General features: G+C 52.1%; 48 protein-coding genes, 2 tRNA genes and 2 rRNA genes (2 of these 52 running past the window's edge). 39 read left to right on the top strand and 13 right to left on the bottom strand.

Annotated elements, in window-relative coordinates; genetic code table 11:
- The 3 genes from K1X45_RS08545 to K1X45_RS08535 form a co-directional block, all read left to right on the top strand.
- Positions 1 to 1,084: ribosomal RNA gene (locus K1X45_RS08545) — 23S ribosomal RNA — on the top strand (it extends 1,724 nt beyond the left edge of the window).
- A 201-nt stretch (positions 1,085 to 1,285) separates the two neighbouring features.
- Positions 1,286 to 1,400 (top strand): 5S ribosomal RNA (gene rrf / locus K1X45_RS08540).
- Positions 1,401 to 1,628: 228 nt separating this feature from the next.
- A tRNA-Met gene (locus tag K1X45_RS08535) sits at positions 1,629 to 1,705 on the top strand.
- 295 nt (positions 1,706 to 2,000) lie between these two features.
- Here K1X45_RS08535 and K1X45_RS08530 read toward each other — a convergent pair.
- Complete coding sequence (locus tag K1X45_RS08530) at positions 2,001 to 2,513, bottom strand: methylated-DNA--[protein]-cysteine S-methyltransferase (protein WP_220158566.1); 513 nt, start codon at positions 2,511 to 2,513, stop codon at positions 2,001 to 2,003.
- 311 nt (positions 2,514 to 2,824) lie between these two features.
- On the opposite strand from K1X45_RS08530, the gene K1X45_RS08525 reads away from it, so the two are divergent.
- Positions 2,825 to 3,823 (top strand): diguanylate cyclase domain-containing protein, encoded by a 999-nt coding sequence (locus K1X45_RS08525; protein WP_213599222.1) that lies wholly within the window; start codon positions 2,825 to 2,827, stop codon positions 3,821 to 3,823.
- Positions 3,824 to 3,936: 113 nt separating this feature from the next.
- Here the strand turns inward: K1X45_RS08525 and K1X45_RS08520 are convergent.
- A tRNA-Ser gene (locus tag K1X45_RS08520) sits at positions 3,937 to 4,026 on the bottom strand.
- A 368-nt stretch (positions 4,027 to 4,394) separates the two neighbouring features.
- Here K1X45_RS08520 and rplU point away from each other — a divergent pair.
- From rplU to K1X45_RS08460, 12 genes are all read left to right on the top strand, one after another.
- Positions 4,395 to 4,778 (top strand): 50S ribosomal protein L21, encoded by a 384-nt coding sequence (gene rplU, locus K1X45_RS08515; protein WP_022712234.1) that lies wholly within the window; start codon positions 4,395 to 4,397, stop codon positions 4,776 to 4,778.
- A gap of 24 nt (positions 4,779 to 4,802) precedes the next feature.
- Complete coding sequence (rpmA, locus tag K1X45_RS08510) at positions 4,803 to 5,072, top strand: 50S ribosomal protein L27 (protein WP_022712235.1); 270 nt, start codon at positions 4,803 to 4,805, stop codon at positions 5,070 to 5,072.
- 141 nt (positions 5,073 to 5,213) lie between these two features.
- Positions 5,214 to 5,885 (top strand): GNAT family N-acetyltransferase, encoded by a 672-nt coding sequence (locus K1X45_RS08505; protein ID WP_220158565.1) that lies wholly within the window; start codon positions 5,214 to 5,216, stop codon positions 5,883 to 5,885.
- A 226-nt stretch (positions 5,886 to 6,111) separates the two neighbouring features.
- On the top strand, positions 6,112 to 7,170 hold the full coding sequence (gene obgE / locus K1X45_RS08500) for a GTPase ObgE (protein ID WP_220158564.1): 1,059 nt from the start codon (positions 6,112 to 6,114) through the stop codon (positions 7,168 to 7,170).
- 7 nt (positions 7,171 to 7,177) lie between these two features.
- Positions 7,178 to 8,347, top strand: a complete 1,170-nt coding sequence (gene proB / locus K1X45_RS08495; protein ID WP_220158563.1) for a glutamate 5-kinase — start codon at positions 7,178 to 7,180, stop codon at positions 8,345 to 8,347.
- Positions 8,337 to 9,617 carry a glutamate-5-semialdehyde dehydrogenase gene (locus K1X45_RS08490; RefSeq protein ID WP_220158562.1) on the top strand — a complete coding sequence of 427 codons (1,281 nt, stop codon included), beginning with the start codon at positions 8,337 to 8,339 and terminating at the stop codon, positions 9,615 to 9,617. Before proB ends, K1X45_RS08490 begins: the two co-directional genes overlap by 11 nt.
- A gap of 20 nt (positions 9,618 to 9,637) precedes the next feature.
- A complete protein-coding gene (locus K1X45_RS08485) occupies positions 9,638 to 10,297 on the top strand; it encodes a nicotinate-nucleotide adenylyltransferase (RefSeq protein WP_370627111.1) in 660 nt (219 codons plus the stop codon).
- A 138-nt stretch (positions 10,298 to 10,435) separates the two neighbouring features.
- A complete protein-coding gene (rsfS, locus tag K1X45_RS08480; protein ID WP_028233940.1) occupies positions 10,436 to 10,861 on the top strand; it encodes a ribosome silencing factor in 426 nt (141 codons plus the stop codon).
- A gap of 95 nt (positions 10,862 to 10,956) precedes the next feature.
- Positions 10,957 to 11,439 (top strand): 23S rRNA (pseudouridine(1915)-N(3))-methyltransferase RlmH, encoded by a 483-nt coding sequence (gene rlmH / locus K1X45_RS08475; RefSeq protein WP_075657351.1) that lies wholly within the window; start codon positions 10,957 to 10,959, stop codon positions 11,437 to 11,439.
- Positions 11,440 to 11,597: 158 nt separating this feature from the next.
- A complete protein-coding gene (locus K1X45_RS08470; protein ID WP_220158561.1) occupies positions 11,598 to 12,968 on the top strand; it encodes a murein hydrolase activator EnvC in 1,371 nt (456 codons plus the stop codon).
- Entirely contained in the window at positions 12,958 to 14,295 is a 1,338-nt protein-coding gene (locus tag K1X45_RS08465) for a S41 family peptidase (protein ID WP_022712243.1), read from the top strand. Before K1X45_RS08470 ends, K1X45_RS08465 begins: the two co-directional genes overlap by 11 nt.
- Before the next feature lie 76 nt (positions 14,296 to 14,371).
- Positions 14,372 to 14,884, top strand: a complete 513-nt coding sequence (locus K1X45_RS08460) for an RNA pyrophosphohydrolase (protein ID WP_075657236.1) — start codon at positions 14,372 to 14,374, stop codon at positions 14,882 to 14,884.
- A gap of 64 nt (positions 14,885 to 14,948) precedes the next feature.
- Here the strand turns inward: K1X45_RS08460 and K1X45_RS08455 are convergent, their stop codons facing one another.
- The gene (locus K1X45_RS08455; RefSeq protein ID WP_220158560.1) at positions 14,949 to 16,859 is read right to left on the bottom strand and encodes a PAS domain S-box protein; all 1,911 of its coding nucleotides are present in this window, start codon (positions 16,857 to 16,859) and stop codon (positions 14,949 to 14,951) included.
- Positions 16,860 to 17,208: 349 nt separating this feature from the next.
- Here K1X45_RS08455 and K1X45_RS08450 point away from each other — a divergent pair, with 349 nt between their 5' ends.
- Both K1X45_RS08450 and K1X45_RS08445 read left to right on the top strand, forming a co-directional pair.
- Positions 17,209 to 17,463, top strand: a complete 255-nt coding sequence (locus K1X45_RS08450; protein WP_022709794.1) for a GlsB/YeaQ/YmgE family stress response membrane protein — start codon at positions 17,209 to 17,211, stop codon at positions 17,461 to 17,463.
- A gap of 84 nt (positions 17,464 to 17,547) precedes the next feature.
- The gene (locus K1X45_RS08445; protein WP_220158559.1) at positions 17,548 to 18,207 is read left to right on the top strand and encodes a YoaK family protein; all 660 of its coding nucleotides are present in this window, start codon (positions 17,548 to 17,550) and stop codon (positions 18,205 to 18,207) included.
- A gap of 7 nt (positions 18,208 to 18,214) precedes the next feature.
- Here the strand turns inward: K1X45_RS08445 and K1X45_RS08440 are convergent, their stop codons facing one another.
- Positions 18,215 to 19,096 carry a LysR family transcriptional regulator gene (locus K1X45_RS08440; RefSeq protein ID WP_220158558.1) on the bottom strand — a complete coding sequence of 294 codons (882 nt, stop codon included), beginning with the start codon at positions 19,094 to 19,096 and terminating at the stop codon, positions 18,215 to 18,217.
- Between the two features lie 113 nt (positions 19,097 to 19,209).
- Here K1X45_RS08440 and K1X45_RS08435 point away from each other — a divergent pair, with 113 nt between their 5' ends.
- The 4 genes from K1X45_RS08435 to K1X45_RS08420 all read left to right on the top strand — a co-directional run bounded on the left by K1X45_RS08435 (position 19,210) and on the right by K1X45_RS08420 (position 23,759).
- Entirely contained in the window at positions 19,210 to 20,706 is a 1,497-nt protein-coding gene (locus K1X45_RS08435) for a CoA-acylating methylmalonate-semialdehyde dehydrogenase (protein ID WP_213600053.1), read from the top strand.
- A 322-nt stretch (positions 20,707 to 21,028) separates the two neighbouring features.
- Positions 21,029 to 21,811 (top strand): DUF6065 family protein, encoded by a 783-nt coding sequence (locus K1X45_RS08430; RefSeq protein ID WP_220158557.1) that lies wholly within the window; start codon positions 21,029 to 21,031, stop codon positions 21,809 to 21,811.
- Positions 21,812 to 21,919: 108 nt separating this feature from the next.
- Positions 21,920 to 22,807, top strand: coding sequence for a pyridoxal kinase PdxY (pdxY, locus tag K1X45_RS08425; RefSeq protein WP_220158556.1), 888 nt, complete (start codon positions 21,920 to 21,922; stop codon positions 22,805 to 22,807).
- Positions 22,808 to 23,072: 265 nt separating this feature from the next.
- A complete protein-coding gene (locus tag K1X45_RS08420) occupies positions 23,073 to 23,759 on the top strand; it encodes a carbonic anhydrase (RefSeq protein WP_075657241.1) in 687 nt (228 codons plus the stop codon).
- Positions 23,760 to 23,826: 67 nt separating this feature from the next.
- Here K1X45_RS08420 and K1X45_RS08415 read toward each other — a convergent pair whose 3' ends face one another.
- Positions 23,827 to 24,666, bottom strand: a complete 840-nt coding sequence (locus K1X45_RS08415) for a lytic transglycosylase domain-containing protein (RefSeq protein WP_022709787.1) — start codon at positions 24,664 to 24,666, stop codon at positions 23,827 to 23,829.
- 521 nt (positions 24,667 to 25,187) lie between these two features.
- On the opposite strand from K1X45_RS08415, the gene ffh reads away from it, so the two are divergent.
- The 8 genes from ffh to K1X45_RS08375 all read left to right on the top strand — a co-directional run bounded on the left by ffh (position 25,188) and on the right by K1X45_RS08375 (position 36,707).
- A complete protein-coding gene (gene ffh / locus K1X45_RS08410) occupies positions 25,188 to 26,768 on the top strand; it encodes a signal recognition particle protein (protein ID WP_075657353.1) in 1,581 nt (526 codons plus the stop codon).
- Positions 26,765 to 27,082, top strand: a complete 318-nt coding sequence (locus K1X45_RS08405) for a chorismate mutase (RefSeq protein WP_370627005.1) — start codon at positions 26,765 to 26,767, stop codon at positions 27,080 to 27,082. The genes ffh and K1X45_RS08405 overlap by 4 nt, the downstream gene beginning before the upstream one ends.
- A gap of 103 nt (positions 27,083 to 27,185) precedes the next feature.
- A complete protein-coding gene (gene rpsP / locus K1X45_RS08400; protein WP_022710765.1) occupies positions 27,186 to 27,605 on the top strand; it encodes a 30S ribosomal protein S16 in 420 nt (139 codons plus the stop codon).
- A gap of 275 nt (positions 27,606 to 27,880) precedes the next feature.
- Complete coding sequence (locus tag K1X45_RS08395) at positions 27,881 to 28,510, top strand: LemA family protein (protein WP_022710766.1); 630 nt, start codon at positions 27,881 to 27,883, stop codon at positions 28,508 to 28,510.
- A 144-nt stretch (positions 28,511 to 28,654) separates the two neighbouring features.
- Complete coding sequence (locus tag K1X45_RS08390) at positions 28,655 to 29,449, top strand: YgcG family protein (protein ID WP_370627110.1); 795 nt, start codon at positions 28,655 to 28,657, stop codon at positions 29,447 to 29,449.
- Positions 29,450 to 29,461: 12 nt separating this feature from the next.
- Positions 29,462 to 30,109, top strand: a complete 648-nt coding sequence (locus K1X45_RS08385; protein ID WP_116089101.1) for a TPM domain-containing protein — start codon at positions 29,462 to 29,464, stop codon at positions 30,107 to 30,109.
- Between the two features lie 183 nt (positions 30,110 to 30,292).
- Positions 30,293 to 35,116, top strand: a complete 4,824-nt coding sequence (locus K1X45_RS08380) for an NAD-glutamate dehydrogenase (RefSeq protein ID WP_220158554.1) — start codon at positions 30,293 to 30,295, stop codon at positions 35,114 to 35,116.
- Positions 35,117 to 35,384: 268 nt separating this feature from the next.
- A complete protein-coding gene (locus K1X45_RS08375; RefSeq protein ID WP_220160432.1) occupies positions 35,385 to 36,707 on the top strand; it encodes an MFS transporter in 1,323 nt (440 codons plus the stop codon).
- Between the two features lie 52 nt (positions 36,708 to 36,759).
- Here the strand turns inward: K1X45_RS08375 and purH are convergent, their stop codons facing one another.
- The 4 genes from purH to htpX all read right to left on the bottom strand — a co-directional run bounded on the left by purH (position 36,760) and on the right by htpX (position 42,889).
- Positions 36,760 to 38,373, bottom strand: coding sequence for a bifunctional phosphoribosylaminoimidazolecarboxamide formyltransferase/IMP cyclohydrolase (purH, locus tag K1X45_RS08370; RefSeq protein ID WP_220158553.1), 1,614 nt, complete (start codon positions 38,371 to 38,373; stop codon positions 36,760 to 36,762).
- Positions 38,374 to 38,508: 135 nt separating this feature from the next.
- Entirely contained in the window at positions 38,509 to 40,236 is a 1,728-nt protein-coding gene (locus K1X45_RS08365) for a heparinase II/III family protein (protein WP_220158552.1), read from the bottom strand.
- A 176-nt stretch (positions 40,237 to 40,412) separates the two neighbouring features.
- On the bottom strand, positions 40,413 to 41,852 hold the full coding sequence (locus K1X45_RS08360) for an RsmB/NOP family class I SAM-dependent RNA methyltransferase (protein WP_220158551.1): 1,440 nt from the start codon (positions 41,850 to 41,852) through the stop codon (positions 40,413 to 40,415).
- Positions 41,849 to 42,889 (bottom strand): zinc metalloprotease HtpX, encoded by a 1,041-nt coding sequence (htpX, locus tag K1X45_RS08355; RefSeq protein WP_220158550.1) that lies wholly within the window; start codon positions 42,887 to 42,889, stop codon positions 41,849 to 41,851. The genes K1X45_RS08360 and htpX overlap by 4 nt, the downstream gene beginning before the upstream one ends.
- 149 nt (positions 42,890 to 43,038) lie before the next feature.
- Here htpX and K1X45_RS08350 point away from each other — a divergent pair, with 149 nt between their 5' ends.
- Positions 43,039 to 43,290 (top strand): DUF1674 domain-containing protein, encoded by a 252-nt coding sequence (locus tag K1X45_RS08350; protein ID WP_220158549.1) that lies wholly within the window; start codon positions 43,039 to 43,041, stop codon positions 43,288 to 43,290.
- Between the two features lie 18 nt (positions 43,291 to 43,308).
- On the opposite strand, the gene K1X45_RS08345 is transcribed toward K1X45_RS08350, so the two are convergent.
- The gene (locus K1X45_RS08345) at positions 43,309 to 43,761 is read right to left on the bottom strand and encodes a GNAT family N-acetyltransferase (protein WP_220158548.1); all 453 of its coding nucleotides are present in this window, start codon (positions 43,759 to 43,761) and stop codon (positions 43,309 to 43,311) included.
- 88 nt (positions 43,762 to 43,849) lie between these two features.
- Between K1X45_RS08345 and K1X45_RS08340 the strand changes: the two genes are divergently transcribed.
- A complete protein-coding gene (locus K1X45_RS08340) occupies positions 43,850 to 44,728 on the top strand; it encodes an NAD-dependent epimerase/dehydratase family protein (RefSeq protein WP_220158547.1) in 879 nt (292 codons plus the stop codon).
- Between the two features lie 17 nt (positions 44,729 to 44,745).
- Here the strand turns inward: K1X45_RS08340 and acs are convergent, their stop codons facing one another.
- Both acs and K1X45_RS08330 read right to left on the bottom strand, forming a co-directional pair.
- Positions 44,746 to 46,701, bottom strand: a complete 1,956-nt coding sequence (acs, locus tag K1X45_RS08335) for an acetate--CoA ligase (RefSeq protein WP_022709886.1) — start codon at positions 46,699 to 46,701, stop codon at positions 44,746 to 44,748.
- 303 nt (positions 46,702 to 47,004) lie between these two features.
- Positions 47,005 to 47,697 carry a YggS family pyridoxal phosphate-dependent enzyme gene (locus K1X45_RS08330; protein WP_220158546.1) on the bottom strand — a complete coding sequence of 231 codons (693 nt, stop codon included), beginning with the start codon at positions 47,695 to 47,697 and terminating at the stop codon, positions 47,005 to 47,007.
- A gap of 114 nt (positions 47,698 to 47,811) precedes the next feature.
- Here K1X45_RS08330 and leuS point away from each other — a divergent pair, with 114 nt between their 5' ends.
- Both leuS and lptE read left to right on the top strand, forming a co-directional pair.
- Positions 47,812 to 50,427: a leucine--tRNA ligase gene (gene leuS, locus K1X45_RS08325; RefSeq protein WP_220158545.1), complete on the top strand. Its 2,616-nt coding sequence runs from the start codon at positions 47,812 to 47,814 to the stop codon at positions 50,425 to 50,427.
- Complete coding sequence (lptE, locus tag K1X45_RS08320) at positions 50,414 to 50,995, top strand: LPS assembly lipoprotein LptE (protein WP_220158544.1); 582 nt, start codon at positions 50,414 to 50,416, stop codon at positions 50,993 to 50,995. Before leuS ends, lptE begins: the two co-directional genes overlap by 14 nt.
- Positions 50,996 to 51,190: 195 nt before the next feature.
- On the opposite strand, the gene fsa is transcribed toward lptE, so the two are convergent.
- Positions 51,191 to 51,844, bottom strand: a complete 654-nt coding sequence (gene fsa / locus K1X45_RS08315) for a fructose-6-phosphate aldolase (protein ID WP_075657254.1) — start codon at positions 51,842 to 51,844, stop codon at positions 51,191 to 51,193.
- A gap of 213 nt (positions 51,845 to 52,057) precedes the next feature.
- Between fsa and K1X45_RS08310 the strand changes: the two genes are divergently transcribed.
- The 5 genes from K1X45_RS08310 to K1X45_RS08290 form a co-directional block, all read left to right on the top strand.
- Positions 52,058 to 54,247, top strand: coding sequence for a primosomal protein N' (locus tag K1X45_RS08310; RefSeq protein ID WP_255560362.1), 2,190 nt, complete (start codon positions 52,058 to 52,060; stop codon positions 54,245 to 54,247).
- Positions 54,248 to 54,439: 192 nt separating this feature from the next.
- Complete coding sequence (locus tag K1X45_RS08305) at positions 54,440 to 54,829, top strand: DUF4345 family protein (protein WP_220158543.1); 390 nt, start codon at positions 54,440 to 54,442, stop codon at positions 54,827 to 54,829.
- A 531-nt stretch (positions 54,830 to 55,360) separates the two neighbouring features.
- Complete coding sequence (locus K1X45_RS08300; RefSeq protein ID WP_022709893.1) at positions 55,361 to 55,921, top strand: F0F1 ATP synthase subunit delta; 561 nt, start codon at positions 55,361 to 55,363, stop codon at positions 55,919 to 55,921.
- Entirely contained in the window at positions 55,921 to 57,450 is a 1,530-nt protein-coding gene (gene atpA / locus K1X45_RS08295) for a F0F1 ATP synthase subunit alpha (RefSeq protein WP_022709894.1), read from the top strand. The genes K1X45_RS08300 and atpA overlap by 1 nt, the downstream gene beginning before the upstream one ends.
- Before the next feature lie 22 nt (positions 57,451 to 57,472).
- Positions 57,473 to 57,495, top strand: the beginning of a protein-coding gene (locus K1X45_RS08290; RefSeq protein ID WP_022709895.1) for a F0F1 ATP synthase subunit gamma. Its footprint extends 868 nt past the window's final position; the window shows 23 of its 891 coding nt (coding positions 1-23); the start codon lies at positions 57,473 to 57,475; its stop codon lies off the right edge, out of view.

Here is a 57,495-nt window from a genome sequence, read left to right as displayed (position 1 = left end):
CTGCGAAGTCGCAAGACGACGTATAGGGTCTGACGCCTGCCCGGTGCTGGAAGGTTAAGAGGAGAGGTGCAAGCCTTGAATTGAAGCCCCAGTAAACGGCGGCCGTAACTATAACGGTCCTAAGGTAGCGAAATTCCTTGTCGGGTAAGTTCCGACCTGCACGAATGGCGTAACGACTTCCCCGCTGTCTCCAACGCAGACTCAGTGAAATTGAATTCCCCGTGAAGATGCGGGGTTCCTGCGGTTAGACGGAAAGACCCCGTGCACCTTTACTATAGCTTTACACTGGCATTTGTGGCGACATGTGTAGGATAGGTGGTAGACTTTGAAGCGGAGGCGCCAGCCTTCGTGGAGTCATCCTTGAAATACCACCCTTATCGTCATAGATGTCTAACTGCGACCCGTATATCCGGGTCCAGGACCGTGTATGGTGGGTAGTTTGACTGGGGCGGTCGCCTCCTAAAGAGTAACGGAGGCGCGCGATGGTGGGCTCAGAACGGTCGGAAATCGTTCGTCGAGTGCAATGGCATAAGCCCGCCTGACTGCAAGACAGACAAGTCGAGCAGAGACGAAAGTCGGTCATAGTGATCCGGTGGTCCCGTGTGGAAGGGCCATCGCTCAACGGATAAAAGGTACGCCGGGGATAACAGGCTGATGACCCCCAAGAGTCCATATCGACGGGGTTGTTTGGCACCTCGATGTCGACTCATCGCATCCTGGGGCTGGAGCAGGTCCCAAGGGTATGGCTGTTCGCCATTTAAAGCGGTACGTGAGTTGGGTTCAGAACGTCGTGAGACAGTTCGGTCCCTATCTGCCGTGGGTGTAGGAATATTGAAAGGATCTGTCCCTAGTACGAGAGGACCGGGATGGACGTATCTCTGGTGGATCTGTTGTCGTGCCAACGGCATAGCAGAGTAGCTATATACGGACTAGATAACCGCTGAAGGCATCTAAGCGGGAAACTAACCTTAAAACGAGTATTCCCTATCAGAGCCGTGGAAGACCACCACGTTGATAGGCCGGATGTGGAAGTGCAGTAATGCATGCAGCTGACCGGTACTAATAGCTCGATCGACTTGATTGTTCTCATTATCAATATCCATCAAGCTCATCCAATGGATGAGTTTGATAGTTTCTTCTCTCTCACGCCCTATTCACTTCGTGAATGGCTCCGAGAGGGCGGCCTAACGGCCGGCACGCAGTCGCGTGCTTAGAGACGGAACTGCGCTAATTACGCAGTGCACGAAAAATCCAGCTTCTTATTTGTTTCTGTGCCCTTTGCTGACCTGGTGGTTATGGCGGAGCGGCTGCACCCGATCCCATTCCGAACTCGGCCGTGAAACGCTCCAGCGCCAATGGTACTTTGTCTTAAGACACGGGAGAGTAGGTCGCTGCCAGGTCTGCAAATGGCACAGAAAACAAAAACATCTTCTCAAACATTCAGCGCTAAACGCGCAAATCAATCGCTTACCGATAAGACAATCTTCAAAGCAAATCTTAAGCGATCATATATCTAGGGTGGAGCGCCCGTTCGGCCTACAATCGATAATCAATCGATTGCTATACGGCCTCACCTCATCAGGCTACGCCTGACTTCGCTCCCGGGCTCAAAACCCGAAAATCTTTGACGCGGGGTGGAGCAGCCCGGTAGCTCGTCAGGCTCATAACCTGAAGGCCGCAGGTTCAAATCCTGCCCCCGCAACCAAATAAACAGCCCGCTCTTTGAGCGGGATTTTTTTTGTAACGGGTCGTAGATTTTAAGCCTAGTCAGAGGCCCGCAAGGAGGCAAAGCCGACAAAGCGGGAGACAAAATCACAAATCCTGCGCCCAACCAAGATCTCCCAATAAAATACATTCGAAATTCAATAGTTCTGCAAACCAAGCAAAACTATAAAGGCAGTCCCGTCGGTCTAAAGCCGATAAACAAGCAACTGCTATAAAGCCCTCAACCCCACACGTTTAAGCGACGGAGGGAAAGCTATAAACTGCTACTTACGCTGTCAGAGTAAGCGTTCCTGATAAAGACTGCCTTCCAGACGCAACAGTGCTTCTTTCTTGGCTAGGCCGCCGCTAAAGCCTGTCAGCTTGCCATTGGCGCCGATAACGCGGTGGCAGGGAACAATAATCGAAATCGGATTAATCGCATTCACACGGCCAAAGGCACGCGCAGAACCACGATGACCGGCACGTTCTGCAAGTTCACCATAGGTAACGACTGTACCATAAGGCACTTTTGCAAGCTCCTGCCAGGCAGCCTTCAGAAAAGGCGTGCCAAGCGGTGCTAGTGTAAGATCAAAATGACGTCTCTCCTTTGCGAAATACTCGTGTATCTGTTCAGCGACATGGCGCACAGCCGCATCATCATGCCGCGTAACAGGGATTTGTGTATTGGCCGGATGAACGCGGCTGTCATTCTCAAAATCAAGGCGCATAACCGCGCCCTGATCATTCACAATAACGGTCAGCTCACCAATAGGCGTCCGAATACAGCCTGAATAAAAACATACCGGCATGAGCAATGTTCCGCTTGAATGTTTTGAACGCATAAAATGGTAATAATCTACCACTTTATGCTTGATGGAGCAGGACCAGCGATCGAAGGAAACAAAGGTAAAACTTCTTCTGCCGCTATAGGCACGTTAATGTCATCTATTTACGTGTCGTGCTCTTCTTCGCAATGTCACCGATTCACGGTAACTTACTTCACATGCCTTTGTATTGCGTGACCTAGAAAGGTTCATGCTGAAGTATGTTTTTGGAAGTTTAATAATTTAGAAGTTATGATTATTTATAATTTCAGCTGTAACAAGCAGTAGGACTTTTTATGCCGAGCCAACTTCAGAAAGAAATCAAGCGTTTAAAGCAAGAGTTGGCTGAAAAAGAGAAGCTTATAAAAGAGCAAGCTCAAACATTTTCACACTACAAAAAGATATATGGTCAGTCTTCTATCGTTGCACAAATAGGTATTTGGGAGTGCGCATTACCTACTGAGGAATTGACTTGGTCTGATTATACCTATGATCTGTTTGAATTGCCGCGAGGAACTCGACTTGATAGGTCTCATACCTTGGCTTGTTATACTGAAGTCTCTCGTGCGGAGCTTGTGAAGCGACGTTCAGATGCAATTGCTGCGCGTAGCGGTTTTACATTGGAAGCTGAAATAATAACTTTTGGCGGTAAGAGCCGCTGGATACGTATTACGGCATCAATTGAGTGTCAGAACGACATACCTGTTCGGATTTTTGGCATGAAACAAGATATCACTGATCAAAAACTGTCATTTGATCATATGATGTATCTTGCGGAATATGATCAGATGACTGGTTTAGCGAACAAAAGCCAATTCCTTGTGAAACTATCATCTGCCATTCAAGGAGATCAAGTAGCTAGCGGACATGGATATCTGTTGTTAATTGACTTGGATGGGTTCAAGCCGATCAATGATGAATATGGCCACATCGCAGGTGATGAATGTTTGAAAGAAATAAGTAATCGACTAAAATCGATTAATCACTCTTATAAAGAGATATTCAGAATTGGTGGTGATGAGTTTGCCATTATCACTAGTGAAATTCAGGACATAAAAGCTGTTCAAAAATTTGCACAGCGGATTATTGATTGTCTGAGCGAGCCGTTCATATTCGAGAAGCAATTCCTGAAGCTCGGAGCATCAATTGGTATCGCAAGAGTAGCCGGTGATTCAGCACAAGACGTCTTTGTGAATGCAGATACGGCTTTATATGCGGCCAAAGCGGCAGGAAAGGCCACTTATCGTTGTTATAATCCGAATATGGGTAACTGCGCAGTCCGTATTTCAGTGTGACCTTCTTCGCACTGCTAATGTGGTTTCTGACTGATAATGGCCGGAAGATAGTGTAAGTCAAGCCAATTAAAGTGAATTATCATTCAATAATTATTTGATTTAATAGAAATAACTGGCGGAGAGGGTGGGATTCGAACCCACGATGGAGTTGCCCCCACGCCGCATTTCGAGTGCGGTACTTTCAACCACTCAGCCACCTCTCCGCTGTGTCATCATATGAAAGTTTCAGACTAAACAATCTGTTTTCATATCAAATCATGCGATTTGCTGAATGTGTGTCGCGCTCATAACGCGGACAGCGGATTTAGACAAGTGCTAATCGTTCAGAACTCACCATAATTTCGCAGATAATGTGCTTTATGGTCTGAAAAACCTTGACGCGGCGGTGTTTTTGCCACTATATGCGGCCACGTCGCAGGAGGATGAGAATCCCCTTTGACTTTTGTTGTGTGTTTATCAGACCTTAAACTGATGTTTTTGCTAAGATAAATAATCAAACTGTCACGACTGACAAGAAGACGGTCCCTGCTTGGCGGGAGAACCGGAAACGAACGACCCGAAAGGAAAACAAATGTTCGCAGTCATTAAGACAGGTGGTAAGCAGTATCGCGTTGCCGCCAATGATGTGCTTAAAGTTGAAAAAGTTGCCGGTGAAGCCGGTGATGTTGTAGAATTTGCAGAAGTTCTGATCGTTGGCGAAGGTGAAAACGCCACTGTTGGTGCTCCGCGCGTTGAAGGTGCTGTTGTAACTGCGGAAGTAGTTGAACAGGGCCGTGCGAAAAAAGTTATCGCGTTCAAGAAGCGTCGCCGTCAGAACTCCAAGCGTACACGCGGTCATCGTCAGGAACTGACGACAATCCGCATTTCGGAAATCCTCACCGGTGGCGCAAAGCCATCCGCTAAAGCAAAGGCCGCGCCGAAAAAGGCTGCGCCAAAAGCTGAAGCTGCTGAGTAATCAACGAATTAAAGGAGAATACCGATGGCACATAAGAAAGCTGGCGGTTCATCGCGTAACGGTCGCGATTCAGAGTCGAAACGCCTTGGCGTGAAAAAATTCGGTAGCGAAGCTGTTATCGCAGGCAACATCATTGTTCGCCAGCGCGGTACTCAGTGGCATCCGGGTGCAAATGTCGGCATGGGTAAAGATCATACCCTGTTCGCAAAGGCTGACGGCGTTGTGTCTTTCAAGACAAAAGCAAACGGCCGAACCTTTGTATCCGTGAACCCGATGGCTGAAGCTGCGGAGTAACCGGTGCTCCATTCATATACCGGTGTTCCTGTTGAACCCGATATATGAAGCCTCTTTACGGACAAAATATTGAAGGGGAGACGGGAAACCGTCTCCCCTTTTATTTTTCCCGGAGGATGGCCGGCAGGCCTGAAAGCAACAATGACAAAATTGCAGAGCGGAACAGAATTAAGAAGCGAAAGCAGACAGGCTGCGCTGGCGACGGATGATGATCTCAGAGGTGCGGGGCTGACAGGAGCCTATGGTGCGAAAGTGACTTTGCGGGATTCCCCAGTGCAGCTCACAGAGCGTCTTGTGCTGCGCCCGCCGCATGAAGAAGATATTGATGCGATCGCTGCATTAGCAAACAATATTAATGTGGCGCGTATGCTGGCGCGGTTGCCTTATCCATATTCGCGCGAACATGCGGTTGATTTTATCAAGCTTGCAGCGTCCGGTGCGATCGGGCAATTTGTTTATGCGATTACACTTGCCGATACGGGCGAGTTTATTGGCAGCCTTACATTGCACGATCATAAATATGGCCCTGGCTATGAGATCGGCTATTGGCTGGGTGAGCCTTACTGGGGCAAAGGCTATGCCACAGAAGCCGCAACGGCTTTGATCGATTTGTCGTTCCGTGAATTGTCGCTGGAGCAGATTTATATCAGTGCGCAAAGCCGCAATGAAGGCTCAAAGCGTGTGATTGAGAAATGCGGTTTCAGGCATACGGGCTCTGCCATTGGTCATTCTGTTGTTGACGGAGATGTGCCGGTTGAGTGCTATATCATGACCCGTCAGCAATGGCTGGAATTGCGTGGTGCAGGGCAATAATGCTCTGCACTGCGATATAAGGACAAAAGCCGCTGCTCACTTTGTGTGCGTCTGCACTGAAACTATAGTTTGCAACTGCAGCGGCGGCGGTTTTCAAGTCCGGTTTTTTGCTGTATTGGCTCAGTTTAAATATCTCAGTTAAAATTGCGGTCGCATATATCTGCAATTTATTACCTCTTAATATCGGACTATCCGACAGCCGGCCTGTGCCGGAAAAGGCAAGCACATGAAGTTCCTCGACCAGACAAAAATTTATATCCGCTCCGGAAATGGCGGTGCTGGCGCGGTTTCGTTCCGTCGCGAAAAATTTCTGGAATTCGGCGGTCCTGACGGCGGTGACGGCGGCCGCGGCGGTGACGTCTGGGCTGTGGTCGTGGATGGTCTGAATACACTGATCGACTATCGCTATCAGCAGCATTTCCGGGCGAAAACCGGTATGCACGGCATGGGCCGTAACATGACCGGCGGTAAAGGCGATGACGTCATTCTCAAAGTGCCGGTTGGCACGCAGATTTTTGAAGAAGACAATGAAACGCTGATCTGCGATCTGACCACTGTTGGCCAGCGCTACCGTCTTGCCAAAGGCGGTAATGGCGGTTTTGGCAATCTGCATTTTAAAACCTCGACCAATCAGGCGCCGCGTCGTGCCAATCCGGGTCTGGAAGGTATTGAGCGCACCTTGTGGCTGCGCCTGAAGCTGATTGCTGATGCCGGTCTCGTTGGTCTGCCAAATGCCGGTAAATCGACTTTCCTTGCCAGCGTTACTGCTGCCAAGCCGAAGATCGCTGATTATCCTTTCACCACGCTGCATCCAAATCTTGGTGTTGCCCGTGTGGATGCGCGTGAATTCGTGATCGCGGATATTCCGGGTTTGATTGAAGGTGCAAGTGAAGGCATTGGTCTCGGCGACCGCTTCCTCGGCCATGTGGAGCGTACCCGTGTGCTGCTACATCTGGTTTCGGCACAGGAAGAAGATGTGGCGAAGGCCTATAAGGTGATCCGCGGCGAGCTGGAAGCTTATGGTCACGGTCTGACCGATAAGATTGAGATTGTAGCATTGTCACAGGCCGATACGCTTGATCCCGATGCGCGCAAAGACAAGATGAAGGCGCTGAAAAAAGCGTGTGGCCGTGAACCGTTGTTGCTGTCGGCTGTGAGCCGTGAAGGTATTGAGACAACGCTGCGCGAACTGGCACGTATCATTGATCAGAGCCGTGCGGAAGAGGCGGATCAGGAAGCTGCGAAAGCGGACGGTACAGCCAAGTCGGATTACAAAGGTAAGTGAGCAGATCATGACGATCGGGGCGCTGAAGAATTATCGTCGTATTGTTATCAAAATCGGCTCGGCGCTTCTGGTTGATCGTGCTCAGGGGCTGAAGCAGAACTGGTTGACAAGTATTGCTGCCGATATTGCGGCTTTGCAGGCGCAAGGTGTGGAAGTGCTGGTGGTGTCCTCTGGCGCGGTTGCATTGGGGCGCACGGTTCTGGGACTACCGTCAGGTACGTTGAAACTTGAGGAAAGTCAGGCATCAGCGGCAGCAGGGCAGATTGCATTGGCGAAAGCCTATGCTGATGTGCTGGGTGCGCATCAGATTATGGCAGGGCAGGTGCTGCTCACATTGTCTGATACGGAAGAGCGCCGCCGCTATCTCAATGCCCGCGCAACGATTGAAACGCTGCTGAAACTCAAGGCCGTGCCGGTTATCAATGAGAATGATACGGTAGCGACCAATGAAATCCGTTATGGCGATAATGATCGCTTAGCTGCACGTGTTGCCACAATGATCGGCGCTGATCTGCTCATTCTGTTGTCTGATATTGACGGCCTTTATACCGCGCCGCCGCATAAAGATCCGAATGCGCAGTTTTTGCCGGTCGTGGAAGCCATTACACCGGATATTGAAGCTATGGCTGGTGCCGCCGCATCTGAATTGTCGCGTGGTGGTATGAAGACCAAGCTGGATGCCGGTAAGATTGCCAATGCGGCCGGAACTGCGATGATTATCACCTCCGGTACGCGGATGAACCCGCTGGCGGCGATTGATCGTGGTGAGCGGTCAACTTTGTTCAAAGCGTCCGATGCGCCGGTTAATGCATGGAAAGTCTGGATTTCCGGACATCTCGATGCAGCAGGGCAATTGGTGATTGATGATGGTGCTTTGAAAGCGCTGAAATCCGGTAAGTCACTTTTGCCTGCCGGTGTGCGGGAAGTACGCGGTGATTTCCAGCGCGGCGATACGGTTTCCATTCTTAACTTGGAAGGCCGTGAGGTTGCTCGTGGTCTGGCCGGTTATGATGCTGCCGATGCCGTGAAGATCGCCGGTCATAAGAGCGGTGAGATTGAGAAAATTCTCGGCTATTTCGCGCGTTCTTCGATGGTGCACCGCAATGATCTGGTGATCCGTGGCAGCCGCACACAAGGTGCAGCGAGCGCTGAAGGGGAAATGTGCAATGCAGGATAAGCAGGACACTCTGGCAGTTACTGAACTGATGGCAGAGCTTGGCCGCAAAGCGCGTGCTGCTGCTGGCCCGCTGGCGATTGCCAGTGCCGAGCGCAAACATGCAGCTTTGATTGCTATGGCCGATGCTTTGCTGCGTCGCAAAGACCTGATCCTCAATGCCAATGTGCTGGATGTTGCAGCAGCGGAAGCTGCAGGCACTGCCGCATCTTTCATTGACCGACTGAAACTGGATGAAACACGTATCCGTGCGATGGCTGACGGTATTCGTGCGATTGCGGCCTTGAGAGATCCGGTCGGTGAAGTGATGACCGAATGGGATCGCCCGAATGGTCTGCATATTGAACGCGTACGCACGCCGCTTGGCGTGATCGGCGTGATTTATGAAAGCCGTCCGAATGTGACAGCTGATGCCGGTGCGCTGTGCCTGAAAGCCGGTAATGCGGTGATCCTGCGTGGTGGTTCGGATTCCGCGCATTCGTCGCGTGAAATTCATGCCGCATTGACTGAAGGCTTGAAGGCCGCAGGTCTGCCGGAAGCTGCTATTCAGATGGTGCCGGTGACAGATCGTGCCGCCGTTGGTGAAATGCTCAAAGGTCTGAACGGTGCGATTGATGTGATTGTACCACGCGGTGGCAAAAGCCTTGTTGCCCGTGTGCAGGAAGAGGCGCGGGTGCCGGTTTTCGCGCATCTCGAAGGCCTGTGCCATGTTTATATTGATGCCAGCGCTGATCTGGAAATGGCAAAGAAGATCGTTCTCAATGCCAAAATGCGCCGCACTGGTATTTGCGGCGCAGCAGAGACTTTGCTGGTTGATCACAAAGTGGCTGAGACGCATTTGGTACCTGTGTTGGATGAACTGGCAAAAGCCGGTTGTGTGATCCGTGGTGATGCAGAAGTATGCGCGCTATATTCTCAGGCTGAACCGGCGACTGCGGAAGACTGGTCAACGGAATATCTGGATGCAATCATTTCCGTGGCGCTGGTTGACGGGATTGATGGTGCATTGCAGCATATCAACCGCTATTCGTCCCATCATACAGAGGCTGTGATTGCGGAAGATGCTGCCGTGGTTGAGCGGTTCTTCAACGAGATTGATTCAGCCATTTTGCTGCACAATGCTTCAACGCAATTCGCTGATGGTGGTGAGTTTGGCATGGGAGCGGAAATCGGTATCGCGACAGGAAAAATGCATGCGCGCGGGCCGGTTGGTGTGGAACAGCTTACTTCGTTTAAATACCGTGTTCGCGGTAACGGACAGACACGGGTTTAAACACACGCATGTCCAAACCAGTGAAAGATCAATCAGGCAAGACCGCAGTGCCGCAAGCGTTTCAGGATGTTGCGCAAGGCTATCTGCACATGCCGGTTGCACCGGCTGGTGCTAAAATCGGTCTGTTCGGCGGTTCTTTCAATCCGCCTCATGCAGGCCATGTTCTGGTGGCAGAATTGGCACTGGAACGGCTGGGGCTGGATCAGGTCTGGTGGGTGGTGACACCCGGCAATCCGCTGAAAGATGTGAATGAACTGGCGCCGCTGTCCAAGCGCATTGCGCTTAGTGAAGAGCTTATCACTGATAAGCGTATTCATGTGACAGCATTTGAAGCCAGTTATCAGCTGCGTTATACGGCAGATACGCTGGCGCTGGTGCGCAAACATAATCCGGACAAGCATCTGGTCTGGATTATGGGCGCGGATAATCTGATGAATTTCCATCACTGGCAGGAATGGGATGAGATTGCCCGTACCTATCCGATTGCTGTCATCAACCGGCCGGGTTCGAATATGGCGGCGGAAGATTCCGTGATGGCGCAGCAATTTGAGGCGGCACGTCTGCCTGAAACAGAGGCTGCAAAACTTGCAACACAGACGGCTCCGGCATGGGTTTTTATCCACGGGCCGCAGTCTGATCTTTCATCCACGCAATTGCGCCGCCAAGAGATGAGAGAATAAGACGCAAAATCAGCAGGTTATTTTTCCTGTCAAATTTCCATGAGCCCGTGTCTTGAAACAGACACAGGACTCTGCCACTTTTATAGTTACACGGGGAGTAGTTGCCGTGTGGCGTTGTTCTTTACGGAAAGGTACTCATTGAGAACAGCAATTGAAAAGAAGGGTGTTACCACGCCTTCACCAGCTGAGGTCAGCGGCGAAGCCACTGTGTCTCATGCTTTAGAGGTTCTGCTTGCAAGCCTTGATGACTCCAAGGCAGAAGATATCATTTCCATTGATCTGCGCGGTAAATCCGCTTTGGGCGATTATATGGTGATCGCTTCCGGTCGCTCCCAGCGTCATGTCGGTGCTGTGGCCGATCATATGTTGCGTGCGCTGAAAGAAATCGGTGTGCGTGATGTTCAGATCGAAGGTCTTGAAGCAGCAGACTGGGTTCTGGTTGATACGGGTGATATCATCATCCACATTTTCCATCCGGAAGTCCGTGAGTTCTATAATATCGAAAAAATCTGGCTCACACCGGAAGCGGATGAATTTAATCCGCGTAAAAAGTCAGTGCATTAATTTGCACGATGATTTGTAAGATCAGGCATGCCGGATTGTGACGGCATGCTGCTCAAACTGCCTGACATGCTATGGCAGGCAGAGGTTTTTTGATTATGCGTGTTACAGTTTTTGCGGTTGGAAAAATGAAAGCCGGTCCCGAACGGGAACTGGCCGAGCGATACTTTGACCGTTTTTCCAAGTCCGGAACGGCCTTGGGATTTGAGTTTACCGGCGTCAGTGAGATTACCGAAAGCAGGGGCGGCAATGCGGATCAGCGTAAGACCGATGAAGCTGCACGTGTTTATGAAGCACTGGATAATGGCGCAGCGCTGATCCTGCTGGATGAGCGCGGTAAAGAACTTGGTTCTGAAGCTTTTGCCGAACAAATGGGTAAAATCCGCGACGGTGGCAAGAGGCAGCTGATTTTAGCGATCGGCGGGCCCGATGGTCATGATCCGCAATTGCGGGCGCGGGCAGATTTGGTGCTGGCGATGGGCAAGATGACTTGGCCGCATCAGCTGGCACGTATTCTGATTGCCGAGCAATTATACCGTGCGGTGACTATTCTTTCCGGCCATCCCTATCATCGGGTGTAATTTGAGCGTATCCCGAAAAGTGTGAAGCGGTTTCTGGATAAGATACGCGTAATCACAAATAAATAGAGCATTTACAGACGGATTTTGACACGGATAATCTTTGTTATAGATTCACCGCTATAACTGAGTGATCGCAACGGATCAGTATTCGAATTTTGATGAATAACAGCAGCATTTTCTTCCGGCTTTTTAAGATGAGCCGCATTTGTGCCGGACAGGTCAGATGCGTGTTTTCTGCCGGTTTGTTGCTGCTGTTGCCGGTTCCGGCTCTTGCGCAGGAGGCAGCACCATCCGCTCCGCCGCTGGTGCCGCTGGAAGAACAGCATCAAAAAGTCTCGGGCAGTCTGGATGCTATCAACAGCGAGATTGCGCTTTCCAAGGAAAAGCTGCAACAGCTGGAAACAAGCGTTTCAGAACTGAAAAAAGATCAGTCAACAATTACTGCCGCATTGATCCAGTCTGCCAAGACAGACAAGAAACTCTCGGAAGATATTGAGGCCGCGGGGCAGAAACTGACTGCGCTCAGCGAGCAGGAAGACGGTATCCGGCTGTCATTGCGTTCCCGCCGTAAAGTGCTGGCGGAAGTGCTGGCAGCTTTGCAGCGCATGGGGCTGAACCCGCCACCTGCCATTCTCGTGCGCCCTGATGATGCGCTGTCCTCCGTGCGTTCTGCCGTGCTGCTCGGTGCGGTGGTACCGGAAATGCGCGCGCAGACGCTGGAACTGATGGCTGATCTGAAAGAGATGCAGCGTTTGCAGGCTTCGATCAAAGATGAGCAGGAGCGGCTGATTGCCAGCCGCACAGCGCAGTTGGAAGAGCGTCAGAAACAGGAATTACTGCTGGAAGAAAAGCAAAAGCTTTACAGCCAGTCTGAAGAAGAATTGCAGACCGAGCGTGCCCATGCCGCAGAACTGGCTAGAAAAGCGACCAGCCTGAAAGATCTGATTGCCTCACTGCAGGAGCGGATGGATAAAGTCCGCACGGCGGCGGATGCCGCACGCGATGCCGAGCAGCAGCGACTGGCCGACGGACAGGAGCGCGCAGCACAGTCCGGCGAGAATTCACTGGTGTCCCGTGCGAATTTTGCATCTCTGCGCGGGCAGCTTGTGCTACCGGCCAGTGGTAAGATCGTACAAAAATTCGGTCAGAAAGATGATTTTGGCCGCCCGCGCGCAGGAGAAATGCTGCAAACGCCGCAAAACGCCACGATTACGTCACCTTCTGATGGCGTTGTACTTTATGCGGGGCCCTTTCGTTCCTACGGACAACTCTTAATCCTTGATGTTGGCAGCGGATATCATATCGTGATGGCAGGATTAAGCAGAATCAATGTTGCGCAGGGCCGGTTTGTGCTGGCGGGTGAGCCGGTCGGAACCATGGGAGATAAGCTTTTAACCAGTGTTGCTTCACTGGGGAGTGGTAATTCTTCACCGATGCTTTACATAGAATTTCGAAAAGATGGGAAATCCGTCGATCCGACCCCGTGGTGGACCGACAGGCATTCCGGAAGGACACAAGATGATACGTAAACTGTCGCTTCTTTTCGCAGGTGCCTTGATGGGGGCTTCGGCGATGGTTGCTGTGCAGGGGGCTCCGGCTTCAAGTGCAAATGCTGCCAGTAATGATACCTATAAAGAACTCGCAATTTTCGGCGATATTTTTGAACGTGTGCGCCAGCAATATGTGACGCCGCCGGAAGATAAGAAGCTGATAGAAACCGCCATCAACGGTATGTTGACTTCGCTTGATCCGCATTCCTCCTATCTCAATCCTGAAGCCGCGCAGGATATGCGCGTGCAGACAAAGGGTGAGTTCGGCGGTCTTGGTATCGAAGTGACGATGGAAAATGATCTGGTTAAGGTCATTGCACCGATTGATGACACACCGGCATCGAAAGCCGGCGTTCTCGCCGGTGACCTGATCACGCAGATCAATGGCGCGGAAGTGCGCGGCTTGTCGCTGAATGATGCTGTCGACAAGATGCGCGGGCCGGTTGATGAGGCGATTGAACTGACCCTGATCCGTCAGGGGGCAGACAAGCCGATCAAACTGTCGATCAAACGCGCGATCATCAAGGTCAAAGCAGTTCGTTACCGCGTTGAGAATGATGTCGGTTATCTGCGTGTGATTTCCTTCACCGAGAAGACTTCTGACGATCTGACAAAAGCGATCAAGGATATTCAGTCACAGATTCCTGAGAACAAGCTCAAAGGCTATGTGCTCGATCTGCGTCTCAATCCGGGTGGTCTGCTTGATCAGGCTGTGTCTGTATCGGATGCGTTCCTTGATAAGGGTGAGGTTGTTTCAACCCGTGGCCGTGACCCGCAGGATGTTACCCGTTTTGATGCCCGCGCAGGCGACCTGACCAAAGGCAAACCTGTTATCGTTCTGATCAATGGCGGCTCGGCCAGTGCGTCTGAAATTGTGGCCGGTGCCTTGCAGGATCACCGCCGTGCAACGGTTCTGGGTACACAGTCCTTCGGTAAGGGCTCCGTGCAGACCATCATTCCGCTTGGTGAAAACGGTTCGCTGCGTCTGACGACAGCGCTCTATTATACACCATCGGGCAAGTCGATTCAGGGCAAGGGCATTACACCGGATATCAAGGTGGAACAGCCGTTGCCGGATGAGCTGAAGGGCCGTGATGTAACGACCAAAGGTGAGGCCGGACTGAAAGGCCATATCAAGGGCGCTGAGGAAGATGACAGTGGTTCAGGTTCTTCGGCCTATGTGCCGCTGGAGCCAAAGGACGACATTCAGCTGGGCGAAGCTCTGAAGCTGCTGCGCGGTGAAATGGCCAATGCGGCATTCCCGCCGGATCCTAAGAAAGATCTGCCAAAGCCTGATAAACAATAAGCTTGTACACTTCAGAAAAACGCGGGGCAGTCCCCGCGTTTTTTGTCTCTGGTGATAGATAAACGGAATGAAAAACATGACTGAAAAGCGTGACCCCGCATCGCTGCCTTACCGCCCCTGTGTAGGCATTATGGTTTTGAACAGCGAAGGCAAAGTCTGGGCAGGACGCCGCATCATTGAGCCGAATGGTGAGATGGAAGGTGCAACGCAGCTTTGGCAGATGCCGCAGGGTGGTATTGATGCCGGTGAAGATCCGGCAACGGCATCGTTGCGCGAGCTCTATGAAGAAACAGGTATGCGCAGCGTCAGCCTTTTGGCCGAAGCGCCGGACTGGATCAATTATGACCTGCCGGAACATCTGATCGGTATTGCCTTAAATGGCAAATATCGCGGTCAGACACAGCGCTGGTTTGCCTATCGCTTTGAGGGTGACGAAAGCGAGATTGCAATCAACCCGCCACCGGGTGGACATGATGCTGAATTTGATATGTGGGCATGGAAACCGATGATGGAGCTGCCGGAGCTGATCGTTCCGTTCAAGCGCCCTGTTTATGACGAAGTCATTCAGGCTTTCAGACATCTGGTTTAAGATTTTATCTCTTACAAAAACGCCGCTCTTTCGGACGTCTATCTTGTCCGAAAGAGCGGCGTTTTTATGCCGGATCGTAGCGCATATTATTGGCCGGAGCATCGAGCCTGAACTCCAGCCCCTGCGATAAATAATGCAGCTCGGCAGAGCCGCCGAGACTGGCGGCAAGGGTACGCTCAATCAGGCGGGAACCGAAGCCGCGCCGCGCTGGCTTTTCCACTTGCGGGCCGTTCTTTTCTATCCAGTAGAACCGGAAACGGCCGTTTTCCACACGCCAGCTGATTTCGATATGTCCGTCAGGTGTTGAGAGCGCACCATATTGGACGGCATTGGTGCCAAGCTCATGCAGAGCCATGACCATGGATAAAGCCTGCCGTGACCCAAGCGTAACGGGAATGCCGCTGATATTTATGCGTTTTTCACCGGTTCCGGCATGAACGGACAGGCTGTTGGTGACAATATCCGCAAGTTCGGCACTGACAGATTTTGCCCCTTGGGTCAGCACGTCCTGTGCTTTGCTTAGCGCCATGATACGGGCTTCGAAGGCAGTTCTTGCATCTTCCGCGCTGGTCGTACTGCGCAATGTCTGATTGGCAATGCCCTGAATAACCGCGAGAATATTTTTACTGCGATGGGCCAGTTCTGCGGTCAGCATAGCCTGCTGTTCTTCTGCATGTTTGCGGTTAGTAATATCCTGTACAATACCGCGCATACGCACCACAGTGCCCTGATCGTCGCTGATGAGTTCCGTTGAAAGCGCAACCCAGCGCTGTTCATTATTATCCAGCCGGTGAATAAGATATTCGCTATAGCCGGAACGGGGCAAAGCCAGAGAACCGGATTTTGCCGCATCGGTTTTATGCTCGTCACAATTGCGGGGCGACATCAGCTTTTCAAAAAGCTCGATCGTAATATTGGTGTCCGGTGCAATGCCGTAAATCTGCCGGATCTGGTTGGTGACGGTGATGGTGCGGCTGACCAGATTTATATCGAATGCCCCGATCCCGCCGGCCTCCTGAGAAAGACGAAGCATTTCTTCCTGTTCGCGCAGGCGCTCCTGCTGCTCGCGAACGAATGTGCGATCCATGAGGATTTTGAGAAAACCCTGCATATGGCCGTCCTGATCGTAGAGCGGCAAAAGCTGGCCGCTTGCCCAGAACCGGCTGCCATCTTTGCGCATATGCCAGCGCTCCACCGCATCCTGCCTGTGATGCAAGGCGCTGACACGGCGCATTTCCGGTACATTTTTCTCACGCTCTTCCGGTGTGAACAGGATATCGACGGAAGATTTCAGCACTTCCTCTTCTGTCCAGCCGAATAATCTGCGCGCGCCTGCATTCCAGCTGGTGACCTGACCGCTCAGTGTTGTGGTGATAATCGCGTAGTCCAGCGCATTATCGATAATAAGCTGGTTCAGCTGCTCTTTGTGTTGCTGCCGGTGATGGCGCGCCTGCATTTCCATATGCGAACCGGCAATCTGTGCCAGCCTGCGAAGGTCCTTGAGTTGCTCGGCAGATAAATGGCGCGGCTTTTTATCGAGTATCAGCATCGTGCCGAAAATGGTGCCGTCATGGCCGGCCAGTTTTATTCCTGCATAAAAACGGTAAGGCGAGGTACCGGTTACAAATGGTTCGCCGGCAAAGAGCGGCGTTGTGCTTGCATCGCTGACGATAAAAATATCATCGGCGAGCAATGTCTGGCGGCAAAAATTATGTCCGGGAGGAGGGGCGTTCAGTGTCAGGCCATAAACGGCTTTAAAAATCTGCTGCTCTTGGGAAATGAGATTGATAGCCGCGACCGGTGCGTCGCAGAGTCTGGCAGTCAGAGCAACCAGATTATCAAGAACAGGATCATTTTGTCCGTTCATGATTGTAAAGCGCGGTAAAACAGCCTGAAATAATGAAGATGCTTCGGACAATCCGAAAAGATTACTGACTGAGGTATCCCATCTGGCTTCCACCTGCGTATCCCCCATGCGAGCTTGTACTTTAGCAAATGTATAAATTTACACGATTTTAACAAGCGGAATATTTGGAGGGCAGTATCTCTGATTTTGAGGATGAAAATAAGGCGTTTCTTAAAATAGTGTTAATTTGCAATGTTAGGCTTTGTATCGTCTGTTTATGTCTGTGCCTTGTGTTTATGAAAAACCGGCTCCTGATTTTACCGGCACTGCTCTGATCCTGTTATATTTATTGATTTTATTATGCAGCCATGTGGTCTTTAATGCGTTATCCTGATGATGCGACCGGTCATTGTTGTCGGAATAATGAGCGGGATGCAGTAAATTCTGAAACAGGCAGCAATTAATATCGGAGATAATAATGGGTGCAGAAAGTTTACTGGTCTTTCTTATCGTAGGTCTCGTCGCCGGCTGGCTCGCGGGGCAGGTCGTGCGCGGTGGTGGTTTCGGTTTGCTCGGAAATCTCGTCGTTGGTGTGATCGGCGCGTTTCTGGCTGGCTGGTTGTTGCCGCGTCTTGGTTTCGCGATCGGCGGCGGTGTCATTGCCGCAATTGTGAATGCATTTATCGGTGCTGTTATTTTGCTGGTCATACTGAGGCTTGTAAAACGAGCGTGATCTTTTAAAATTCATTATTACAGCCTGCCGGAACAGAGTCCGGCGGGCTTTCATTTGTTCTGACGCTTGTTTTAGTGAGTTGTGATGACGCCTCCCGCCCGTTTGCTGACCGGTCTGGTTCTCACTGCCGTTGCCGGTTTTGTTGATGCGCTCGCTTTCATAGAGCTGGGCGGTTATTTTGCCTCTTTCATGAGCGGAAATACAACGCAGCTCGGGCTGGCAATGAGCGGACCTGATGGTCACGCGCTGCAATTACTGCGCGGACAAAGCCTGTTTATGCCGCTGCTGCTGATCGGGCTGTTTTTCAGCGGGGCATTTCTTGCGTCTTTTATCAGTGCCCGTGAGCAACACTGGTATTCAGCGCGGGTTATGCTGTTGGTTATCACCCTTCTCTTAAGCACCATGTTGCTCAGTCAGATCCAAGGACTGGCATCAATGCCGGTCATTTTGCTGGCGGCGGCAATGGGTGCGCAAAATGCTGTGTTTAAACCGCATGGGGCAGCACGGCTTGGTACAACTTTTGTGACCGGAACGATTTTTAACGCAGCCAATGATCTGGCGCATAGTTTACGCGGACAGGCTCCGCGTTACCGCTGGCTGCAGCATATTTATGTGTGGCTTTCGCTGGTTTTTGGTGCAGCCTGCGGGGCTGTCTTATATACCGGCACAGGTATCTGGTCGCTTTTACTGCCCGTCGCGGTTCTGACACTGATGCTGGTCTTTTACCGGCTCAGAGAGAAGTGAGGATTGCCTAAATAAATAAATGGCGCTCCTGCTCCACCAGACCGGAAATGTAATCAGCAACGATATGGATGCGGCGCAAGGTGCGGGCTGTTTCATGATAGGACAGCCAGTAGGAGCGCTTGATACGTTTATGGGGCAGTATTTCGGTCAGATCGGAATATTCGCGGGCAATAAAACCGTGCAAAATACCGATGCCGGCTGCGGCTTTGACAGCTTCAACCTGTCCCAAAGCACTGGAAACCTCAAATGCAGGCTGCCAGTCGCGGCTGATTTCCCGTGCATAATCCAGCGTCGGTGTGGCAACCAGATCCTCCACATAACCGATCAGCCGGTGATGATTTAAGTCCTCAACAGTTTGTGGTGTGCCGTAACGCTCAAGATAATCTTTGTGCGCATAAAGGCCGAGATTATAACCGGTGAGTTTGCGGGCAATCAGTCTGCCGGTCTCCGGTCGCTCGACACTGATGGCAATATCAACTTCACGGCGTGAGAGTGAGAAAGAGCGGGGAACGGGCACGAGCTGAATGGTCAGATCGGGATAGAGCGCTGAGAAACGCGCCAGTCTGGGGCTGAGAAAATTCACGCCGAAGCCGTCCGGTGCGCCGATCCTGATTGTACCGGCCACAGTAATATCCGCATTGGCCAGATGGGCATGGGCGCTGAGCATTTCTGCTTCCATTTTTTCTGCGGAAAGCAGAAACTCTTCACCGGCCTGCGTGAGTTCCGAGCCATTGGTGCGCCTGTTGAGTAATGTGGTTTTCAGGCTGCTTTCAAGTGCGGTGAGCCTGCGTGAGACTGTTGTGTGGTTAAGGCCGAGCTTCTTGGCCGCGCCGAGAATTTGTCCGGAGCGGGCAACAGCCAGAAATATGCGAATATCATCCCAGTTCATGGCTTAAGCTTATATATATTTTTGCACAACGGATACGCTTTTCGCCTACTTGAAAACTATTTTTTGCAGGGCGATGATGGAACAGAGATTTTAAATTCCGGGAGAGAGTTGTGATGAGGCAGGTCGGGCATTTTATTGGCGGCAAGCATGTGGCAGGCGCAAGCGGCCGGACAGCAGAATTTTATCAGCCTATGGATGGTGCGGTGTTGGGGCAGGTTGCTCTGGCGACCAAAGACGAAGTGCGTGCAGCAGTTGAAAATGCCAAGGCGGCGCAACCTGCCTGGGCTGCGACCAACCCGCAGCGCCGTGCGCGTGTTTTGCGCAAATTTCTGGAACTGGTTGAAGCCGAATATGACAGCCTAGCGGAATTGCTGGCACGTGAACATGGTAAAACCATTCCTGATGCCAAGGGTGATATTCAGCGCGGTCTGGAAGTTATCGAATTCTGCCTTGGTGCGCCGCATCTGCTGAAAGGTGAATTTACAGATGCTGCCGGTACCGGCATTGATGTTTATTCTATGCGCCAGCCGCTCGGTGTTGTGGCCGGTATCACGCCATTCAATTTTCCGGCGATGATCCCGCTGTGGAAGGCTGGCCCAGCGATTGCCTGCGGTAATGCGTTTATTCTCAAACCTTCTGAGCGTGATCCGGGCGTGCCGATGCGTTTTGCGGAATTGTTTATGGAAGCCGGTCTGCCAGCCGGTATTTTCAACGTGGTCAATGGCGATAAAGATGCGGTTGATGCGCTGCTGGATGATCCGGATGTCAAGGCAATCGGCTTTGTCGGCTCCACCCCGATTGCGCAATATATTTACGCACGCGGCTGCGCTAATGGTAAGCGCGTTCAGTGTTTCGGTGGTGCCAAAAACCACATGATCATTATGCCGGATGCGGATATGGATCAGACGGTTGATGCGCTGATCGGTGCCGGTTACGGTTCTGCCGGTGAGCGTTGTATGGCGATCTCAGTCGCTATTCCGGTCGGTCATGACACCGCCGAGCGTCTGATGGATAAGCTCATCCCGCGTGTCGAAGCGCTGAAGGTTGGCCCGTCAACGGATGTATCTGCGGATTACGGCCCGTTAGTGACAAAACAAGCGCTGGATCGTGTGCGTGGTTATGTTGATCTTGGCGTTGAAGAAGGTGCCAAGCTGGTTGTTGATGGCCGCAATTTCAAAATGCAGGGCTATGAAAATGGCTTTTATCTCGGCGGCTGTCTCTTCGATCATGTCACCAGAGATATGCGTATTTACAAGGAAGAGATTTTCGGCCCTGTGCTCAGTGTTGTCCGTGCCAAGACTTATGAAGAAGCACTTTCCCTGCCGAATGATCATGAATATGGCAATGGTGTCGCGATCTTCACCCGTGATGGTGATGCCGCCCGCGACTTTGCTTCCCGTGTTCAGGTTGGCATGGTTGGTGTGAATGTGCCGATCCCTGTGCCGATTGCCTATTACACATTCGGCGGCTGGAAAGGCTCCGGTTTCGGTGATCTTAACCAGCATGGCCCTGATGCTTTCCGCTTCTACACCAAAACCAAAACTGTGACCTCACGCTGGCCGTCGGGTGTTAAGGATGGTGCAGAGTTCGTCATTCCGACAATGAGTTGATATTTCGGCTCTGGCGGGCTGCAAATGGCACTTTGCTCCACTTCCGGTGCTCACGTACCTTAGTACGCTCCGCTCCGGTTTTCGCAAAGCACCACTTTCGCCACGCCATAACCAAAATATAGGCAACACCTCATTCTGAAACCCCGTTTGCAAAAAAAAAACGGGGTTTTTGTTTGTGCATGCAAGGTCATAATTGGTGGACTTTCCTGACAAAATCGCCAGTGAACAAAACCCGTTGCTCCGTGCCATTGATAAACAACCTGTGGTGACCGGACTTCTTCCTGTCGCCAACGGGTGTTTCTGACACGCGGAGTTGTACATCATGTATCTGGAATGTTTTCGCGTCATGGAGAATGCGCCGCAGATTATTTCCGGTCGTGCCGAGCGGGACTGGATGGATGGTTTTCACATCCGGTTTCCTTATCGCTGTTTGCCTCTGACTATGGCGAATACGACCGGTTGGGAAATTCTGTGCCCGACAGATATCCGGATTTGCTGGAATGGCGGTAAGGATAAAACAGATGTCACTATATCTTGCCGCGATCGTGAATTTTCGCATTTTGTGGAATCACATTTCAGCCACGGCGTTGTGACTTTCCATACCGGCTATCTGTTCCGTACACCGCCGCAATGCGCATTGCTGGCAGGTGGTGCGCCCAACCATGTTAAAGATGGTATTCAACCTCTGACCGGTCTGGTTGAGACGGACTGGCTGCCTTTTCCCTTCACAATGAACTGGATCATGACACGGCCGGGCATTGTGCGCTTTAAAAAGGGGGAGCCGTTCTGTTTTCTCCAACTGACGGAGCATCATAAAATGGATGCGGTCAAGCCGGTGATCCGCAGGATCGAGGACGCACCGGTTTTGCAGCAGGAATATGAAACATGGTCAAAGGTGCGCCGCGAATTTAATCAGAATCTTATGAATGGTGATGCGCAGACTGTTAAACAGGCATGGCAGAAATTCTATTTCAAAGGCGAAAAGCCGGATTCTGAAGGTGAGGGGCAGGCGGAAGGGCATGTGAATAAACGACGTTTACATATGCCGGAAATCGCAGATCAGTCATCTGTTGAGATGCCTGCAGAGAGTGTGACTGACGCCTGAGAGACAGATTATCGTCTCTGCAGCCCTGTTTCTTATAAAATTGACTTTACTATAGAATCCGGCGGGGGTTCTATAGCGACATATTTATATTCATGCCGGATATCTTCCATGACCGTTTCTGCGCCGACAAGCACCAATGCCGTAATCATTATTTCCAGCCATGTGGTGCGGGGCTCTATCGGCAACAGAGCAGCTGTCTTTGCACTGGAGCGGCTTGGCTATCCGGTTTGGGCTGTGCCGACCGTTATTCTGCCATGGCATCCGGGGCACGGGCCTGCGGGGCGGATTATTCCTGATGCCGCGCAGTTTTCTTCCTTGATCGGTGATCTTGAACGCGCGCCATGGCTGGGTGAGGTGAGTGCTGTACTGACCGGCTTTATGAGCAATGCTGCGCAGGTTGAAGCCGTCGCGCATCTCATCGCTGCCATGAAAGCCAAAAATCCGAACCTGCAATATATTTGCGATCCTGTGATCGGGGATATGAAGGGGCTTTATGTGGCGGAAAGCACAGCCATTGCCATTCGTGATCTGTTGCTGCCGCTGGCCGACATCGCCACACCGAACCGTTATGAACTGGGCTGGCTGACGGGAACGGAACCGGCTGACAATCAGCAATTGATGGAAGCCACTTTGCGTGCAGGGCCGGAGACCATGCTGGTCACTTCTGCCTTTGCTCTGATGCGCGATAGTATCAGTAATGTTCTGGTGACACGGACGCAGGCTTTGATGGCCGAACACCGGATTGTTCACGGACCCGGCAATGGTATGGGCGATCTGACCTCGGCTTTGTTCCTTGCCCGTAAGATGAGCGGCATGAATGAAGAAAAATCATTGCAGCTGACCACAGCAGCCGTGTTCGAAATTCTTGCCCGCGCAGCGAAACGCGGTGCGGATGAACTGATGCTGGAGGCCGATGCAGCGAGTCTGGAGCGGCCGATGGCCATGGTGCAGTTGCGCCGTCTGGTTCATCCAAATCACGGCCAGGTCGCGGGATGAGCGCCTTAGAGGTGCTCTTTTTGTGTTGTGGGGCATCAAAGCTTGAAATTTTTTGTAGATAAAATTTTTTTTGATAGATTGTTTGATGCGATCAAAAAGAGCGGAAAATAGTCTGATTTTGGATGAAAATAGGTTGTTTTTGCCGGTTTGAGCCGAAAAATGCAGAGTAAATTGAGCAAGGCAATTTCTGCCCGATGTCTGTGCGGTGTGAAATTCTGACTAATCTTTGATTGATCTTGGCAAAATATGGGTTTATCGAAAAATCATGGTAGATCTTCCAGACACACTCCTCGCCGGTTACCGCAACTTCATGGCATCGGATTTTGCCGATGAAAGAATGCGCTATAAGGAACTCGCAGATCAGGGGCAGACACCGGAAACGATGGTCATTGCCTGCTGTGATTCCCGCGCAGCGCCGGAAATCATTTTCAATACCCGTCCGGGTGAAATCTTTGTTTTGCGCAATGTCGCGAATCTCATCCCGCCCTATGAGCCGGATGGTGAATATCATGCTGCTTCTGCAGCACTGGAATTCGCTGTGCAGAGCCTCAAGGTCAAGCATATTGTTGTGCTTGGTCACGGGCGATGCGGTGGCATTAAAGCGGCGCTTGATACGGATAGCAGTCCGCTGTCTCCGGGTGACTTTATCGGCAAATGGATGAGCCTGCTGGCACCGGCCGCTGAGAATGTCACATCCAACACGCTGATGACACAGACGGAGCGACAGACTGCGCTTGAGCGTATTTCAATCCGCTTTTCCCTGAATAATCTGCGCAGTTTTCCATGCGTTGATATTCTGGAAAAGAAGGGTCGCCTCTCCCTGCATGGTGCATGGTTCGACATTTCGACCGGTGAATTGTGGGTGATGGATTCGCAGACCGGCGATTTTATTCGTCCGGATACGGATGAAATGCCGGTGCAGCCTGAAAGTAATGAAACACCGGCTGCCTGAACCTGAATTCTGATAATAAAAAAAACCGGCTTTTTAGCCGGTTTTTTTTGTTGTCTTTAAGTGACGATTATTTACCGTCGATGGCCTGACCCATAATGGCAATAGCCTGCTGGTAAACGGTTGCAGCGTTCCAGCCCTGAATTGCCACATAGTTTGGCTGACCCTGCTGGTAGCCTGCACCGGCGCGCCAGCCGTGAGCTTTCAGGAAGTTGGCGGTCGAAGCCAGCGCATCGGCACGGGAGCCAACCATGTCGATATGGCCATTGCCGTCACCGTCTGCACCAAATTTAATGACGCTGGATGGCAAGAACTGTGTCTGACCGATTTCACCATGCATTGCACCAACAGCATTCGGGCTGAGATCGCCGCGCTGAATCAGCTGCAGAGCTGCATAAAGTTCATTGGTGAAGAATTCCGAACGGCGGCAGTCATAGGCCAGTGTTGCAACAGCTGAAAGCGTGTGCTGTTTGCCAAGATAATTGCCAAAGCCGGTTTCCATGCCCCAGATGGCCAGCAGCGGGCCGGCAGGAACACCGTAGCGCTGTTCAATCTTGGCGAACAGGGCTGCATTCTGCTTTTTCAGGGTTTTACCACGATTGATGATTGTGGTTGAACCGCGCTTCTTCATGAAGTCGTCGAGTGACAGCTTGAAGCTTTTCTGGTTGCGGTCAGCATTAATGGTTGCTGTTGCGTATTTTACATTGTCCAGAGCGGACAATGCATTGCCTTTGATGCCGCGCGCTGCTGCTTCCTGTTTGAAGCCCTGTACCCATGCCGGAAAGCCAGCGCCGGTATTGCCGCACTGAGCTGCCTGTGCAACGCCGGAAACGGCCAGCACAGCGATTGATCCGCCGATTACACGAATTGCCAACTGGCGGAGAGAAGATTTGATAGTCTTTGACTGCATGAAGCTGCCTCGTTAGAACTTTGCTCGGATGCTTTATAGATTTATATGGTTAACAGGGTTTTACAGAAAATATAATTCCGGCCTGTATATATATGAATGACGGCGATGTCTGTTGAATGTGGTATGAATGAGGCGCAATGTTTTTGTACAGTCCCGTTTGAGACTGACCGCGTTTTTTAGGTCACAGTTTAAAATGGGTGGAAGCATTTTATATTTAATCACGCGTCTGATGATTGCTTCCTCTGTAAAGGACGCAGCAAAAGCTTGACTCATAAACTGCAGATCATGTAAAGAACGCGCGATAATTCCGCTATGAGTATATGTTCTCAGGCAGCCGACCGGGACCCGTATGGTATAAAGAGATCCCGGAGGTCAACATCCGACAGCGCAGAGCGCCCTCGGGTGCTGTTTTGCTTTGGATGCAGCTCCGGTTTATAAACCGTCTGTCATATATGATTTCGGGATGAACCTGCACTCAGATCCGGCATATGACCGGTCTGAACAGAGATTGGGAAATTTGGATGTTTGAATCACTTCAGGAGCGTCTTGGCTCTATTCTGAACGGTCTGACCGGACGCGGGGCTCTCTCCGAGTCCGATGTTGCAGGCGCGTTGCGAGAAGTGCGCCGTGCGCTGATTGAAGCGGATGTGTCGCTGGAAGTGGTTCGCTCATTTACTGACCGCGTACGTGAAAAAGCGGTTGGTGCGGAAATTTTGAAAAGCATCAAGCCTGGTCAGATGGTCGTTAAGATCGTCCATGACGAACTGGTGGAAATGCTTGGCACCGAAGGTGTGTCCATTGATCTGAATGCACCGGCACCGGTTGTGATCATGATGGTCGGTTTGCAGGGGTCGGGTAAAACCACCACCACCGGTAAACTTGCCAAGCGCCTGACAGATCGCCAGAAGAAAAAAGTTCTGATGGCCTCGCTGGATACGCGCCGTCCTGCTGCGCAGGAACAGCTGCGCCAGCTCGGTATTCAGACCAGTGTTGACACATTGCCGGTTATTGCCGGTCAGTCACCGGTTGAGATTGCCGCGCGCGCCGTACAGGCTGCGAAGCTCGGCGGTCATGATGTGGTAATCCTCGATACTGCGGGTCGTACGCATATTGACGAACCGCTGATGGTGGAAATGGCGGATATCCGCAAAGCCGCCAATCCGCATGAAATTCTGCTGGTTGCCGACAGCCTGACCGGTCAGGACGCTGTTAATCTGGCGCGTAACTTTGATGAGCGCGTTGGTATTACCGGTATCGTGCTGACCCGTATGGACGGTGACGGTCGCGGCGGTGCGGCGCTTTCGATGCGAGCGGTTACCGGCAAGCCGATTAAAGCGATTGCTACCGGCGAAAAAATGGATGCGCTGGAGGAGTTTTATCCGAAGCGTATCGCTGACCGTATTCTCGGCATGGGTGACATTGTTTCGCTCGTCGAAAAAGCGGCTGAAACCATTGATGCTGAAAAAGCAGCGGCAATGGCCAAGAAAATGCAGGCCGGCAAGTTCGATCTCAATGATCTGGCCGAGCAGCTTAAGCAGATGAAGAAGCTGGGCGGTATGGGCGGTATCATGGGTATGATGCCGGGCATGGCTGGCATGAAAGACAAGGCAGCAGCTGCCGGTCTTGATGACAAGCTGTTTGACCGTCAGCTCGCAATTATCGGTTCTATGACCAAGGCTGAACGCGCCAATCCGGATTTGCTGAAGCATAGCCGCAAGCAGCGTATTGCCAAAGGTTCAGGCAGCAATGCTGCTGACATTAACAAGCTTCTGAAAATGCATCGCCAGATGGCCGATATGATGAAAGTCATGGGCAAAGGCAAAGGCGGCATGATGAAACAGATGATGGGCGGCCTTGCCGGTAAAATGGGACTTGGTGGTCTCGGCGGCATGGGTGGCCTCGGGGGCGGAATGCCGGATCTGTCTAAAATGGACCCGAAACAGCTGGAAGCTCTGCAGAAACAGGCTGAAGCAGCCGGTTTTGGTAAGAGCGGCGGTATGCCGGGTCTCGGTGGTGGCCAAGGGATGGGATTGCCGGGCCTTGGCGGTCCGAAACTTCCTGGTCTTGGCGGCGGTCTGCCTGGCCTGCCTAAGAAGAAGTGAGCACGATGAGCGAAGAACAGACAATTCCTGCCGAACTGCTCGCTTTGCGTGCATCTATCGATAATATTGATGCGGCGTTGATCCATATGCTTGCCGAGCGTTTTCGTTGCACAAAAGCTGTCGGTGTTCTGAAAGCCGAGCGCGGTCTGGCCGCTGCTGATCCGGCGCGTGAAAAACGACAAGTGGAACGTCTGCGTAACCTTGCGCAGGACGCCAGTCTCGACCCTGATTTTGCTGAGAAATTCCTGAACTTCATCGTGAAGGAAGTGATCCGGCATCATGAGCATACCGCCGCAAACCATACCGGACAGTGATGTTCGTTTTGCGGTGTAAAACACCATTGCGATCGTTTTAACGGTCGTATTTCAGAAATTGTTACTGTTTAAGTGACACGACATAAACTTTAAGGAAAACACTATGTCCCTGAAAATCCGTCTGGCACGCGCCGGCTCCAAGAAGCGCCCTTACTACCACATCGTTGTTGCAGACGTTCGCGCACCACGCGACGGCCGTTTCATCGAAAAGCTGGGTTCATGGAATGCAACTCTTGCTAACAAAGAAGAGCGCGTTGTTGTTAATGCAGAACGCATTCAGTATTGGATCGGTCACGGCGCACAGCCAACAGACCGCGTTCTGCGCTTCCTCGATCAGGCTGGTATTGCCAAGCGTGAAGCCGGCAACAACCCAACCAAAGGCGTACCAGGCAAAAAAGCTCAGGAACGTCTGGCAATGGCTAAGCAGGCTGAAGAAGAAGCCGCTGCAAAGGCTGCAGAAGCCGCTGAAGCAGCAGCTGCTGCCGCTGCTGCGCCTGCTGAAGAAGCTCCGGCTGCAGAGTAATTCTGAGCAAAGCATTTCCAGCAAAAGTGGGTACCGGTTTTGCGTAGGATAATGCGCTAAATAAAAATAGAGTTTTTGCGGGTTAATATCCGTGATTAAAAATACCGTGCCTCTGTACAGCGGCACGGTATTTTTTTGTTTTGAAATGCCAGTTTGAAAAGCTGCGCATTATTTGTATTTTTCATATTTATTAAGTGTGTATTTTCAAATGGGATTTTGCGGTTTATTTATAACAAATGATCTGTGCGAAACTTGTGCAAGATGAGGAGATACCCATGACCGGTCAGACTTCTGCTGTAACAACAGTTCCGCTGAAAATGCGCTCGCTGCTTACACTTGTTTTATTGATGTTCATGCCGCTTCTGGCAGCATGCGGTTTCAACACTATTCCGACCAATGAGGAAAAGGCAAAGGCGGCATGGAGTGAGGTACTGAACCAGTATCAGCGCCGTACCGATCTTATTCCTAATCTGGTGGAAACCGTTAAAGGCTATGCTGCCCATGAGCAGGAAACGCTGACTGCGGTGATTGAAGCCCGTTCCAAGGCAACGCAGACACAGATTTCTCCGGAAATGCTGAATAATCCGGAATTGTTCAAACAGTTTCAGGATAATCAGGCCAATCTCAGCAGTGCTCTGTCCCGTCTGATGGTTGTGGTTGAGAAATATCCTGATCTGAAAGCCAATCAGAACTTCCTTGCGCTGCAATCACAACTGGAAGGCACGGAAAACCGTATTGCTGTGGCACGTCGCGATTATATTGAAGCGGTACGCGTTTATAATACCGGTCTGAAGACCATGCCGACCATGTTGTGGAAGACATTGTGGTTCTGGAACAATGAACCGATGCCGACTTTCACCATTGATCCGGCCTCGCAGGCCGCTCCTAAAGTACAGTTCAACTGATGATAGCGGGCAGGAGAAATCCTGCCCGTTCAACTTTTGCTGGCAATTTAGGAGAATGGTATGATTTCTGCCCGTCTCGCCGGTCTGCGTATCATTCCGGAACAAGCTGCTTTCCGGTTTGCACTGAAAATGTTTCTGGCGGTGCTGCTGCTGGCATTTGCAAATCTGGCCTATGCGCAAAGCATTGATAAACCGGCCATTGCTTTAACCGATCGTGTGGTTGATGCGGCGGGGGTGCTGTCATTTGCGCAACAGCAGGAGCTGATTGCCAAACTCAGTGCCTATGAAAAAGAGTCATCCGACCAGATTGTGGTGGCAACGGTTCCAAGCCTCAATGGTATGGATATTGAGACCTATGCTAACCGGCTCTATCGTGCATGGGGTATTGGCCAGAAGAGCGAGAATAACGGTATTTTGCTGCTGGTTGCCCCCAATGAACGCAAAGTGCGTATTGAGGTCGGCTATGGTCTGGAGGGCACGGTAACGGATGCTCTCTCGGCAATCATTATCCAGAATGCGATCATTCCTGAATTCCGCAATGGCGACTATGGCACCGGCATTACCAAAGGTGTCGATGATATTTTGCAGGTTCTGCGTGGAGAAGGGGCAGAATTACAGGCGCGCGCAAAGCGCAATCAAAAAGAGGCCGCAGACCAGACGGACTGGATTGAAGTTATTTTTCTGATTTTCTGGATCAGTATTTTCTTCGGCGGTTTTGGTTTTACTTTGCTGGCTCCGGTTTTCGGCAGAAAAATCGGCCCCGGCCGATATGAATGGCTGGGTGTGACGATTGCACTGGGCGGCGGCGGTGGTTCTTCAGGACGCGGCGGCTATGGAGGTGGTTTCGGTGGTGGCTTTGGCGGCGGTTCATCCGGCGGCGGCGGCTTCTCCGGTGGCGGTGGTTCATCGGGCGGCGGCGGCGCATCGGGCAGCTGGTAAAGGGGCAGGGCTATGACACATTCTCAGCGTAATCATATTTCTCAGGAAGACCGTCAGCGTATTGCCTCTGCCATTCGCGATGCGGAAGCGCAAACAGGCGGCGAAATTTATGCAGTGCTGGCGCAGCGCAGCGATGATTATTTTTATGTGGCGGGATTTATAGCCTGTTGTGGTATGATCATCACTGCGGTGATTGCAGCCTTTGTGGCGCATTATTACTGGTTTGATCTGTCACTGCCGAAATTCGCACTGGCTATTCTGGCGGCCTTCATATGTCTGGTCGCGCTTTTGGCTTTTGTACCTGCATTGCGCATGGTGCTGGTTCCGCATCGGGTGCGCTACCGGCGGGCACATTTGAATGCCTTGCAGCAATTTATCGCCCGCAACGTGCATCTGACAAATAAACGCACGGGTATCCTGTTATTCGTCTCACTCGCTGAGCGCTATGCGGAAGTGGTGGCTGATGCGGGAATTAATGAGCGGGTCGATCAGCAGGAATGGAATGCGATTGTTGCCACGCTCAGCCGCCATGCAGCACAGGGAAGTGTTGCGGAGGGGTTTGTTGAGTCGATTGCCAAAGCCGGCAACCTGCTGGCACAGCATTTTCCTAAAGAGGACGGCGACAAAAACGAGCTGGAAGACCATCTGGTGGAACTATAAGAATTTTATCCACCGCTGATTTTTATTTTTGCAGCGGGTTTATGATTTTTAAGAACGATTTAATTTCACTTTTGCTTGTTTGCGGGTGAAAAAATCGAAAAAAACGGTTCTTTTGTCACAATTTGCTTGTTATTTGAGAGAAAGAGCAGGCCGAAGGTAATTTAGGCAGAGGCGGTCTGTATAATGAGGAGTTTTACAGTGAGTGCCGATACAGACCATACCGCTCAGACCAAATTCGTTGTCGATTATCAGAATATCTCTGAGCCTGTAGCTTCTCAGTTCGCCAAGCTGTTGTTTGAATGGGCGCCGGCGGAAGATATTGCCGCCTATGATGCCGGTGATATGGAAGAAGCTGCAAAGCTCGCTTTGAAAGCTCTTGGTTCCTATCAGGCCGATAAGCCTGTCATCAGCGTCGATAATGACAGTATTCTGCGCCGTCGCGGCCGTCCGCTGACCGTTGTAACTCTGATCAACCGCAATATGCCGTTTCTGCTTGATTCGACGATGGCGGAAATTCTCGAACGTTCCGGCATGATCTATATGGTTGTGCATCCGGTACTCAATGTTGCCTTTAATGGCAGCAGCTATGAGGTTCATGGCGAAGCAACCTCCGGTAAATCTGTTGCAGGAACGGAGCAGGTCAGTGTTATTCAGCTGCATCTGCCGCAACTGGATGAAAGCGCAAGAACAGCTCTGGAGCAGGCGCTCGGAATGGTGCTGGGGCAGGTTTATGCTGCTGTCAGTGACTGGAAACCGATGCTGGCGCGTCTTGATGAGGTGATTGCCTCTTACAGCGCTGTCAAAGGTTTGCCGGAAACAGCGGAAGGCCGTGAAGCTATTGCGCTGCTCAAATGGCTGCGCGATGGTAATTTCACATTTCTGGGTATGCGTGAATTTCGTTACGATGCGGCTCAGGGTACGCTTATTCAGGCTGATGCACCATCACTGGGGATTCTGCGTGATGAAGCTGTCCGCGTTTTGCGACAGGGGCAGGATAATGCCTCGATCGCACAGGAATTGCAGGATTTCCTCAAAGGTTCTGAAAGCCTGCTGATTACCAAAGGCAACAGCCGCTCGCTCGTCCATCGCCGCGAATATATCGACTATATCGGTATCAAACTGTTTGATGCAGACGGTAAAGTAACCGGCGAAATGCGTCTGGTCGGATTGTTCACTTCGACGGCCTATACATCTTTCCTGAGCACGATTCCTTATCTGCGCGGTAAAGCGGAAGCAGTAATCGGTCGTCTGGGTTTCAATGCTGCGGACCATTCCGGCAAGGCTCTGGTGCGTGTGCTGGAAGATTACCCGCGTGATGACATGTTCCAGATTGATCTGGATGCACTGACCGATCATGCCGAACTGATCGTGGCGCTGGATGAGCGTCCGCGTGTTCGCGTCCTGCCGCGTATTGACCGTTTCAGCCGTTTTGTCAGTGTACTGGTCTATCTGCCGCGCGACCGTTACGATTCAGTCGTGCGTGAAGCAATCAGCAATTATCTGATGGATGTTTATCACGGGGAATCCGTGGAGTTCCATCCGGTGTTCCTTGATAAAGGCGTGACCCGCGTTCAGTTCATCATCCGCCGCCATGACGGCAGCGTGAGCGAAATGGCACGCGAGACTCTGGAAAAGCAGATCCGCAGTTTCGTCCGTACATGGGAAGATGGTGTGCGTGATGCGGCAGAGGAAAGCTCACAGACTTTCGCCCCGCGTGTGATCAGTCTGGCTTCCGGTTTTCCGGAATCCTATCGTGAGACTTTTAATGAGTCCGAAGCACTGGTTGATGCTGTGCGCATTGAGGCGCTCACCGAAGAAAATCCGCTTTATGTTGATTTCTACCGTTATGACACACAGGAGCCGCAGGCGGCTTTCCTGAAACTCTATCATTTCGGCGAAGCATTGGCGCTGTCGCAACGTGTGCCGCTGCTTGAGAATATGGGTTTCCGTGTCATCAGTGAGCAGACCTTCGCTCTGCCGGTGCAGACCGCAGCCGGCAGTAAGAACATGGTGCATGTCCATGATATGCTGATTGTTAGCGCATCGGACAAAGCTGTTGATCTCAGCGATGATGGTGATCTGCTGGATGATGTGTTCCGCACCGTATGGAGCGGGCAGGCGGATAATGACGGTTATAATGGCCTTGCCCAGAGCGGACGTCTGACCGCTCGCCAGATCATGATCCTGCGTATGTATGGCCGTTATCTGCAGCAGGCCGGTATCACCTATTCGCAGGACTTTATTGCTGCCGCACTCAATCGTTATCCCGATATTGCCACGCATCTCTACACGTTGTTTGACCTGCGCTTTAATCCGGTTCTGGCAAAACAGGCGGATACAGAAGCGAAAGAACGCGCAGTTGTTGAAGCCATTGAGACAGCTTTGCAGACTGTACCAAGCATTGATGATGACCAGATTTTGCGCCGTTACCGTAATCTGGTTGAAGCTTCTCTGCGCACCAATGCCTATATGCATGACAAGGACGGCAATGCGCCGGTGACACTAGCGATCAAGCTTAACCCGCGTGCTGTTGACGGCCTACCGGAACCACGCCCTTACCGTGAAATTTTTGTCTATGGGCCGGAAGTGGAGGGCGTTCACTTGCGCTTTGGCGCTGTGGCGCGTGGCGGTCTGCGCTGGTCTGATCGCGCACAGGATTATCGTACAGAAGTGCTGGGTCTGGTGAAGGCACAGCAGGTGAAGAATGCGGTGATTGTGCCGGGTGGTGCCAAAGGCGGCTTTTATCCGAAGCGTCTGCCGGTTGGCGGCGACCGCAATGCAGTATTTGAAGCAGGACGTGCTGCTTACATTACTTTCATTTCAACCATGGTTTCCATCACCGATAATATTATCGAAGGCAAGATTGTACCTCCGGTCGATGTTATCCGTCAGGACAGCGATGATCCGTATTTCGTGGTTGCGGCAGATAAGGGCACAGCCACTTTCTCCGATACGGCCAATGCGATCAGTCAGGCACAACATTTCTGGCTGGATGATGCTTTTGCTTCCGGTGGTTCAGCCGGTTATGACCATAAGAAAATGGCCATTACTGCCCGTGGCGCATGGGAAGCGGTGAAGCGTCATTTCCGCGAAATGGATATTGATATCCAGACCACACCGTTCACTGTTGCCGGTGTGGGCGATATGTCCGGTGACGTATTCGGTAACGGCATGTTGCTGTCGCCGAAAATCAAACTGGTAGCTGCATTTGACCATCGCGACATCTTTATTGATCCGATGCCGGATACCGATATCGGTTTTGCGGAACGTCAGCGTCTGTTCAATGTGCCGCGTTCCAGCTGGCAGGATTATGACCGCTCAAAAATCTCTGCCGGTGGTGGTGTGTTCAGCCGCTCGCAGAAGGTGATTACGCTTTCTGAAGCGGCAGCTGAGGCGATTGGTCTGGATAAACTGACCGCAAGCCCGAATGAAGTGATCGGTGCGATCCTGCGCGCGCAGGTTGATCTGCTGTGGTTCGGCGGTATCGGTACCTATATCCGTGCTAATGAGGAAAGTGACGCACAGGTCGGTGACCGTGCCAATGATGCGATCCGTATTACCGGTCGTGAGGTTCGCGCCAAAGTGATCGGTGAGGGCGCTAATCTGGGTGCCACCCAGCGTGGCCGTATCGAATACAGCCTCAATGGCGGTCGCTGTAATACGGATGCGATCGACAATTCGGCAGGCGTGAATTCGTCGGACGTTGAGGTCAATATCAAGATTGCTCTGACGCCAAGCCTGCAGGATGGCCGTCTGACCCGTGAAGCACGCGACGTGCTGCTGGCACAGATGACCGATGAAGTGGCAGCGCTGGTTCTGCATAATAATTATGAGCAGCCGCTGGCTCTGTCTCTCGTTGAAAAACGCGGTGCATCCGAACTGCCATATCTGATGCGGATGATGTCGTCTCTGGAGCGCCGCAAGCTGCTGGATCGCAAGGTGGAATATCTGCCGGACGATCAGGTGCTCGCAGACCGCCAGAAGCGTGGTGAGGCGCTGACCCGTCCTGAACTGGCCGTGCTTCTGGCCTATGGCAAAATGGTGTTGTCCGATGATCTGATCGCCAGCAATCTGCCGGATGATACCTATCTGCATTCGCGCCTGTTCGGCTATTTCCCGCAGGAAATGCAGGAGCGTTTTGCCAAGGATATTACCCATCACCGCCTGCATCGCGAAATCATTGCAACGCTCCTGTCCAATGATGCGATTAATCGTTGCGGGCCGACATTTATCAGCCGTCTGAATGATCTGACAGCTGAGGCACCGGCAGAAATTCTGCGGTCTTATGTAGCTGTGGCTGATGGTTTTGAAACCGAGCAGCTCTATCAGGCGATTAATGCGCTGGATAATAAAATTCCGGGCAAAGTGCAGAATGAATTCTATGCGCTGGTTGGGGAAATGCTGTTCTCAACCACCGCATGGGTGCTGCGCAATAACCGTTTTGATGCGACTTTAAGCGAAATGGTCAGCGCGGTGAAGCGGACACGCATGGCGCTGGAGCCAAAACTCGAAGAGCTGATGCCTGATTTCATTGCGGATCTGATTGCCGCAGATACGGCAAAATATATCGCTAAAGGTGCCGGTGAAGCGCTGGCACGCAAACTTGCCCGACTACAGTCGGCCAAGCTGATGGCGGATATTGCGCTGATCGCCTATCAGGGTAAATCGGAGCTGATGACAGCTGCGACGGCTTATTTCAAAATTGTTGATGCTTTCCGTATTGCCAATATTGAAAAGGCTGCATCTGCGGTGCCGGTGACAGATTATTATGATGGTCTGGCATTGTCCCGTGCAACAGACACGATTACACAGGCAACCCGTGCTGTGACGATGGAAGCGCTCACCAAATTCAAAGGTGAGACCGATCCGGTACAGAGCTGGCTGACCCGTGATGCCGAGCGGATTGACGGTGTGCGTCAGCGCATGATTGCACTGACAGAAGGCGGAGATCTGAGCGTTTCCCGTCTCGCAGTGGCAGCCGGTTTCATGGCGGATCTTGCGGGCTGATTTTGCTCATTTTGCGAAATTCAAAAAGGCCGGTGGTATTTCACCGGCCTTTTTGTTTTATATGAGCCATCTTTTTTGTTACTCGTATCTTATCTGATCGGAGCGGGATAAGAAATCAGTCCAGTGAACTGATTTCCCCGCGTAGACGCTTCACACTTTTCGGGATACGCTTGAATAATGAATTGAGGGCCGTGATTTGAGCATCACACATCCGTCTGCAGAACGACCGGCGCATGACAGCGTGTGGAACAAGGGCATCTGGGGCTGGATGTTTTTCGATTGGGCGGCACAGCCGTTTTTTACCGTCGTCACCACTTTCATTTTTGGCCCTTATTTTATCTCGCGTATGTCGGCTGATCCGGTGGCAGGGCAGGCGGCATGGGGCTATGGGGTAGCTTTTGCCGGTATCATCATCGCAATCCTGTCTCCGGCACTGGGTTCTATTGCGGATAAAACCGGTGCAAGAAAACCGTGGATCGGTTTCTTTGCCATTATCAAAATCATCAGCCTGACTTTGCTGTGGTATGCCGAGCCGGGATCAAGCTATGTCTGGGTTCTGCTGGCCTTCATCTGTGCTTCTGTTGCCGCAGAGTTTTCTATTGTTTTCAACGATTCCATGATGCCGAGGTTGATCCCTGCCTCGCATATCGGGCGGGTCTCGAATTTTGCATGGGGGCTTGGCTATCTCGCCGGAATGATCGTGCTGATCTTTGTTGTCACCTGTCTGGCCGCATCACCGGAAACCGGCAAAACGCTGATCGGCATAGAACCACTCTGGCATCTGGATGCACTGAAGGGTGAGGATGCCCGTATCACGGGGCCGATTGCGGCGCTGTGGTATCTGATTTTCATTCTGCCGATGTTTATCTTCACGCCGGATCAGGAAAAGGGCATGGGGCTGAAAGCCGCCATTGGCGAAGGTCTGGCAGAGCTGAAAGAAACGCTGCATGAAGTGCGCAAAAAAGCGGCTCTGTTCCGTTTTCTGATCGCGCGGATGATCTATCAGGATGGTGTCAATGCATTGCTGGCGCTGGGCGGCGGTTTTGCTGCGGCCATGTTTGGCTGGTCAATCACCGAGATCGGTCTGTTCGGTATTATCCTCAATGTCGTGGCAATTTTCGGCTGCTGGTTTGCCAGCTATGTCGATAGCTGGTTCGGCTCCAAATGGGTGGTGGTGATATCGCTGGTGCTGTTGCTGATTGCCACCTTAGGCATCGTTTCCACAGGGCCGGATTACACGCTTTATGGTCTGGTGCATTTTCCGCCGGACAGTAATACAGGTCTGTTTTCCTCCGGCGGAGAAAAGGCCTATCTGGCTTTCGGGATGCTGATCGGCATTGCTTTCGGGCCGGTGCAGGCATCTTCCCGCTCGTGGTTTGCCCGTAGTGTCGAGCCGCATGAAGCAGGACGCTATTTCGGTATTTATGCGCTGGCCGGACGCGCAACCAGCTTTCTGGCGCCGTTTCTGGTGGCGAGTATGACAGCGGCTAGCGGCTCCCCACGTCTTGGTATTGCAGTGCTGGTACTGTTCTTCGTGGCTGGTTTATATCTGGCGATCAAGTCTCCTTATCCGGCTAAAAATCCAGTGTAACCCACATAAAAAAGGCGGCTGAAAAGCCGCCTTTTTTGTTCGGATATATAGCTTAGTGGCGGAAGTGGCGCATGCCGGTAAAGACCATGGCAATGCCTGCTGCATCAGCCGCTGCAATCACTTCATCATCGCGCATAGAACCACCCGGCTGAATAACCGCTGTGGCACCGGCCTCAACTGCCGAGATCAGACCGTCAGCAAACGGGAAGAACGCATCGGAAGCAACAACTGAGCCTTTGGTCAGTGGCTCGCCGCCGGCAACGGCTGCTGCATCTTCTGCCTTGCGTGCTGCAATACGGGAAGAGTCGATGCGGCTCATCTGACCTGCGCCAACGCCTACAGTTGCACCATCTTTAACATAGACAATCGCATTGGACTTAACGTGTTTGGCAACACGGAAGGCAAATTTCAGGTCAATCATTTCCTGTTCGGTTGGCGCGCGTTTGGTCACGACTTTAAGGTCGAGATCATCAACATTGCCATTGTCACGGTTCTGGATCAGCAGGCCACCGGCAACGGTTTTAGCAGCAATGCCCGGTGCGCGGACATCCGGCAGACCGCCGGTAACGAGCAAACGCAGGTTTTTCTTGGCGGCAACAATTGCCTGTGCTTCCGGCGTTGCATCCGGTGCGATAATCACTTCAGTGAAAATTTTGACGATTTCCTCAGCAGCTTCCGCATCCAGTGTACGGTTGAGAGCGACAATGCCGCCGAAGGCTGAAACTGTATCGCAGGCATAGGCCTTGAGATAAGCGTCTTTCAGCGATGCACCTTCAGCTACACCGCACGGATTGGCGTGCTTGATGATTGCAACAGCAGCGGTTTTCGCCGGATCAAATTCTGCGACCAGCTCATAAGCAGCATCGGTGTCATTGATATTGTTATAGGAAAGCTGCTTGCCCTGAAGCTGGGTGGCGGTGGCCACACCGGCGCGGGTTTCACCGGTCAGATAGAAGCCTGCCTGCTGGTGCGGGTTTTCACCATAGCGCATCACGGAATGCAGCTTACCGGCGAGTGCACGGTGCAGTGGTGCTTCTTCTTTTGTAGTTTCAGCAAACCAGCCGGAGATTGCAGCATCATAAGCAGCAGTACGGGCAAAAGCTTTACCGGCCATGCGCTGGCGGAAAGCATAAGGCAGGGAGCCGTTACCGTTTTCCAGCTCTGCAACCACGCTGTCATAATCGTTAGGATCGGTGACGATGGTCACATAGGCATGGTTCTTGGCCGAAGCGCGGATCATCGCAGGGCCGCCGATATCGATATTCTCAACGGTGGTGTCGTAGTCACCGCCCTGATAGCGCACTTCTTCAAACGGGTAGAGATTGATTACTACCAGATCAATGCCGATAATATTGTGGGCTTCCATCGCTGCAACATGTTCCGGATCATTGCGCACAGCGAGCAGGCCGCCGTGAACGCCCGGGTGCAATGTCTTGACGCGACCATCCATGATTTCAGGGAAATTGGTGATTTCCGAGACGTCGCGCACCGGAATACCGGCTGCTGCGATGGATTTGGCGGTACCGCCGGTGGACAGAAGCTCAACGCCCTTTGCGTGCAAAGCGCGGGCAAAGTCTACCAGACCGGTTTTATCCGATACGGAAAGCAGTGCGCGGCGCACAGGGAAAAGATCAGGAGCGGGAATATGTTTGGAGCTGACAGCCATGACGGTCTCTTTGTGCTTTATGTCGGGACAATGCGTCTGGACGGATCTGATTACCCGTCACATACATCAATCCGGTAAAGTGGGACAAAGGCGGCGTATCACAGGCGCGCGAGGAATCCTAGATTTTTATGACATTCATACATACTGACCAAGGCCGGTGCGGGTAAAGCGCCAGCTGACATGGTCACTCTCTGTCGCAGAGAAGGTCAATACGATCTGGCGCGAGCGCACAGGGCCGCGGAAACCGGCGAAGAAGATGGAATCTTCAAGCTGCGGCATGACATCGGCACAGGAAAAAGCCCAGCTGTCATCGTGATCGGCGGTCAGATGCACCACGCCGTCTTCATCCATGCGGATATAGACCTGCGGATGAATATGAAAGCGCACTGTCACCAGATCGGATTGCTGTTTGTTTTTACCGCTGCGCGTGGTTTTCAGATGCGACTTGATAAAACGGTCAACACCTTCAATCAGACTGCCATTATGAGAGAGCACAACCTGCCGCTCATGGGTATAACCAAACAGCCGCACATAACCGTCATGGCTGGCGACAAAACCCTGTTCGCCCATACCTTCCAGCCGTTGACGTCTGACGCTGGTCGGGCCTGCAATAATCGGCGTGCCGAGAACGCTCGAAATGCTGGAATTGAGGCTGAAGCGGCATGACGATGTGTCGTTGATCGTCGCCGTGGAATGGGCCGCTGTGGTGCGGCCAAGCGGGCGGAATTCCGGCGGGCCGTAACGGTCGATGCCGGAATTGACAATATAACGCTGGCGACCCGAGGACATTTCAAATGCCAGACAACCGGCATGGGCATCGCGTGATGCGGTGACCGGTGGCGGCAGACCCGTATCGGCAATGATTGTGGTCGAACCCATATGCAGACGCTCATAGCCGGAATGCGGCGCATGAGTGAGCGGCGCACCGTCTGTCTCGTCATGGCGCAACACGGAAATCAGACGCTCCGGCAAGGTAGGCCCCACGCCATTGAACAATGCCAGACTGCCATCCTGATGACGGAAGAAACGCAAAGCGGGCAACATCCGCTCAACGGTTTCAATCAGAGCTTTGGGCGGCGATTCATTGCCGTTGCTATAGGTCTGGCGCAGTGGCAGCAGATCGGCCAGCAATTCCAGAATAGCAGCAGGATTGCGCGAAATATGGCCGCCATCGGCCAGTATCTGCCGGTTCAGCTCATATTCAAGATGGCGGCGTGCCGAACGCGCCATGGATTGCGAGACCGGCAGTGCAAGACTGGCAAAAGCCAGCGCAATACGTGCACGTAATTTGTCTTCACCATCATCCATCACGCCTGTCATGGTGCGCAAATAGCGTACCTGCATCGCCAGCGAGCGCATGAATTTGCGATAGGTGGCGAGATCGGAGGTGGCAAGAATGATGTTGGAATGCTGGAGCCATGCGATAATGCGCTGCGCGGTAATTTCCGGCGACCAGGAAATGCCTTCAATGCGCTTGCCATGCATACGGATCCAGTCTTCGACCAGAGCGCGGGCATTGACCATAGCCAGTTCGGTTCCGGCAGCACGCATATTGCGAAGCCAGCCAAAGGAATGCAGCGAGGCTTCCCATGCATCTGTCGGTGGTTCAATGGCAAAAGGGGAGATGCCGCCGGTTTCCACCAGACGACCGGCCAACGCATAGCGGCCGTGATAAAATTCCTGTGCCAGCTGCGGATCGGCAACGCGCAAATCCGGCGGGGCAATCAGTACCCGTTCCGGTGTAAAGCCGGAAAAACGCCAGCGAAACATCGGCCCGCGCCGCACACGTCTGCTGAAACGTCGCCAGCCTTGGGCAACGGCCAGTGTCCACAGATGCGGGGTTTCGCTCAGCGCGACATTCACGGCAGGGTACTCCTTAGAGCATGTCGCATGGATAAATCCGGTGGCGATATGCTTCGTTATTCATGCGCTATGATCTATCATTCCACGGCAATAGTGAACTCTTTGTTAACCAAGAGCTGCGGAATGATGTGGATCGGCATGTTTTTTTAAGAAACAGATAAGTTATTGGCTGGTTTTCAGGCCGGACGACGGAAGCGTGCAGCAAAGAAACCGTCAAGACCGGCCATTTTCGGCTCATCATGAGGCAAATCAGCAGGCGTTGAACGCAGGAAGCCCTGATCTGTAATCAGCGGTTCCATGCCCTTCAGTTCTTGCACCTTGAATGGTTCGGATTTCAGCACGCCTTCTGCAAGAATTGCCTGCGCCATATCTTCACCTTCCTCGCGGTTAAGCGAGCAATTGGAGAAGACAATAATGCCGTCCGGTTTGACCAGAGAAATGGCATGACGAAGAAGTTTGGCCTGTACCTGTGCCAGCCGGACAATATCATCTGGTGTTTTTGTCCAGAGTACATCCGGATGGCGGCGCACTGTACCGGTGGATGAGCAAGGCGCATCGAGCAGAATAGCGTCAAACAACTCGTCTGTCTGATAATCGAGAATATTGGTCGCGATCAGTTCTGCGTCCAGCTGCAGACGGTCGAGATTGCTTTTCAGACGCTTGAGGCGGTTCTTATTAATATCAAATGCGGTGACTTTAGCTCCGGCCATAATCAGCTGGGCAGTTTTGCCGCCGGGTGCGGCGCAAAGATCGGCAACGCGTTTGCCTTTGATGTCACCGAGCAAAGTTGCAGGCAGGCTTGCTGCCGCATCCTGCACCCACCATTCGCCTTCCGCAAAACCTTCCAGCGAGGTGAGGGCGCCTTCAAAAGAACCAAGACGTACAGAACCATTTGGCAGCATTGCGCCGCCGAGTTTTTCAGCCCATTCTGCCGGATTGCTTTTAACCGTCAGATCAATGGAAGGCTCATAGGCCTGCATCGCCAGAATGGCTTCTGCCTGTTTCTTGCCATAGGTCTTGGACAGGCTTTCAATATACCATTCAGGGCCATTCGGAATTTTCAGTTCGATAGCGCGCTCTTTATTACGAGTGAGGCGGCGCAGCACGGCATTGACGAGACTGGCATATTTGCGGTTGCGCGGATCGATATTGGCTGAAGTGACAGCCAGATCAACGGCCGCATGATCCGGCACATCGAGATAGAGGATCTGTGCCGCACCGACATGGAGCAATTGCTGCAAGGCAGTCGCATTGGCTGGCAGCGGCCGGTCGAGCAGTTTGCACAGTGCCGTTTCAATGGTGTTGCGGTTGCGCAATGCGGTACCGAGAATGGCGCGTACCAGCGAGCGGTCGCGGTCATCCAGTTCCATATATTGCGGGTGACCGTGATGCGCATCCGTGAGGCCGTCCAGCGATGTGTTTTTGGCAACCACGGCATTGAGCAGTTTGGCAGCACACTGGCGCACATTCAGCCCCGGATGCTCTGCTTCAAGCTTTGCGCGATATTCGGCCTCGGACTGACCAAGATTATGATCCTGATTTTGACTCTGCTTATCAAACGGCTTTTTATCTGAGCGAAAGCCGGTGCGTTTAGCGGCAGGGTTTTTATCGTTCAAGACCACGGTCCTTTATAGGGTTTTTCCGGCTCATCATCCGGTGATGAACCACTCTGCGGCGTTTGCCCCCACGGATTATTCCGTGTCGGTGTGCTGCGCGGGCGGTTCTGTGATTGGTTATTTGTCGGGCTATATGCACCAGTCTGACGGTTCTGGAAACTATTATCTGCATAGTCGGACACAGAATGGATGCCCATTTCCTGCGCAATAGCTTGCAGAGCAGCAATACGGTGTGCCGTATCAGGGTGGGTGGAGAACAGATTATCCGCGCCGCGACCGCTCAAAGGATTGATAATAAACATATGCGCGGTTGCCGGATTATGCTCCGCCTCTTCATTCACAGTTTCATGGGCACCGCGCGCAATCTTGTTGAGAGCGGAGGCGAGCCATAGCGGATTACCGCAAATTTCCGCACCACGCCGGTCGGCCGCATATTCACGGGTACGGCTGACAGCCATCTGCACAATCATCGCCGCAAAAGGGGCAACAATCATCGCGATGATTGTGCCGATCATGCTCAGAGCATTGTTGTTTTCACGATTTCCACCAAAGAACATAGCAAAATTGCCGAGCATGGAAATCGCACCGGCAAGCGTCGCGGTGATTGTCATGGTCAGCGTGTCGCGGTTTTGCACATGCGCCAGTTCATGCGCCATCACCGCAGCAACTTCCTGCTTGTTCAGACGCTGCAACAGGCCGGTTGTGGCAGCAACAGCTGCATTTTCCGGATTGCGGCCGGTGGCAAAAGCATTGGGCTGATCTTCATTGATGACGTAGATTCTAGGTGTTGGCAGACCGGCGCGATCCGACAATTCACGGACGATGCGGTAATATTCCGGTGCAGTATTTTCATCCGCCTCCTGCGCATTATACATACGCAGCACCATCTTGTCGGAATTCCAGTAGCTGAAGAAATTCATGGCAACAGCTATCACCAGAGCAATCATCATGCCACCTGAGCCGCCGATCAGATAACCGATACTCATAAACATGGCTGTCATGAAGGCAATCAGCATGGCAGTGCGCATCATGTTCATTCAGTATCTCCGTTCCGGTTCGTCAATAAGGTCATTTTCATGTGATGATAAAATGGGGCTTGCGCACTATATCTTCAATAAGACACGGGCTATGATACCATCAGTACAAACAATTTTGATATATGCTGCAGACGGACAGGACAAAAACCATGGATAATGAAACACCATCAACGAATAATAATGTGGTTTCATTGGCAGATTATCAAAAATCAGATGCTCCTGCACCACGCAAAAAATTTGAAGACCTGCCGCCTGCCGCCCAGCGTGCTTTGCTGGAGGCTGAAGAGCGCCGCGCCGCAGAACAGCAGGCAGAAGCGGCAAAAGAAATCGGTGGTCGCGGTGGTAAAGATCCGGCGCGTTATGGCGACTGGGAAATCAAAGGTCGCACGATTGATTTTTAAAGGCAGATTTTTCCGGTTCTATGATTCACGTGAAATGGCGGGGAGGTGGGCATAATAGATGTCCCATTCATCCTCGCCGGTTTTGTGAAAGCCGTGTTTTTCATAAAATCGTGCAGCATCGCTTTTTTGTAAGACACTGAGCTTTATAATTTTCTTCACCTGTTCAGCTTCGGTAATCAGTTGCGCTAAAACAAGGCTCCCTAAGCCAATTCCCTGAAATTCCGGCGCTATATAAAAATGCTCCAGAAGCCAGTCACCTTCGTCAGGCCCCAGCGCAACACATCCGGCGAATTGGTTGCCTATCAAGATTAAGCGTGTGTGCTGCGGGCGGAAGCTGTTTTGAAAACGTTCAAACGCTCGCTGCGAGTCAAAACGGCCGATCCGTTCAAGGCTTTCCCGCATGGTGAGCAGGCGCAGCTCCAATAATCTGCTGAAATCTTCTGAACATGCGGGGCTGAAGTGAAAATGCATGATCCGGCCTCATTTGGTTGCAAAGCGGTATGATTATTGCCAGAGCATTGCTATCAGGAAAACAGGTTTTCAAATACGGGTTTGACAGATGAAAATTGCGGTTACCGGTGCAGGCGGGTTTATCGGGCGCAGGCTTGTCATGCATCTGCGTGAACAGGCGCATGAGGTGAGGATTATTGCTCGTCATGAGCTGAGTGAACCTGATTTTTCCGGCGTGGAATGTGTCATCCATTGTGCAGGCATTGCGCACAGAAGCGGAAGCAATGCTGCCTCTCCCGCAGAGATGGACGCGGTTAATCACCGGCTGGTTTTGGCTTTGGCTGAACAGGCACGCATGGCGGGCGTGAAGCGCTTCATCTTTGTTTCGACAATTAATGTGGTTGCGGGGCATCCGTCACCACTGACAACAGATTTGTCCTATCGCCCGCTGTCTGATTACGGGCATACAAAAGCACTGGCGGAGCAGGGGCTTTTGAAAATGCAGGGCATTGAGATCGGTATTGCACGACCTGCGCTGGTTTATGGTGCCGGTGCCCCCGGTAATCTGCGTCTGTTATTGAAGCTCTGCGACAGTGTTGTGCCTCTGCCCTTTGGCTGTGCCAATAATCAGCGCAGTTTTGTTTCTTGTAATAATGTGGTGCGGGCACTGGAATTTATGGCTCTGGCCGGTCAGGCACAAATTGACCGCCGGATTTTCCATCTGGCTGATCCGGTGTTGCTGTCGACAAAGCAGCTTGTCACAAAGTTGCGGCAGGCAATGGGCAAAGCGAACAGAATGGTACCAGTGCCACGCCCGCTGATGAAAGCAGGCCTGACACTCTTGGGTAAAAAAGCCATCTATGAGCAGCTTTTTGAAGATCTGATTATTGATGGCAGTGATCTGGAGGCCGTTGGTTTTACCTATCGTGACGGCCAGCCGGATATGGCCGCAATGGCCGATGCCTATATAAATAAAAAGGCCGGTTGAACCGGCCTTTTATTCTATCACTTACGGTTCTGACGCTTTTCGATCAGATCATCCACCACTGCCGGATCGGCCAGTGTTGATGTATCGCCGAGTGCACCAAAATCATCTTCCGCAATTTTGCGTAAGATTCGGCGCATGATCTTGCCCGAACGGGTCTTTGGCAGACCCGGTGCAAACTGGATCATATCCGGTGTTGCAATCGGTCCGATTTCACTGCGCACATGCTTGGTCAGTTCTTTGCGCAGCGCATCTTCATCATGCTCTGCTTCGCCGGTCATCAGCGTGACATAGCAATAGATGCCCTGACCCTTAATCGGATGCGGATAGCCGACAACGGCAGCTTCCGATACCGAGTGATGCGAAACCAGTGCCGATTCAATTTCCGCAGTGCCGAGACGGTGGCCGGAAATATTCAGCACGTCATCGACGCGGCCGGTAATCCAGTAATAACCGTCTTCATCACGGCGGCAGCCGTCACCGGTGAAATATTTGCCTTTATAGGTGGTGAAATAAGCCTCGATGAAGCGGCGGTGATCACCATAAAGAGTGCGCATCTGACCCGGCCATGAATCGGTTATGCAGAGATTGCCGTCAGCAGCGCCTTCGATCACAGCGCCTTCCGCGTCCACCAGCTGTGGCTTGATGCCGAAGAACGGACGGGTTGCCGAACCCGGTTTCAGATCGGTTGCACCTGGCAGCGGGGTAATCAGAATGCCGCCGGTTTCAGTCTGCCACCATGTATCAACAATCGGGCAGGTCTGATCGCCGACCACATTATAATACCATTCCCATGCTTCCGGATTGATCGGCTCACCGACCGAGCCGAGCAGGCGCAGGGATTTGCGGGAATTGCGGGTCACGAATTCATCACCGGCACCCATCAAAGCGCGGATTGCTGTTGGCGCAGTATAGAAAATATTGACCTGATGCTTGTCGACTACTTCCCAGAAACGTCCCTGATCAGGGAAGTTCGGCACGCCTTCAAACATCAGCGTAGTTGCGCCATTGGCGAGCGGGCCATAAACGATATAGGAGTGACCGGTGACCCAGCCCACATCCGCAGTACACCAGTAAATATCGCCTTCATGATAATCGAAGACATATTCATGGGTCATCGAGGCATAAACGAGGTAACCGCCGGTGGTGTGCAACACGCCTTTCGGCTTGCCGGTCGAGCCGGATGTATAAAGGATGAAGAGCGGGTCTTCAGCTTTCATCGGTTCCGGTTCGCAGACCGCATCGACGCTTGCAACTTCCTGATGATACCAGAGATCGCGGCCGCGACCCCAGTTGATCTTGCCGCCGGTACGGCGAACAACCAGAACCTTGTTTACAAACACATATTGTTTAGCGGCGATATCAATCGCGGTATCGGTATTTTCTTTCAGCGGAATAGGTTTGCCGCCGCGGATACCTTCATCCGATGTGATGACGAATGTGGATTCACAGTCAATAATACGACCGGCCAGCGCTTCCGGTGAAAAGCCTGCAAAGACGATGGAATGCACAGCGCCGATACGCGCACAAGCCAGCATCGCATAGGCTGCTTCCGGAATCATCGGCAGATAGATGGTAACGCGGTCGCCTTTGCGAACGCCGTGTTTTTTCATCACATTGGCAAGGCGGCAAACATTTTCATGCAGCTCGCGATAGGTGATTTTCTTGTCGATATAAGGGTTGTCGCCTTCCCAGATAATCGCGGTCTGATCGCCGCGCTTTTCGAGGTGACGGTCAATACAGTTGTAAGAGACATTGGTGACGCCGTCTTCATACCAGCGGATAGAGACGTTATCTTCGAAAGACGTATCTTTCACCTTGGTATAAGGTGTGAACCAGTCAATACGTTTGCCGTGTTTGCCCCAGAATGCGTCAGGGTCGCTGATGCTTTCATTATACCATGAAAGATAGGTGTCATTGTCGATCAGCGCGCGCGCTTTCGCCTCCGGCAAAATCGGATATTTCTTCTCGGACATAGTTCCTCCTCGCGCCGGCGGCCCTCCTTGCCGGCACATTGCATAAAAAACCGCACCATTGTTAATGCGTGCGGTTCGCATCGTAAATCAGGCAAAAAGTCTGATCTGCTCCCGTATTGGTGTCGGGGTGCCACACAGAGTTCCCTCATAGGGTTCAATGACGGCGTAATCCCTCCGGCACAATTGTCGGAATTGCGCCGGAGTTTATAATTGTTACAGGGTGAAGCAAGACAATTATTTGCGACAAGTTGTTGTACTGTAAGATTACAGTGAAAAACTGCACAGCCTGGAAAGAAGATTTGGTCAGGCTTTTGTTAAAGGCGGACGGCTGCCGAAAATTGCCGAGCCGACACGCACATAAGTCGCGCCGAAAGCAATGGCGGTCTCAAAATCACCCGACATACCCATCGATAATTCAGAGATGCCTGCTTCAGTCGCCAGCTTGCGTAGCAGGGCAAAATGCGGGCCCGGATTTTCATCAACCGGCGGAATGCACATCAGACCGGCAATCTCCAACCCGTGCACATCACGGCAACGGGCAACAAAGGCAACAGCTTCACGCGGATCAATACCCGCTTTCTGCTCTTCGCTGCCGGTATTAACCTGAACGAATAATTTAACAGCGCGGTTCTGCTTCCTGATTTCTCCGGCAAGACTTGCGGCAATCTTTTCGCGGTCAACCGTCTGAATCACATCGAACAAGGCTACAGCATCCGCCGCTTTGTTGGATTGCAGCGGGCCGATGAGATGAAGCTCGACGCCTGAGAATTTTTCACGCAGTTGCGGCCATTTGGCTTCAGCTTCCTGAACACGGTTTTCACCGAAAATACGTTGTCCCGCTTCCAGTGCAGGTGTGATTTCTGCGGCATCAAAGGTCTTGGAAACCGCAACCAACTGCACCGAACCTGCTGTCCGCTGCGCTTCATGTTCACTTTGCGCAATGGCCGTGCAAACTGCTTTGAGATTGTCAGCAAGGGGGCTGGCGGGTGCATTCATGGTATAAATCTCCTTTTTCTGCCGCTTCACTATGGGAGAAGGTTGACGCTTTGGCCAATCCATGATGAAGGTCGCACTACATATTCCATTCTCTTTGCATGAGTAAATACAGCCATGGTAACTGAACGGGCAACCGAACGATATAATCCGCGCGTAAGCGAAGCCCATTGGCAGAAGATCTGGGAAGAAAACAAGATCTTCGAAACGTCCAATGATGATCCACGCGAAAAATATTACGTGCTGGAAATGTTTCCTTATCCGTCCGGCCGCATTCACATCGGCCATGTGCGCAATTACGCAATGGGCGACGTGATTGCCCGCTATAAGCGCGCACGGGGTTTTAATGTTCTCCATCCGATGGGATGGGACGCCTTTGGTATGCCTGCAGAAAATGCGGCGATGCAGAACAAGGTTCATCCGAAAGAATGGACCTATCAGAATATCGCCACCATGAAACGTCAGCTCAAAACCATGGGTCTGTCGCTGGACTGGTCACGCGAATTTGCAACCTGTGATGTGGATTATTACCACCGACAGCAGATGCTGTTCCTTGATATGTTTGAAAAAGGTCTGGTGACCCGCAAAACATCCAAGGTCAACTGGGATCCGGTCGATAATACTGTTCTGGCCAATGAGCAGGTTGTTGACGGTCGCGGCTGGCGCTCCGGTGCGCTGGTTGAACAGCGCGAACTGACCCAGTGGTTCTTCAAGATCACCGATTTCAGCGAAGAGCTGCTCGCCGGTCTGGATACGCTTGACCAGTGGCCGGACAAAGTACGTCTGATGCAGAAGAACTGGATCGGCAAGTCGGAAGGCCTGCAGCTGCGTTTTGCGCTTGCTGAACGCGAAGGCGATATTGAGGTTTATACAACCCGTCCGGATACGCTGTTCGGTGCGTCTTTTGTGGCGATTGCTGCCGATCATCCGCTGGCAAAACAGCTGGCGGAAAGCAATGAAGGTCTGGCTGCTTTCGCCGCTGAATGCCGTCAGCATGGCACATCTGTTGCGACACTCGAAACCATTGAGAAAAAAGGTTTCGACACTGGTTTGCGCGTTCAGCATCCGTTTGATCCTTCATGGACATTGCCGGTCTATGTCGCCAATTTCGTGCTGATGGAATATGGTACAGGCGCGGTCTTCGGTTGCCCTGCACACGATCAGCGCGATCTGGATTTCGCCAATAAATATAAGCTGACCGTTACACCGGTTGTTCTGCCTGCCGGTGCCGATGCGGCAAGCTTCACAATCACCGATACGGCCTATAGCGACGAAGGTACGCTGATCAATTCGCGTTTCCTCGACGGCATGACACCGGAAGCTGCGTTTAATGAAGTTGCAGATCGTCTGGAAAAGACGGATCTCTATGGCAAGCCGCAGGCATTCCGCAAAACACAATATCGTCTGCGTGACTGGGGTATTTCCCGTCAGCGTTATTGGGGCTGCCCGATTCCGATGATTCATTGCGAATCCTGCGGAACCGTGCCTGTGCCGCGCAATGATCTGCCGGTGCAGCTGCCGGATGATGTTGCGTTTGACCGTCCGGGCAATCCGCTGGATCGTCATGACAGCTGGCGCCATATTAACTGCCCGAAATGCGGCAGCAAAGCCCGTCGTGAAACCGATACGATGGATACATTTGTTGATTCATCCTGGTATTTTGCGCGCTTCACTGCTCCTTGGGAAAATGAACCGACTGACCGCAAGGCTGCTGATGAATGGTTGCCGGTCGATCAGTATATCGGTGGTGTGGAACATGCGATCCTGCATCTTCTCTATTCGCGCTTCTTCACCCGCGCCATGAAAGTGGCCGGTCATCTGGAAGTGGAAGAGCCGTTCAAGGGTCTGTTCACACAGGGCATGGTGGTTCACGAAACCTATAAGCATAATGGTCAGTGGGTGTCGCCACTGGAAATCCGTATTGAAGACAAAAACGGTGTTCGTTCGGCAACCATGCTGGATTCCGGTGAAACGGTAGAAATCGGTTCGATTGAAAAAATGTCGAAGTCGAAGAAAAACGTTGTCGATCCGGATGATATTATTTCGTCTTATGGTGCGGATACCGCGCGCTGGTTCACTCTGTCGGATAGTCCGCCGGAGCGCGACATTGTGTGGACAGAAGCCGGGGCGGAAGGTGCGCATCGTTTTGTGCAGCGCGTCTGGCGTCTGATTTCTGAAGCCGGTGATAACCTGAAAGGTGTTGCTCCAAAAGCCGCCTATGAAGGCGATGCCGCACAGATCTCCAAGGCTGCCCATAAGACTGTAAAAGCCGTCGGCGACGATATCGAAAAAATCGTTTTCAACCGTGCGATTGCTCGTCTTTATGAGTTGCTGAATGTGCTGAGCACGCCTTTGCAGGCTGTTGCTGCCGGTAAAGCCGATGATGTGACCAAAGCTGCCACCCGTGAAGCAACCGATATGTTCATCAGCATGATTGCACCGATGATGCCGCATCTGGCTGAACAGTGTAATGCGGTGCTGGGCGCGACGGACTTGGTTGCCACCCGTGGCTGGCCGGTGATTGATGAAGCATTGCTCGTTGAAAATGACATTACGCTGCCGGTACAGATTAACGGTAAGAAGCGTGGTGACATTACAATTGCGCGTGATGCGGATCAGGCAACAGTGCAAGCAGCGGTTTTGGCACTTGACTTTGTTCAGGCTGCGTTGAACGGTAGTCAGCCTAAAAAGCTCGTTGTTGTACCGCAGAGGATTGTGAATGTCGTTGTCTGATTATCACACTAAAGACAAATCTCCGATCCGCAAAAAGCGGCTGGCAGTGCTGACAGGTCTCGTCCTGTCAGCTTTTGTTGCCGGTTGTACGGTGCAGCCGCTATACTCGACAAGCGGCAGTGCCGGTGTCGGCGGTGTGCCTTCCAGTGTTAAAACCAAACTGGCATCTATCAAAGTGGATGATGTGGATTCCATCGCGGCGCAGGCGGTGCGTAACCGCCTGATCTTCGGCCTGTCAGGCGGGGCAGGGGAACCGTCACAGCCGGCTTATCATCTGGCGCTTGGTTTCTCGACAAGTACAGAATCTGCTGTTGAAGTGGATGTTGGTGATTCAACAGAAGGCCGTGCATCTGCCGGTACTGTTCGTATGAGCTCAAATTATGTGCTGCGTGACAGGGATGGCAAGGTCGTAGCCACCGGCCGCCGTCAGGTCAGTTCATCCTATGACCGTCCGCGTCAGGAATTTGCGAATCTGCGTGCCCATCGTGATGCCCAGCAGCGTGCAGCTGAAGAGCTGGCGCAGTATCTTGTACTGTCTCTAGCTCAGGATATGCAGAAACTTCCATAAAAAACGCCTGATCGGCCTGCAAATGGTGATTTTCTTCTCTTCCGGTGCTCACGTACTATAAGTACGCTCCGCTCCGGTTCTCGAAAATCACCATTTTCGTCACGATCATCCGCTTTTGAGGCGCTGCGACATTGTTTTGAATATAAAAAAGCCCGCTGAAAAGCGGGCTTTTTTGTTCATTCGTTTATTGCCGGATTAAGCAATCGACTGACCGGTTTTTGCCCAGTCTGCCAGAAATGCTTCCAGACCCTTGTCTGTCAGCGGGTGCTTGACGAGGGCTTTCAGTGTGGCAGGCGGTGCAGTGATGACGTCCGCGCCGATCAGTGCAGCTTCCTTAACGTGATTGACGGTACGCACCGAAGCCGCAAGAATCTGGGTTTCAAAACCGTAATTGTCATAGATCGTGCGGATTTCACCAATCAGATCCATGCCATTCAGACCGATATCATCAAGACGGCCGATGAAAGGCGAGATATAAGTCGCACCGGCTTTGGCTGCGAGCAATGCCTGATTGGCCGAGAAGCACAGGGTCAGGTTGGTTTCATGACCATCAGAGGTCAGAGCCTTACAGGCCTTCAGACCATCCAGTGTTACCGGCAGTTTGATGCAGATATTGTCGGCGATTTTCGCCAGCACAGCTGCTTCTTTCATCATGCCTGCATAGTCAGTTGCGGTGACTTCTGCGGAAACAGGACCTTTAACGATCGAGCAGATTTCCTTAGTCACATCAATGATGTTGCCACCGGATTTCAGGATCAGCGATGGATTGGTGGTAACGCCGTCAACCAGTCCCAGATCGTTGAGTTCACGGATGTCTTTGACATCGGCGGTATCCACAAAGAATTTCATTTCAGCTTATCCTCCGTTATGGGCTTGCTGTACAGACGGTATTATATCCGACAAAGATAGGATTGTTTAACGCATATTTCCATAAACCGAAACTGCCTTTGGTGAATAACAGCGCATCTCATCAAGAATTGAATATAAGCAGTGTTTGCGGTTAAGTGCAGTTATGAAAAATAGCGGTGAAAACAGCATGCCGGAACTGATCGGGATAATTTTTTGAACGGGAAAACAGAGATTAAGACGCGCCGTGTTGTTCCGGTTCTTGTGCCGATGCCAGCGGAACGTCCCTATAGCTATCTGGTTCCTGAGGAAATGGACGTTCAGGCTGGTTCAATTGTGCGCGTGCCACTGGGGCCGCGCGAAGTGGCCGGTATTGTCACCGATGATGCGAGCGATCAGGTCGATCCTAAAAAGCTGAAATCCATTCTGCATGTTTTCGACTGCCCGCCGGTGAGCCGCGATATGCTGCGCTTTATCCGCTGGACGGCAGATTATACATTGTCACCGCCCGGTATGGTGGCAAAAATGGTGCTGCGTGCACCGGCAGCTTTCGATCCTGAACCGTTCATTCCGGGCTTGCGCTATATTGGCGGCAAAGCTGAGCGGCTGACAGCAGCGCGTGAAAAAGTGCTGGAGGTTGCCAATAATGGTCTGAGCTGGACGAAGTCCGGCCTTGCCCATGCAGCCGGTGTTTCCGGCAGCGTGGTTGAAGGGCTGAAAGCACAGGGGCTGTTCGAAGAGGTGATGATCCCGCCGCCGCCGGTGGTCGGTGAACCTGATCCGTTTTACGGGCAGGCGGAGCTGTCCGAGGATCAGCAGGCGGCAGCGCAATGTCTTGTCGAAGCTGTGGAAGAGCAAGTCTATTCGGTCTCGCTGCTTCATGGTGTGACAGGTTCCGGTAAGACAGAAGTTTATTTTGAAGCAGTGGCGCGCGCTGTAGAATTGGGCAAACAGGTTCTGATCCTGCTGCCGGAAATTGCGCTGACCCAACAATTTCTCGACCGTTTTGAAAGCCGGTTTGGTACACGTCCGGCGGAGTGGCATTCCGATCTGGCACCACGCCAAAGGGAACGTGTCTGGCGACAGATTGCAGAAGGCACAGTTAAGGTCGTGGCCGGTGCACGCTCGGCATTGTTTTTGCCCTTTGCCAATCCGGGGCTGATCATTGTCGATGAAGAACATGACCCTGCCTATAAGCAGGAAGACCGCGTGTTTTATAATGCCCGCGATATGGCGGTGGTGCGTGGTTCTATCGGCAAGTTTCCGGTTATTCTGGCCTCGGCAACACCGTCGATTGAAAGTCTGGTCAATGCCAATCAGGGGCGCTATCGCTATGTGCCGTTGCAGGGGCGCTATGCCGATGCGGCTTTGCCGGATTTAAAGCCGGTTGATATGCGCCGTTCCCCGCCAGTGGCAGGGCGTTTTTTGTCGCCGGCTTTGACGGAAGCTATCGGGCAGGTTTTGCAGCGTAAAGAACAGGCTTTGCTGTTTCTCAACCGCCGCGGTTATGCGCCGCTGACTTTGTGCCGCGTCTGCGGGCACCGTTTTCAATGTCCTGATTGTTCAAGCTGGCTGGTTGAGCACCGTTTCCGTGGTCAGCTGATGTGCCATCAATGCGGTTATCATGAGAAAAGCCCTGAAGCCTGTCCGTCCTGCGGGGCGTTGGATCATCTGGTGGCTTGCGGCCCCGGTGTGGAGCGTATTGCCGAGGAAACTGCTGCAACCTTTCCGGATGCACGGATTATCGTACTCTCATCTGATATGCTTGGCGGGGTGACACGGCTGCGTATGGAGATGGAGGTGATTGCCAAAGGGGAGGCGGATATTGTAATCGGCACCCAGCTGGTCGCCAAAGGCCACAACTTTCCTTTGATTACGCTTGTCGGTGTGATTGATGCCGATCTTGGTTTGGCCAATGGTGATCCGCGAGCCGCAGAGCGCACATTTCAGTTGCTCAATCAGGTGACAGGTCGTGCAGGTCGTACGGGACGTAAAAGTGTTGGTCTCATTCAGACCTATCAGCCCGATCATCCGGTATTGAAAGCGATTATTGCCGGTGATGCGCAGGCTTTTTATGAGCGGGAAATTGAAGAGCGTCAGCGCGGGATGCTTCCGCCTTTCGGACGGTTGGCTGCGCTGATTATTTCGGCGGACAGCAGAGCAGAAGCAGAGAGCCATGCCCGTGCATTGCGACGTGCTGCGCCGAGAGATAGCGAGATTGAAGTGCTGGGGCCTGCCGAAGCGCCTTTGGCAGTGATTCGCGGACGGCATCGCTTCCGGTTGCTGGTGCAGGGATCAAAGCGTTCTGATCTGCAGTCCTATTTGCGGGCATTGCTGCAGGCAGCGCCAAAAGCGCGCGGTTCCTTACGGGTGCAGGTGGATATCGATCCGCAAAGCTTCCTGTAATCTGCGGATTTCAGAAGCTCTGATAAGACTGCTGTCATACCCGCATGCTGATAATTTTGCTTTCCATGACTACGGGTCAGGAATATAGCTCGTTAAATTAGTTATATTCGGAGCTATCAAAGCGGTTGCTGCCCCATCAGGCGTGCAAACTTGCTCTGACGAACAAACAACGACGGTTTTAAGAGGTGTAACGTGGCGTTTTATCTACCTTCAAGTCAGGGTGAATGGCTGGCATGGACTGTGGGCGTTATCACGTTGCTCTTTGGTTTGATCCTGATGTTTGCACCGGGAATTTCGCTGAAAATTCTGCGTCTCAACGCTCCTGATCTGCGTGCAAATGCTCTTTCATCGGTACGGGCGACAATTGCAGGGCCTTATATCGGCCTTGGCGTGGCCTGTCTGTTATTCGCGCAACCGTTTTTATGGATGGCGCTGGGTTGCGTCTGGGGCTTTGTGCTTTTTGGCCGTCTGGTTTCGATGATGTCGGATAAGGCTAACAGTTTTTATAACTGGATTGCCGTTGTGGTCGAGTTGATGCTGGCCGCAGGCCCGTTGCTCTTTGCTTTCGGCTTTGTTGCCTGACTTTTGAAACAGGCCACGCTTCAGCAGAATCTGTCAGACAGAGGCTGAAGCGGGAATCAGTTGCGGCTGAATTATGCTCCAAAGAAAAATCGTATGATGTGAGCATAATTTTGCCGGAATTCTACAAATGGTTAGCGAAATGCCTGTTTGGATAATCCGGCATTTTCTTCGCGGTAAAATCATCCTGCATATTCATTTAAGTTATTGTTATATTTAAATAATTATAAGCAGTGCTGATTTTTGTAGCCTGCAGTGCTTATGAACTTTAGCTCATGAAACTTGTCCGCAGCATCAAAATAGCACTGTAAAGCGCATGAAACGGCGGGATTCGCGTGTTGCGAGTCCTGATTGTCTATGCTAGACGGCTTTCGAATTTCAATGCAGTCAGGCGGGTCGTCCGCAGGGCACAGATGGCGGTGCAAATCGGCACTTCATCGGGGGGTATTGAAAAACATCAATAAAATCGCTGTTTTTGTGCATGGATAAACTATGCGTTAAAAGCGGGATTTCAACCAAGAGAGATGGTTATTCGTGACAGGATCGTCTTCGCTCATTTCCGGTGTTGCTCAGCGCTATGCTGGATCCCTGTTTGATCTGGCGCTTGAGTCTAAATCCGTTGCTCAGGTGGAGAAAGATCTTGGCCGCATCGAGGCTATGATCGGTGAAAGCGAAGAACTTCGCCGCCTGATCCACAGCCCGGTCTTCTCTGCTGAAGATCAGCTCCATGCAATCGCCGCAGTTGCAGACAAAGCCGGTATCACCGGTCTGGTCGGCAATTTCCTGCGTGTTGTTGCTGGTAATCGCCGGCTTTTCGTATTGCCGGACATGATCAAAGCTTTTTATCTGATCGCCGCTGAAAGCCGCGGTGAAGTTGCAGCTGATGTGACTTCTGCTCGCGAATTGACGCAGGCGCAGCAAAATGAATTGAAGGCGACGCTGAAGAGTGTGGCCGGCAAGGACGTGACAATCAATGTCACTGTCGATCCGTCGATTCTTGGCGGTCTCATTGTGAAGCTGGGATCGCGTCAGATTGACACTTCCCTTCGCACTAAACTTTCTTCTCTTAAGCTTGCACTGAAAGAGGTCGGCTGATGGACATCCGCGCTGCGGAAATTTCCGCAATTCTGAAAGAGCAAATCAAGAATTTTGGCCAGGAGGCAGAAGTCTCCGAAGTTGGTCAGGTTCTTTCCGTTGGTGACGGTATCGCCCGTGTATACGGTCTGGACAATGTTCAGGCCGGTGAAATGGTCGAATTTCCGGGTGGCATCCGCGGTATGGCGCTCAACCTTGAAAGCGACAACGTTGGTGTTGTTATTTTCGGTTCTGACCGTGACATTAAAGAAGGCGATACCGTTAAACGTACCGGCGCCATCGTTGACGTTCCAGTCGGTCCTGGCCTGCTCGGCCGCGTTGTTGATGCTCTTGGTAACCCGATCGACGGCAAAGGCCCGATCGTTGCAACCGAGCGTCGCCGCGTAGACGTTAAAGCTCCTGGTATCATTCCGCGTAAATCGGTTCACGAACCGATGTCGACCGGTCTGAAAGCCATTGACGCTCTTATCCCTGTTGGTCGTGGTCAGCGCGAGCTGGTTATCGGTGACCGTCAGACCGGTAAGACCGCAATCATTCTCGACACCTTCCTGAATCAGAAGCCGATCCATGATAACGGCCCTGATAAAGACAAGCTGTTCTGCATCTACGTTGCGATCGGCCAGAAGCGTTCGACCGTTGCCCAGTTCGTTAAAGTGCTCGAAGAGCGCGGCGCACTGGAATATTCGGTTGTTATCGCTGCGACTGCTTCCGATGCTGCGCCTCTGCAGTATCTGGCACCGTTCACAGGTTGTGCAATCGGTGAATATTTCCGCGATAACAGCCAGCACGCTCTGATCGGTTATGATGACCTTTCCAAGCAGGCTGTTGCTTATCGTCAGATGTCCCTGCTGCTGCGTCGTCCTCCGGGTCGTGAAGCTTACCCAGGTGACGTATTCTATCTTCACTCCCGTCTTCTTGAGCGTTCGGCTAAGCTGAATGACGAACTCGGTGCAGGTTCTCTGACCGCTCTGCCGGTTATTGAAACTCAGGGCGGTGACGTTTCCGCGTTTATTCCGACCAACGTGATTTCGATCACAGACGGTCAGATCTTCCTTGAAACCAACCTGTTCCACCAGGGTATCCGCCCTGCTGTTAACGTTGGTCTGTCGGTTTCCCGCGTGGGTTCTGCCGCTCAGATTAAAGCGATGAAACAGGTTGCCGGTTCGATTAAGGGTGAGCTTGCTCAGTATCGTGAAATGGCTGCGTTTGCGCAGTTCGGTTCCGATCTGGATGCTGCAACCCAGCGTCTTCTGAACCGCGGTGCGCGTTTGACTGAACTGCTCAAGCAGCCACAGTTCTCGCCGCTGAAAACCGAAGAACAGGTTGCTGTGATTTTCGCCGGTGTTAACGGCTATCTCGATAAGCTGGCTGTTAATCAGGTTGGCAAATTTGAAGCCGGTCTTCTGGCATCGCTGCGCAACGAGCACAAAGATGTGCTGGATGCGATCCGCGATCAGAAGGCAATCAGCGACGAAATCAAGGGCAAACTCAAGGCAGCTATCGACGCTTTCGCCAAGAACTTTGCTTGATTAACTCTGACGGGATGAACGGATGCCTTCACTAAAGGATCTGAG

Source organism: Pseudochrobactrum sp. Wa41.01b-1 (assembly GCF_019464455.1).
Lineage (GTDB): Bacteria > Pseudomonadota > Alphaproteobacteria > Rhizobiales > Rhizobiaceae > Pseudochrobactrum > Pseudochrobactrum saccharolyticum.
This window is presented reverse-complemented; position numbering and strand designations above follow the sequence as displayed.

Coding starts and splice junctions, on each gene's coding strand:
- K1X45_RS08530 (WP_220158566.1), bottom strand. CDS start 2,513: ATGCCGGTATGTTTTTATTCAGGCTGTATTCGGACGCCTATTGGTGAG.
- K1X45_RS08525 (WP_213599222.1), top strand. CDS start 2,825: ATGCCGAGCCAACTTCAGAAAGAAATCAAGCGTTTAAAGCAAGAGTTG.
- rplU (WP_022712234.1), top strand. CDS start 4,395: ATGTTCGCAGTCATTAAGACAGGTGGTAAGCAGTATCGCGTTGCCGCC.
- rpmA (WP_022712235.1), top strand. CDS start 4,803: ATGGCACATAAGAAAGCTGGCGGTTCATCGCGTAACGGTCGCGATTCA.
- K1X45_RS08505 (WP_220158565.1), top strand. CDS start 5,214: ATGACAAAATTGCAGAGCGGAACAGAATTAAGAAGCGAAAGCAGACAG.
- obgE (WP_220158564.1), top strand. CDS start 6,112: ATGAAGTTCCTCGACCAGACAAAAATTTATATCCGCTCCGGAAATGGC.
- proB (WP_220158563.1), top strand. CDS start 7,178: ATGACGATCGGGGCGCTGAAGAATTATCGTCGTATTGTTATCAAAATC.
- K1X45_RS08490 (WP_220158562.1), top strand. CDS start 8,337: ATGCAGGATAAGCAGGACACTCTGGCAGTTACTGAACTGATGGCAGAG.
- rlmH (WP_075657351.1), top strand. CDS start 10,957: ATGCGTGTTACAGTTTTTGCGGTTGGAAAAATGAAAGCCGGTCCCGAA.
- K1X45_RS08470 (WP_220158561.1), top strand. CDS start 11,598: ATGAATAACAGCAGCATTTTCTTCCGGCTTTTTAAGATGAGCCGCATT.
- K1X45_RS08465 (WP_022712243.1), top strand. CDS start 12,958: ATGATACGTAAACTGTCGCTTCTTTTCGCAGGTGCCTTGATGGGGGCT.
- K1X45_RS08460 (WP_075657236.1), top strand. CDS start 14,372: ATGACTGAAAAGCGTGACCCCGCATCGCTGCCTTACCGCCCCTGTGTA.
- K1X45_RS08455 (WP_220158560.1), bottom strand. CDS start 16,859: ATGGGGGATACGCAGGTGGAAGCCAGATGGGATACCTCAGTCAGTAAT.
- K1X45_RS08450 (WP_022709794.1), top strand. CDS start 17,209: ATGGGTGCAGAAAGTTTACTGGTCTTTCTTATCGTAGGTCTCGTCGCC.
- K1X45_RS08445 (WP_220158559.1), top strand. CDS start 17,548: ATGACGCCTCCCGCCCGTTTGCTGACCGGTCTGGTTCTCACTGCCGTT.
- K1X45_RS08440 (WP_220158558.1), bottom strand. CDS start 19,096: ATGAACTGGGATGATATTCGCATATTTCTGGCTGTTGCCCGCTCCGGA.
- K1X45_RS08435 (WP_213600053.1), top strand. CDS start 19,210: ATGAGGCAGGTCGGGCATTTTATTGGCGGCAAGCATGTGGCAGGCGCA.
- K1X45_RS08430 (WP_220158557.1), top strand. CDS start 21,029: ATGTATCTGGAATGTTTTCGCGTCATGGAGAATGCGCCGCAGATTATT.
- pdxY (WP_220158556.1), top strand. CDS start 21,920: ATGACCGTTTCTGCGCCGACAAGCACCAATGCCGTAATCATTATTTCC.
- K1X45_RS08420 (WP_075657241.1), top strand. CDS start 23,073: ATGGTAGATCTTCCAGACACACTCCTCGCCGGTTACCGCAACTTCATG.
- K1X45_RS08415 (WP_022709787.1), bottom strand. CDS start 24,666: ATGCAGTCAAAGACTATCAAATCTTCTCTCCGCCAGTTGGCAATTCGT.
- ffh (WP_075657353.1), top strand. CDS start 25,188: ATGTTTGAATCACTTCAGGAGCGTCTTGGCTCTATTCTGAACGGTCTG.
- rpsP (WP_022710765.1), top strand. CDS start 27,186: ATGTCCCTGAAAATCCGTCTGGCACGCGCCGGCTCCAAGAAGCGCCCT.
- K1X45_RS08395 (WP_022710766.1), top strand. CDS start 27,881: ATGACCGGTCAGACTTCTGCTGTAACAACAGTTCCGCTGAAAATGCGC.
- K1X45_RS08385 (WP_116089101.1), top strand. CDS start 29,462: ATGACACATTCTCAGCGTAATCATATTTCTCAGGAAGACCGTCAGCGT.
- K1X45_RS08380 (WP_220158554.1), top strand. CDS start 30,293: ATGAGGAGTTTTACAGTGAGTGCCGATACAGACCATACCGCTCAGACC.
- K1X45_RS08375 (WP_220160432.1), top strand. CDS start 35,385: ATGTTTTTCGATTGGGCGGCACAGCCGTTTTTTACCGTCGTCACCACT.
- purH (WP_220158553.1), bottom strand. CDS start 38,373: ATGGCTGTCAGCTCCAAACATATTCCCGCTCCTGATCTTTTCCCTGTG.
- htpX (WP_220158550.1), bottom strand. CDS start 42,889: ATGAACATGATGCGCACTGCCATGCTGATTGCCTTCATGACAGCCATG.
- K1X45_RS08350 (WP_220158549.1), top strand. CDS start 43,039: ATGGATAATGAAACACCATCAACGAATAATAATGTGGTTTCATTGGCA.
- K1X45_RS08345 (WP_220158548.1), bottom strand. CDS start 43,761: ATGCATTTTCACTTCAGCCCCGCATGTTCAGAAGATTTCAGCAGATTA.
- K1X45_RS08340 (WP_220158547.1), top strand. CDS start 43,850: ATGAAAATTGCGGTTACCGGTGCAGGCGGGTTTATCGGGCGCAGGCTT.
- acs (WP_022709886.1), bottom strand. CDS start 46,701: ATGTCCGAGAAGAAATATCCGATTTTGCCGGAGGCGAAAGCGCGCGCG.
- K1X45_RS08330 (WP_220158546.1), bottom strand. CDS start 47,697: ATGAATGCACCCGCCAGCCCCCTTGCTGACAATCTCAAAGCAGTTTGC.
- leuS (WP_220158545.1), top strand. CDS start 47,812: ATGGTAACTGAACGGGCAACCGAACGATATAATCCGCGCGTAAGCGAA.
- lptE (WP_220158544.1), top strand. CDS start 50,414: ATGTCGTTGTCTGATTATCACACTAAAGACAAATCTCCGATCCGCAAA.
- fsa (WP_075657254.1), bottom strand. CDS start 51,844: ATGAAATTCTTTGTGGATACCGCCGATGTCAAAGACATCCGTGAACTC.
- atpA (WP_022709894.1), top strand. CDS start 55,921: ATGGACATCCGCGCTGCGGAAATTTCCGCAATTCTGAAAGAGCAAATC.